This window comes from Paraburkholderia bannensis NBRC 103871 (genome assembly GCF_000685015.1).
Classification (GTDB): domain Bacteria; phylum Pseudomonadota; class Gammaproteobacteria; order Burkholderiales; family Burkholderiaceae; genus Paraburkholderia; species Paraburkholderia bannensis.
Map to the genome: position 1 here is coordinate 1 of NZ_BAYA01000015.1, position 57,472 is coordinate 57,472.

49 protein-coding genes and 1 pseudogene (1 of these 50 cut by a window edge) are annotated in these 57,472 nt (G+C 62.7%); 30 read left to right on the forward strand and 20 right to left on the reverse strand.

All coding sequences use genetic code 11. The features are described from left to right. Positions 1-232: pseudogene (locus BBA01S_RS47620) on the forward strand (multidrug ABC transporter ATP-binding protein); the annotation flags it as partial. After that, positions 229-990, forward strand: a complete 762-nt coding sequence (locus BBA01S_RS22330) for an ABC transporter permease (protein ID WP_027818398.1) — start codon at positions 229-231, stop codon at positions 988-990. The pseudogene BBA01S_RS47620 and the gene BBA01S_RS22330, both read left to right, overlap by 4 nt. A 120-nt stretch (positions 991-1,110) precedes the next feature. On the opposite strand, the gene BBA01S_RS22335 is transcribed toward BBA01S_RS22330, so the two are convergent. Next, positions 1,111-2,031, reverse strand: coding sequence for a LysR family transcriptional regulator (locus BBA01S_RS22335; protein ID WP_027818399.1), 921 nt, complete (start codon positions 2,029-2,031; stop codon positions 1,111-1,113). A gap of 176 nt (positions 2,032-2,207) precedes the next feature. On the opposite strand from BBA01S_RS22335, the gene BBA01S_RS22340 reads away from it, so the two are divergent. The 3 genes from BBA01S_RS22340 (at position 2,208) to ttdB (ending at position 5,292) form a co-directional block, all read left to right on the forward strand. After that, a complete protein-coding gene (locus tag BBA01S_RS22340; RefSeq protein WP_027818400.1) occupies positions 2,208-3,524 on the forward strand; it encodes an MFS transporter in 1,317 nt (438 codons plus the stop codon). 302 nt (positions 3,525-3,826) lie between these two features. Beyond that, positions 3,827-4,687, forward strand: coding sequence for a L(+)-tartrate dehydratase subunit alpha (gene ttdA / locus BBA01S_RS22345; RefSeq protein ID WP_407668331.1), 861 nt, complete (start codon positions 3,827-3,829; stop codon positions 4,685-4,687). After that, entirely contained in the window at positions 4,684-5,292 is a 609-nt protein-coding gene (ttdB, locus tag BBA01S_RS22350; protein ID WP_027818402.1) for a L(+)-tartrate dehydratase subunit beta, read from the forward strand. Before ttdA ends, ttdB begins: the two co-directional genes overlap by 4 nt. A 118-nt stretch (positions 5,293-5,410) precedes the next feature. Here ttdB and BBA01S_RS22355 read toward each other — a convergent pair whose 3' ends face one another. Beyond that, the gene (locus BBA01S_RS22355; RefSeq protein WP_027818403.1) at positions 5,411-6,271 is read right to left on the reverse strand and encodes a MurR/RpiR family transcriptional regulator; all 861 of its coding nucleotides are present in this window, start codon (positions 6,269-6,271) and stop codon (positions 5,411-5,413) included. A 171-nt stretch (positions 6,272-6,442) separates the two neighbouring features. Between BBA01S_RS22355 and BBA01S_RS22360 the strand changes: the two genes are divergently transcribed. Both BBA01S_RS22360 and BBA01S_RS22365 read left to right on the forward strand, forming a co-directional pair. Further along, a complete protein-coding gene (locus BBA01S_RS22360) occupies positions 6,443-7,045 on the forward strand; it encodes a rhomboid family intramembrane serine protease (RefSeq protein ID WP_042297697.1) in 603 nt (200 codons plus the stop codon). Positions 7,046-7,237: 192 nt separating this feature from the next. Next, positions 7,238-8,353 carry an alkene reductase gene (locus tag BBA01S_RS22365; RefSeq protein WP_027818405.1) on the forward strand — a complete coding sequence of 372 codons (1,116 nt, stop codon included), beginning with the start codon at positions 7,238-7,240 and terminating at the stop codon, positions 8,351-8,353. 52 nt (positions 8,354-8,405) lie between these two features. Here the strand turns inward: BBA01S_RS22365 and BBA01S_RS22370 are convergent, their stop codons facing one another. Continuing rightward, entirely contained in the window at positions 8,406-9,641 is a 1,236-nt protein-coding gene (locus tag BBA01S_RS22370; RefSeq protein ID WP_027818406.1) for a multidrug effflux MFS transporter, read from the reverse strand. 180 nt (positions 9,642-9,821) lie between these two features. Between BBA01S_RS22370 and BBA01S_RS22375 the strand changes: the two genes are divergently transcribed. From BBA01S_RS22375 to BBA01S_RS22385, 3 genes are all read left to right on the forward strand, one after another. Continuing rightward, the gene (locus BBA01S_RS22375; RefSeq protein ID WP_027818407.1) at positions 9,822-10,706 is read left to right on the forward strand and encodes a helix-turn-helix transcriptional regulator; all 885 of its coding nucleotides are present in this window, start codon (positions 9,822-9,824) and stop codon (positions 10,704-10,706) included. 98 nt (positions 10,707-10,804) lie between these two features. Next, entirely contained in the window at positions 10,805-11,704 is a 900-nt protein-coding gene (locus BBA01S_RS22380; protein WP_027818408.1) for an NAD(P)H-binding protein, read from the forward strand. Positions 11,705-11,863: 159 nt separating this feature from the next. Further along, complete coding sequence (locus BBA01S_RS22385; RefSeq protein WP_027818409.1) at positions 11,864-12,205, forward strand: FxLYD domain-containing protein; 342 nt, start codon at positions 11,864-11,866, stop codon at positions 12,203-12,205. Positions 12,206-12,244: 39 nt separating this feature from the next. Here BBA01S_RS22385 and BBA01S_RS42200 read toward each other — a convergent pair whose 3' ends face one another. Beyond that, the gene (locus tag BBA01S_RS42200; RefSeq protein ID WP_042297698.1) at positions 12,245-13,168 is read right to left on the reverse strand and encodes a LysR family transcriptional regulator; all 924 of its coding nucleotides are present in this window, start codon (positions 13,166-13,168) and stop codon (positions 12,245-12,247) included. Between the two features lie 132 nt (positions 13,169-13,300). Here BBA01S_RS42200 and BBA01S_RS22395 point away from each other — a divergent pair, with 132 nt between their 5' ends. Next, on the forward strand, positions 13,301-14,866 hold the full coding sequence (locus BBA01S_RS22395; RefSeq protein WP_027818410.1) for an MFS transporter: 1,566 nt from the start codon (positions 13,301-13,303) through the stop codon (positions 14,864-14,866). Between the two features lie 142 nt (positions 14,867-15,008). On the opposite strand, the gene BBA01S_RS22400 is transcribed toward BBA01S_RS22395, so the two are convergent. Further along, entirely contained in the window at positions 15,009-16,169 is a 1,161-nt protein-coding gene (locus tag BBA01S_RS22400; RefSeq protein WP_027818411.1) for a porin, read from the reverse strand. A 148-nt stretch (positions 16,170-16,317) separates the two neighbouring features. Beyond that, complete coding sequence (locus BBA01S_RS42205; protein WP_042297699.1) at positions 16,318-16,833, reverse strand: hypothetical protein; 516 nt, start codon at positions 16,831-16,833, stop codon at positions 16,318-16,320. Between BBA01S_RS42205 and BBA01S_RS22415 the strand changes: the two genes are divergently transcribed. Then, positions 16,832-17,878 carry an asparaginase gene (locus BBA01S_RS22415; protein WP_027818413.1) on the forward strand — a complete coding sequence of 349 codons (1,047 nt, stop codon included), beginning with the start codon at positions 16,832-16,834 and terminating at the stop codon, positions 17,876-17,878. The genes BBA01S_RS42205 and BBA01S_RS22415 overlap by 2 nt on opposite strands. A gap of 41 nt (positions 17,879-17,919) precedes the next feature. Here the strand turns inward: BBA01S_RS22415 and BBA01S_RS22420 are convergent, their stop codons facing one another. Then, on the reverse strand, positions 17,920-20,190 hold the full coding sequence (locus BBA01S_RS22420) for an amylo-alpha-1,6-glucosidase (RefSeq protein WP_027818414.1): 2,271 nt from the start codon (positions 20,188-20,190) through the stop codon (positions 17,920-17,922). A gap of 305 nt (positions 20,191-20,495) precedes the next feature. Next, complete coding sequence (gene gltA, locus BBA01S_RS22425; protein WP_027818415.1) at positions 20,496-21,797, reverse strand: citrate synthase; 1,302 nt, start codon at positions 21,795-21,797, stop codon at positions 20,496-20,498. Positions 21,798-22,192: 395 nt separating this feature from the next. Between gltA and BBA01S_RS22430 the strand changes: the two genes are divergently transcribed. Continuing rightward, positions 22,193-22,594, forward strand: coding sequence for a hypothetical protein (locus tag BBA01S_RS22430; protein WP_027818416.1), 402 nt, complete (start codon positions 22,193-22,195; stop codon positions 22,592-22,594). 239 nt (positions 22,595-22,833) lie between these two features. On the opposite strand, the gene BBA01S_RS22435 is transcribed toward BBA01S_RS22430, so the two are convergent. The 3 genes from BBA01S_RS22435 to BBA01S_RS22445 form a co-directional block, all read right to left on the reverse strand. Next, positions 22,834-23,619: an alpha/beta fold hydrolase gene (locus BBA01S_RS22435; RefSeq protein WP_027818417.1), complete on the reverse strand. Its 786-nt coding sequence runs from the start codon at positions 23,617-23,619 to the stop codon at positions 22,834-22,836. Between the two features lie 318 nt (positions 23,620-23,937). Next, the gene (gene mreB / locus BBA01S_RS22440) at positions 23,938-25,029 is read right to left on the reverse strand and encodes a rod shape-determining protein (protein WP_027818418.1); all 1,092 of its coding nucleotides are present in this window, start codon (positions 25,027-25,029) and stop codon (positions 23,938-23,940) included. A gap of 379 nt (positions 25,030-25,408) precedes the next feature. After that, on the reverse strand, positions 25,409-26,053 hold the full coding sequence (locus BBA01S_RS22445; RefSeq protein WP_027818419.1) for an alpha/beta hydrolase: 645 nt from the start codon (positions 26,051-26,053) through the stop codon (positions 25,409-25,411). A 393-nt stretch (positions 26,054-26,446) separates the two neighbouring features. On the opposite strand from BBA01S_RS22445, the gene BBA01S_RS22450 reads away from it, so the two are divergent. Beyond that, positions 26,447-28,045 carry a DHA2 family efflux MFS transporter permease subunit gene (locus tag BBA01S_RS22450; protein ID WP_027818420.1) on the forward strand — a complete coding sequence of 533 codons (1,599 nt, stop codon included), beginning with the start codon at positions 26,447-26,449 and terminating at the stop codon, positions 28,043-28,045. 17 nt (positions 28,046-28,062) lie between these two features. On the opposite strand, the gene BBA01S_RS22455 is transcribed toward BBA01S_RS22450, so the two are convergent. Together BBA01S_RS22455 and BBA01S_RS22460 are read right to left on the reverse strand one after the other, a co-directional pair. Next, complete coding sequence (locus BBA01S_RS22455) at positions 28,063-29,307, reverse strand: NAD(P)/FAD-dependent oxidoreductase (RefSeq protein ID WP_027818421.1); 1,245 nt, start codon at positions 29,305-29,307, stop codon at positions 28,063-28,065. Positions 29,308-29,338: 31 nt separating this feature from the next. Further along, complete coding sequence (locus BBA01S_RS22460; protein WP_042297742.1) at positions 29,339-30,157, reverse strand: ABC transporter substrate-binding protein; 819 nt, start codon at positions 30,155-30,157, stop codon at positions 29,339-29,341. 212 nt (positions 30,158-30,369) lie between these two features. Here BBA01S_RS22460 and BBA01S_RS22465 point away from each other — a divergent pair, with 212 nt between their 5' ends. From BBA01S_RS22465 to BBA01S_RS22515, 11 genes are all read left to right on the forward strand, one after another. Beyond that, positions 30,370-31,359: an ornithine cyclodeaminase family protein gene (locus BBA01S_RS22465; RefSeq protein WP_042297700.1), complete on the forward strand. Its 990-nt coding sequence runs from the start codon at positions 30,370-30,372 to the stop codon at positions 31,357-31,359. An 86-nt stretch (positions 31,360-31,445) separates the two neighbouring features. Continuing rightward, positions 31,446-32,114, forward strand: a complete 669-nt coding sequence (locus BBA01S_RS22470) for a helix-turn-helix transcriptional regulator (protein WP_027818424.1) — start codon at positions 31,446-31,448, stop codon at positions 32,112-32,114. A 126-nt stretch (positions 32,115-32,240) separates the two neighbouring features. Then, entirely contained in the window at positions 32,241-33,155 is a 915-nt protein-coding gene (locus BBA01S_RS22475) for a glutaminase (protein WP_027818425.1), read from the forward strand. 22 nt (positions 33,156-33,177) lie between these two features. Then, positions 33,178-33,690, forward strand: a complete 513-nt coding sequence (locus BBA01S_RS22480) for a GNAT family N-acetyltransferase (RefSeq protein WP_027818426.1) — start codon at positions 33,178-33,180, stop codon at positions 33,688-33,690. A gap of 436 nt (positions 33,691-34,126) precedes the next feature. Next, entirely contained in the window at positions 34,127-36,688 is a 2,562-nt protein-coding gene (locus BBA01S_RS42210) for a type VI secretion system Vgr family protein (protein ID WP_042297701.1), read from the forward strand. 4 nt (positions 36,689-36,692) lie between these two features. Next, positions 36,693-37,688, forward strand: a complete 996-nt coding sequence (locus BBA01S_RS22490; protein WP_027818427.1) for a DUF4123 domain-containing protein — start codon at positions 36,693-36,695, stop codon at positions 37,686-37,688. 39 nt (positions 37,689-37,727) lie between these two features. Continuing rightward, a complete protein-coding gene (locus tag BBA01S_RS22495; protein WP_027818428.1) occupies positions 37,728-40,649 on the forward strand; it encodes a T6SS effector BTH_I2691 family protein in 2,922 nt (973 codons plus the stop codon). Beyond that, positions 40,646-41,383 (forward strand): putative type VI secretion system effector, encoded by a 738-nt coding sequence (locus BBA01S_RS22500; protein WP_027818429.1) that lies wholly within the window; start codon positions 40,646-40,648, stop codon positions 41,381-41,383. The genes BBA01S_RS22495 and BBA01S_RS22500 overlap by 4 nt, the downstream gene beginning before the upstream one ends. 29 nt (positions 41,384-41,412) lie before the next feature. After that, positions 41,413-41,664, forward strand: coding sequence for a PAAR domain-containing protein (locus BBA01S_RS22505; RefSeq protein WP_027818430.1), 252 nt, complete (start codon positions 41,413-41,415; stop codon positions 41,662-41,664). 543 nt (positions 41,665-42,207) lie between these two features. Next, the gene (locus tag BBA01S_RS42215) at positions 42,208-43,032 is read left to right on the forward strand and encodes a PadR family transcriptional regulator (RefSeq protein WP_042297702.1); all 825 of its coding nucleotides are present in this window, start codon (positions 42,208-42,210) and stop codon (positions 43,030-43,032) included. A 69-nt stretch (positions 43,033-43,101) separates the two neighbouring features. Further along, positions 43,102-43,929 (forward strand): siderophore-interacting protein, encoded by an 828-nt coding sequence (locus tag BBA01S_RS22515; RefSeq protein ID WP_027818431.1) that lies wholly within the window; start codon positions 43,102-43,104, stop codon positions 43,927-43,929. A gap of 588 nt (positions 43,930-44,517) precedes the next feature. On the opposite strand, the gene BBA01S_RS22520 is transcribed toward BBA01S_RS22515, so the two are convergent. Together BBA01S_RS22520 and BBA01S_RS22525 are read right to left on the reverse strand one after the other, a co-directional pair. Then, on the reverse strand, positions 44,518-47,601 hold the full coding sequence (locus BBA01S_RS22520; RefSeq protein WP_027818432.1) for a TrlF family AAA-like ATPase: 3,084 nt from the start codon (positions 47,599-47,601) through the stop codon (positions 44,518-44,520). 243 nt (positions 47,602-47,844) lie between these two features. Next, entirely contained in the window at positions 47,845-48,330 is a 486-nt protein-coding gene (locus BBA01S_RS22525; protein WP_042297703.1) for a hypothetical protein, read from the reverse strand. A gap of 320 nt (positions 48,331-48,650) precedes the next feature. Between BBA01S_RS22525 and BBA01S_RS47800 the strand changes: the two genes are divergently transcribed. Continuing rightward, entirely contained in the window at positions 48,651-49,628 is a 978-nt protein-coding gene (locus tag BBA01S_RS47800; protein ID WP_052391832.1) for a hypothetical protein, read from the forward strand. Positions 49,629-50,491: 863 nt separating this feature from the next. Here the strand turns inward: BBA01S_RS47800 and BBA01S_RS22535 are convergent. Both BBA01S_RS22535 and BBA01S_RS22545 read right to left on the reverse strand, forming a co-directional pair. Beyond that, on the reverse strand, positions 50,492-51,013 hold the full coding sequence (locus BBA01S_RS22535) for a 3'-5' exonuclease family protein (RefSeq protein ID WP_027818435.1): 522 nt from the start codon (positions 51,011-51,013) through the stop codon (positions 50,492-50,494). 630 nt (positions 51,014-51,643) lie between these two features. Continuing rightward, positions 51,644-51,949: a hypothetical protein gene (locus BBA01S_RS22545; protein ID WP_245641553.1), complete on the reverse strand. Its 306-nt coding sequence runs from the start codon at positions 51,947-51,949 to the stop codon at positions 51,644-51,646. A 241-nt stretch (positions 51,950-52,190) separates the two neighbouring features. Between BBA01S_RS22545 and BBA01S_RS46010 the strand changes: the two genes are divergently transcribed. Continuing rightward, positions 52,191-52,436: a helix-turn-helix domain-containing protein gene (locus BBA01S_RS46010; protein WP_084162437.1), complete on the forward strand. Its 246-nt coding sequence runs from the start codon at positions 52,191-52,193 to the stop codon at positions 52,434-52,436. 296 nt (positions 52,437-52,732) lie between these two features. Here BBA01S_RS46010 and BBA01S_RS22555 read toward each other — a convergent pair whose 3' ends face one another. Continuing rightward, complete coding sequence (locus tag BBA01S_RS22555; RefSeq protein ID WP_027818437.1) at positions 52,733-53,686, reverse strand: LysR family transcriptional regulator; 954 nt, start codon at positions 53,684-53,686, stop codon at positions 52,733-52,735. Positions 53,687-53,836: 150 nt separating this feature from the next. Here BBA01S_RS22555 and BBA01S_RS22560 point away from each other — a divergent pair, with 150 nt between their 5' ends. The 3 genes from BBA01S_RS22560 (at position 53,837) to BBA01S_RS42220 (ending at position 56,317) form a co-directional block, all read left to right on the forward strand. Then, positions 53,837-54,757 (forward strand): alpha/beta hydrolase, encoded by a 921-nt coding sequence (locus tag BBA01S_RS22560; protein WP_027818438.1) that lies wholly within the window; start codon positions 53,837-53,839, stop codon positions 54,755-54,757. A gap of 187 nt (positions 54,758-54,944) precedes the next feature. Then, a complete protein-coding gene (locus tag BBA01S_RS22565) occupies positions 54,945-55,580 on the forward strand; it encodes an SDR family oxidoreductase (protein WP_027818439.1) in 636 nt (211 codons plus the stop codon). Between the two features lie 23 nt (positions 55,581-55,603). Continuing rightward, entirely contained in the window at positions 55,604-56,317 is a 714-nt protein-coding gene (locus BBA01S_RS42220; RefSeq protein ID WP_042297706.1) for an NAD(P)H-binding protein, read from the forward strand. On the opposite strand, the gene BBA01S_RS22575 is transcribed toward BBA01S_RS42220, so the two are convergent. After that, positions 56,314-57,231, reverse strand: coding sequence for a LysR family transcriptional regulator (locus BBA01S_RS22575; protein ID WP_027818440.1), 918 nt, complete (start codon positions 57,229-57,231; stop codon positions 56,314-56,316). The two genes, BBA01S_RS42220 and BBA01S_RS22575, sit on opposite strands and share 4 nt — an antisense overlap. Positions 57,232-57,340: 109 nt before the next feature. Then, a protein-coding gene (locus tag BBA01S_RS22580; protein WP_042297707.1) for a CaiB/BaiF CoA transferase family protein crosses the window boundary here: on the reverse strand, positions 57,341-57,472 show its end. It continues 1,122 nt past the right edge of the window; the window shows 132 of its 1,254 coding nt (coding positions 1,123-1,254); its start codon lies off the right edge, out of view — the gene reads right to left on this strand; its stop codon occupies positions 57,341-57,343.

The window sequence follows — 57,472 nt, forward strand, 5'->3', positions numbered from 1 at the left end:
CGCTGCCTGGAACCTGGAACTGGCCGATGGCGGAACCGAACTCACCTACACCTACGACGCCGAACACGAACGCAACGACATCATCGCGCTGCTCAAGAGCCTGGGCGACGCGGGCATCGGCTTCACGGATTTGAAGACGAGCCAGAGTTCGCTGGAGGACATCTTCGTGAGCCTCGTCGGCAAGGATGCGGCGCTCGCGGACAACGGCAAGGCAAAGGTGAGCGCCAAATGAATATCCACGCAATCCGCGCGATCTATCGCTTCGAAATGGCGCGCACGCGGCGCACGCTGATGCAGAGCATCGTCGCGCCGGTGATCTCGACTTCGCTGTACTTCATCGTGTTCGGCTCGGCGATCGGCTCGCGCATCAAGGAAGTGAACGGCGTGAGCTACGGCGCGTTCATCGTGCCGGGGCTCATCATGTTGTCGCTGCTGTCCCAGAGCATTTCGAACGCGTCGTTCGGGATTTATTTCCCGCGCTTCACGGGCACGATCTACGAGTTGCTGTCGGCGCCGGTGTCGTATGTCGAAATCGTCATCAGCTATGTGGGTGCGGCGGCGACCAAGTCGGTGCTGCTCGGGCTCATCATCCTCGCCACCGCCGCGCTGTTCGTGCCGATCCAGATTCAGCATCCGTTCTGGATGATCCTGTTCCTGCTGCTGACGGCGATCACGTTCAGCCTGCTCGGCTTCATCATCGGCATCTGGGCCGATAACTTCGAGAAGCTGCAGATCGTGCCGCTGCTCGTGATCACGCCGCTGACGTTTCTTGGCGGCAGTTTCTATTCGGTCGATATGCTGCCGCCCGCGTGGAAGGTGATTACGCTGTTCAACCCGATCGTGTACCTGATCAGCGGCTTCCGCTGGAGCTTTTACGGCCTGGCAGACGTTGCCGTGGGCGTGAGCCTTGGCATGACGGCGGCGTTTCTCGCGTTGTTCGTCGGAATTACCGCCTGGATCTTCAAGACGGGTTACCGGTTAAAGAACTGACGGTTTATCGGCACCCATACGAAAACGGGACGCGGCTTCAAAACCGCGTCCCGTTTTTTTTCGATTACAGCGCGGCCATCACGTGCCGCCAATCACGTGCCGCCAATCACGCGCCGCCAATCACGCGCCGCCAGCGCGCGCCAGCTCCGCGCTCAGAAAATCGACGAACGCGCGCACGCGCGTCGAAAGCTGGTGCCGCTGCGCGTAGACCGCGTAGATATCCGCGCCGGGCGTGCGGTACTCGGGCAGCACGACGACGAGACGGCCGTCCGCGATGTAGTCCTTCACGTCCCACTCCGCGCGCATCAGGATGCCGTGCCCTTCGAGCGCCCACTTCACGGCGATCTCGCCATCGTTGGTCGTCAGGTTGCCATTGACGCGAATCGCCTCGTTTTTCGCGTTCGCACCGCGCTCCGCCGTGAGCCGCCACACGCCATACGCTTCGTCGCCCTGACGAATGCCGATGCAGTTGTGACGCACGAGTTCGTGCGGCGACGCGGGCGTGCCGTGCTTCGCCAGGTACGCGGGCGCGGCGCACAGCAGACGCCGGTTCGCCGCAAGACGGCGCGCGATCACGCGCGCGTCGGGCGGCTCGCCAAAGCGGATGCAGACGTCGAAGCTGTCGTCCGTGAACGGCGGCGGCGTCACCGACAACTGCAACTGCACCGACACCTGAGGATGTTGTGCAACGAAGCGCGAAATCGCCGGGCCGATATGGCTGCGCCCGAAGCCGAGCGTCGCGTTCACGCGCAGCAAACCGGTCGGGCTGCGCCGCGAACTGCCGAGCAGCTCGCTTAGTTCCTCGACCTGGTCGAGGATGCGCCTCGCGTGCTCCAGATACACCTCGCCCTCGGGCGTGAGCAGCATGCGCCGCGTCGTGCGGTTGACGAGCGTGACGCCCGCGCGCTGCTCCATCTGGGTCAGGCGCTTGCTCACCGCGGCAGGCGTGAGGCCGAGTTCGCGCGCGGCGGCGCTCAGGCTGCCACAGGCCGCAAGCGTCGAAAAGAAGCCGAGATCGGCTGGGGAGACCACTTCAGTCACGGCGCCATCTTTAAGTTCAAGTTAATGATGGATTAAGTCTAGCACCGGTTACAGCACTCCAGGTTCGGTAAAGTGCCTCCCATCAAGCACTCAGATGAAGTGACGAGACCGGACACTCACGCACGGCGCCCGACCATTCCAGAACAAAACGGGCGCCTTCCCCAAGGTGGAGACATATGCAGACTCATCCCGAACTCGAAGCGCGCGTCTCGCGCAAGCTCATGTGGCGAATCATTCCCTTCGTCATGCTGCTGTATTTCGTCAGTTTTCTCGATCGCGTCAATGTGGGTTTTGCCGCCCTGTCGATGAACAAGGCGATTGGCCTGTCGCCGAGCGCATTTGGACTCGGCGGCGGCCTGTTCTTCATCGGCTACTTTCTGTGCGAAGTGCCGTCGAACCTGATCCTGCACCGCGTGGGCGCGCGCATCTGGATCGCGCGCGTGATGATTACGTGGGGCATTGTTTCCGGCATTTCGGCGTTCGTGATCGGCCCGAAAAGCTTTTACGTGCTGCGCTTCCTGCTGGGCGTCGCCGAAGCGGGCTTTTTCCCCGGCATCATCCTGTACCTGAGCCTGTGGTTCCCGGCCCGCCAGCGCGCCGTGGCCGCCGCGTGGTTCATGGCCGCCGCTCCGCTGTCCACGGCGATCGGCTCGCCGATCTCGGGCGCGATCATGCAGTTGCCCTCGGTGCTGGGCCTGGCCGACTGGCAGATGCTCTACGTCATCGAAGCCGTGCCTGCGGTGGTGCTGGGCTTCGTCGTGCTGCGCCGCCTGACCGACAGCCCGAAGCAAGCCACATGGCTCGCCGAAGACGAACGCAGCTGGCTCATCGCAAAGCTGCAAAAGGAAGCGAGCGAACGCGCCAGCCACTCGGGACACACGGCGGGTGCGCTGAGCGCGCTGCGCGACCCACGCGTGCTGGCGCTGGCGCTGATTTACTTCGGCACGTCGGCGGGCCTGTACACGCTCGGATTGTGGGCGCCGCTCATCATTCGCCAATATGGCTTCAGCGCGTTCGAGACCGGCCTGCTCAACGGCGTGCCCAGCCTGGTCGCGATGCTGGCGATGATTGTGTGGGCGCGCAGTTCGGATCGCACGGGAGAGCGCACCTGGCACGTCATCATCCCTTGCGTGCTGGCCTGCGTCGGCTTCATCTTCGCGGGACAGGCGACGACCGCGATGTTCGTGATCGGCGCACTCGTGCTCGTGAACGTGGGGATCAGCGCGGCAAAAGCGCCGCTCTGGGCGATGCCGAGCATGTTCCTGTCCGGCGCCGGCGCGGCGGCAGGCATTGCGATGATCAATTCGCTCGGCAACCTGGGCGGCTTCGTCGGGCCGGCCGTGATCGGGTGGCTGAAAAACGAAACAGGCAGCTATGCGGCGGGGCTTTACGTCGTCGCGGCGACGCTGGCGGTGTCGTCTATCGTGACACTGCTGTTGAGCCGGCGCGCAAGCACCGATGCCGTCATGACGCAGGTTCGCCACGACCACTGATCGATTTTTAAGACGCAGTATTCAGGAATGCAGAAGGAGTGCCCACGCGGCACTCCTTCTGTCGTTTACGGCGGCGATTTTCACAAGCCGATCACGGCGATTCAATCTTTAACTTCTAATCAAAGATGGATTGAATTTCGGCCCGGTTACAGCGTTTTCAGTTAGGTAAAGTGCTCACAGATCGAATGCTTTTGACCGACCCGAAGACGTCGCGCATTGGCGATCTGCCAACTCACCCCACAGTCACAGTATCAGGAGAAATCGTGGACAAGGAATCGAGTATCCAGTCCCTGACCGACACGATGGCCAAATTCACGGCCTATATCGGCAAGCGCCTGCCGAAGGACGTGAAGGCCAAGCTGTCCGAACTTCGCACGATGGAGACGAACCCGCTCGCGAAGTCGGTCTACGACTCCATGCACGGCAATCAGGAAGCCGCCGACAAGCTTAACCGCCCGAGCTGCCAGGACACCGGCGTGATCCAGTACTTCGTCGAAGCGGGCGCGCATTTCCCGCTGCTTGGCGAGCTTGAGGAGATCCTGCGCGGCGCGACCGAAGGCGCGACGAAGCTCGGCCCGCTGCGCCACAACGCCGTCGAGACCTTCGACGAAAAGAACACGGGAACCAACACCGGCACGCAGATTCCCTGGCTCGACTGGCGCATCGTGCCGGAGAAAGACAGCTGCACGATCGACGTCTACATGGCGGGCGGCGGCTGCACGCTGCCGGGCGCGGCCAAGGTGTTGATGCCGGGCCAGGGCTACGAAGGCGTGGCCGAATTCGTCATGGACGTGATCACCGAACGCGGCGTGAACGCCTGCCCGCCGTTGCTGGTTGGCGTGGGCGTGTCGACGTCGGTGGAAACAGCGGCGCGACTGTCCAAGCTCGCGATCCTGCGCCCCGTCGATTCGAAGAGCGACAACCCGCGCGCGGCGCTGATGGAAGAACTGCTCGAACAGGGCCTCAACGAAGTCGGCATCGGCCCGCAAGGTCTCACGGGCAACCACAGCGTGATGGGCGTGAACATCGAATCGTCGGCGCGCCATCCGTCCACCATCGGCGTGGCCATCAATACCGGCTGCTGGGCGCATCGTCGCGGCAAGATCCGCATCAACGCCGACCTGTCCTACGAAATTCTTTCCCACGAAGGGGTGGTGCTGTGAAGAAGGTGCTTACGACTCCCATCAAGTCCGAAGATCTTGAGGATCTGAACGTCGGCGACGTCGTCTACCTGACGGGCCGGCTCGTCACCTGCCGCGACGTGGCGCACCGCCGCCTGATCGAACAGGGCCGCGAACTGCCCGTGAATCTGGAAGGCGGCGCGATCTTTCACGCGGGCCCGATCGTGCGCAAGAAGGACGACGGCAGCTTCGAGATGGTCTCCATCGGCCCGACGACCAGCATGCGCATGGAGAAGTTCGAGCGCGAGTTCATCGAGCAGACGGGCGTGAAACTGATCGTCGGCAAGGGCGGCATGGGGCCGGAGACGGCCGCGGGCTGCCAGGAGCACAAGGCCGTGCACGCGATTTTCCCTGGCGGCTGCGCAGTGCTCGCGGCCACGCTGGTCGAGGAAATCGAAGGCGCCGAATGGCAGGATCTGGGCATGCCGGAAACGCTCTGGATCAATCGCGTGCGCGAATTCGGGCCGCTGATCATCTCGATCGACACCAAAGGCAATAACCTGATCCAGCAGAACAAGACCGTGTTCAACGAGAAGAAGAAGCCGATTCTCGATCGCATCAGCAAGGAACTCAGCTTTATCAAGTGAGTCCCTTCAAGGCACTGTGCGGGGTTTCGAGCGGGAAATCTTCGCACCATGCACAAGCGGCGCCGTGTGGATGCACGGCGCCGCTTTTTTTGTGCTTCGCGTCGGGATCAGGACACGGTCATGGCACATACGCGCCGCGCGCATTGAGCGAGCGTTCGGCTTCTTCCAGGTGCGCCACCGCGCCCGAACCTTCCAGCGCCAGCAGATGCGCGACCAGCGATTCGGCCAGCGCCGTCGCCGCCACCAGCGACGGGAAAAACGACGGGCTTTCGTGCGTGAAAATCAGCACCTTTTCGGCGTTCAGCGCGATGGGCGACACGGCGCTATCGGTAATCGCGATCAGCTTGCTGCCCTTTTCGAGCGCGGCTTCGGCCACGCGCACGGCCTCGACGGAATACGGCGCGAAGCTGACCACGATCGTCGCGCTATCGCGTTCGATGCCGAGCAACTGCATCTCCAGCGTGCCCGCCTCGCCGCCGAGCAGCGACACCGCCGGCCTGAACAGGCGATAGCCGTACACGAGGCCGAACGCCACCGCATAGCACGAACGGAAGCCCGCCACGTGCACGTGTCTGGCCTTCTTCAGCACGCGCGCGGCTTCGACCATCGCGCGTGCGTTGTGCGCGGAGCTGGCGTCCAGGTTGTGCTGCTGCGCGGTGAGCAGGTCGCGTGCGAGCGCATCCTTCGCGCTGCCCGCAACCAGCGAGCGAGCGCGGCTCGACAGCGGCTCGGGACGCGTGCGCACGCGCGCGACGAACAGGTCGCGCAACTCGTTCCAGCCCGGAAAGCCAAGCTGTTGCGAGAGCCGCACGAGCGAAGCGGGCTGCACCTGGGCGCGCTCCGCGACCTTGCGCATCGACGACACGGCGACTTCGTCGGGATGGTCGAGCAGGAAGGCCGCGCCGGTCTGGAATTGCGGACTCAGTTCGGCGAAACGCGCGCGAATGAGCGCGGCGAGCTGATCGAAGCTTTCAGGCATGTCGATGGGCGGAAGGAACCGGACAGTGGACGACAACAAATGTTACCACTGGTGTTGCGGGGTGTTGCCGTTTATGGGTTGTCCTGGTGAGTTGCTCTCCCGCCGCGTATTCGCTACATTCCGCCATGCATCGTCCCTGCGCTCTGGCGCAAACTGACTCCCCAATCGCGCATGCCCGTCATCACCTCATCCTCCGGCGCCACCCGCAGTTCGCTCTTCGAGCAGCTTAAGGCGCGCGTCGTCCTGCTCGGGCTGTTCGTCGGCTCGATGTGGGTGACGTTTCTCTTATCGGTTGCGCTGCCGTTCCTACATCTCAACCGTCTTGGCGTCGTGCCGCGCACGTTCAGCGGCCTGCGCGGCATCCTCTTCGCGCCATGGCTGCACGCGAGCTTTCTCCACATCATGTCGAATACGCCTGGCCTGCTGGTGCTCGGCTGGCTGTGCATGTGGCCGCGCATCGCCCACTTCTGGCAGGCCACAATCGGCGGGATGCTAGGTGCGGGGCTGTGCGCATGGCTATTTGGCGCGACGTATTCGGTACACATCGGTGCGAGCGGCGTCGTCTTCGGCTACGCGGGTTATCTCATCGCCTACGGCTTCTATAGCCGCAAGTTCGTCCCTACGCTCATCGCCCTCTTCGTCGCAGGCAGTTACGGCATCAGCATGTTTTATGGCGTGCTCCCCCTGACGCCGGGCGTCTCCTGGCAAAGCCATCTAGGCGGCCTGGCAGGCGGCATTTTCGCGGCGAAGTTATTTCACCAGAAGTCTGCGTAGCGGCTTTGTGAACGATTCCGGGCCGCCCCGCCTGCACTCACAAGCACTCACAAGCACTCACAAGCGGCGCACAGCATTGCGCGGATTCGATTTTCAAACCGGGCTGAATAATCTTTCAACGTCGGGGCGTATTCGCAGACCCGCACTGCGGCCAGAGAATGGCGGACATCTCAACGAAACGAGTTGCCCAACATGTCCACCCGTCATTTGTTCACGCCGATTGAATTCAACGGCCGCACGCTCGACCATCGCGTCGCGCTGGCTCCCATGACCCGCGCGCGCAGCACGCAGCCCGGCGACACGCCGAATGCCACCAACGCCCGCTACTACGCCCAGCGCGCAAGCGCCGCCCTGATCGTCACCGAGGCGACGCAGATCTCGCCGCAAGGCAAGGGCTATTCGTTCACGCCCGGCATCTACAACGACGAGCAGGTGGCGGGCTGGCGTCTCGTCACCGACGCCGTCCACGCCGAAGGCGGCACGATCTTCCTCCAGCTCTGGCACGTTGGCCGCATGTCGCATCCCGACTTCCACGACGGCGCGCTGCCGGTCGCCCCCTCGGCGATCCCGTTCGAAGGACAGATCTGGAAGGTCGACCCGGCCACCGGCGTGGGCGCGATGGTCGACTGCCCGACGCCGCGCGCCCTCACGACCGCCGAGGTGCGGCAGATCGTCGAAGACTTCCGCCTCGCCGCGCGACGCGCACGCGAAGCAGGGTTCGACGGCGTGGAAGTGCACGGCGCGAACGGCTACCTGATCGATCAATTCCTGCGCACGACCTCGAATCAGCGCGACGACGAATACGGCGGCTCGCGCGAAAACCGCCTGCGTTTCCTGCGTGAAGTGATCGATGCGATTGCCGGTGAAATCGGCGCCGAACGCACCGCGATCCGGCTCGCGCCGTTTCTCACCGCGCGCGGCATGGCCTGCCCCGACATCCTGCCGACCATGCTTGAAGCCGCAAGCTTCCTGCAATCGCGCGGCATCGCTTACCTGCACCTGGTCGAAGCGGACTGGGACGATGCGCCCGAATTCACCGAAGCGTTCCGCCGCGATATTCGCGCGCGCTTTACGCGGCCGATTATCGTCGCGGGCAGCTACGACGTCGCGAAAGCGAACTGGGTGCTCGGGCAGGGTTACGCCGATCTGGTCGCCTTCGGCCGGCCCTTCGTGGCCAACCCTGACCTGCCGGCGCGCCTGGCCAACGACTGGCCGCTCGCCGAACTCGACCCGGCCACGCTGTTCGGCGGCGACGCGCGCGGCTATACGGACTACCCGGCGTGGTCGGAGGAAACGCTTGAAGCGTAATTGTTGAGTTGCATGGGCAGACGCCCCAACGCGTCGACGGCAATCCAGGCCGTCAAGCGTGGGGGCTGCCCTGCTCAAGGTGCCGCAGCAGCTTGCCGACCATTGCGCTCACAACGAGCGAAAGAATCACGAAGAACACCGCAAGCGGCGTGAGCGACTGCACGGACACGAAACCCGCCAGCGCCATCATGGCCGACGACACGAGCAGCAGCGCACAGCCGAGAATCGCGCTCGTCATCCCGGCAATATGCGGGAACAGCGAATTGCCCTTGGCCATCAAGGTGGGATACATCGCCCCGGCGCAGAACCCCATCAGCAGCACCGGCGTGGCGAGCGTCCAGACCCGCAGGCCGACGGTCAGCGAGAGCACCAGCATCGCGATCGATGCGACCGCCATGAGGCGCGTGCCGATGCGCAGGCGTTGCTCCGGCGTCGGCAGTTTCGGGCCGTGCACGCGATTCGACAGGCCGCCCAGGAAGTACATCATGCCGATGCCCAGCGCGAGGTAGCCAAAGAACGTGGGCGGCTTGTGCAAGGTACCCTGCACCATGAACGGCCCGACGATATTGAAGACCAGCAGGATGCTGTAGCACAGCCCCTGGGCGAGAAAGCAGCTTTGAAACACCGGGCTCGACAGCACCTTGCGCGCGTTGTTCATGAGCGTGCGCGGCTCCAGATGCACGGGCTGGCGCAAGGTTTCGCGATAACGCCACAGGAACGCCCACATCACCACCGAACAGGCCAGCAGGAACACGAGACACGCCTGCCAGCCGAACCACGTCTGCAAATGCGCGCCGATCACCGGCGCGATAATCGGCGCCAGCCCCCACGCGATCGACATATAGGTGAAGGCGTGCACCAGCGCCATGCCGGTGAACGAATCCGTGATGATCGCCTTCGCGAGCAGGTTGGTGGTCGAGATCCCGAAGCCTTGCAGGCATCGCGCCACCAGGAACAGGCCGATATTGGGCGCGGCCAGCGAGAGCACGCAGCCGATCGTGTAGATCACCAGCCCGCCTGCCAGCACGCGCTTGCGCCCGTAGGCATCGGCGATCGGGCCGAACACCAGTTGCCCGAGCGCATACGCCGCCATGTAGCCGGAAACGCTCGACTGGATCGCCTGCGACGAGGTGGAGAAGTAATGCGCCATCGCGGGCAATGCGGGCACATACACGTCGATGGCGAATTGACCCGCCGAGGCGAACAGGCAGATCAGCACCAGCAGGAAAGCTGGCGTGTTCGATGCGCGCGGCAGTTCAAGGGTGCGGTCGAGGCTTTCGTGGCTCATGAGTACGTCGGGATGGCGAATTCGGCCGCCATACTAGCAAGAGTTGGACAAACCGGTGCAAGCGCGTTGGGGACTGACACGCGAGCGCCTGCCATTCAGGGCAGCATCGCCTGATTTGCGTTTTGCGCGCCAGGCGTCTTGAATAACGACTGGATACCCCAATTCGGAGGCCGCCCGACCATGACTGCGCCATCGCCCCTGCTGGAACCCGAAGTGCTCTTTTCAAGCGCGGGACGAGGATGGAGCGGACTGGACGCCGCGCTCGTGCGCGTCCCGCGCGGCCTGACCCATGTTCCGGGCGGCGAGATGCACAGACTCGGCCTGCACTACGGGCCGCCCGTCAATGCGGATTGCCAGTGCGACGGCCAGCGCCTGCGCCGCCTGCAAAAGCCTGGCGATATCGGCTTCGTGCCGGCAGGCATGGATTCGTCGTGGGAAGACGATGCGGAGTGCCGGATCCTGCGGCTGGCGCTGCCGCAGTCGCTGTTCGATCGGGTCGCGACGGATCTGGGCAAGGATGCGTCCAGCATCGACCTGATCCCGCAGATCCAGCTTCGCGATACGCGCATCGAGGCAATCGGCTGGGCGATCAAGACCGAACTGGAGGCGGATACGCCATCCGATCCGCTCTATATCGATCATCTTGCTAGCGCGCTCGTGATCCGGCTGTTCGATGCGGCCAGCGACGCCCACGGCATCATGGACAAGCACGCGCTCCTGGAACGGTCACGCACACCCAGGATGTCCACGCGTCAGTTGGGCCTGCTGACCGAGTTCATCGAGCGCAACCTCGACCAGTCGCTGCACATCGGCAGCCTGGCGACGTTTGCGGGCCTCAGCGCCACGCGCCTCAAGAGCCTGTTTCGCAACAGCACGGGCCAGTCCGTACATCAATACGTGATCCGCCGCCGCGCCGAACACGCCCGCATGCTGCTGGCGACGACCACGACGCCCGCGAGCGAGATCGCGCTCGCGTCCGGCTTTGCACACCAAAGCCACATGACGTCGACGATGCGCCGTGTACTCGGCCAGACGCCAGGCGAGATCGCCCGTCCGCGTCGATAAATCCGCCCGATTCTGCAAACGGGCGTCCGAACCTGCGCGAAGCCCGTCGCCCGATTGCCTAGCCTTGGCGTTCTTGCCACGCGACTAGGGAATCGAACATGTTCGCCATCGTTGGAGCGACTGGGAAAGTGGGGTATGCAACGGCATCGGCGCTGCGCAAAGCGGGCTTGCCGGTGCGAGGTATCGTGCGCGATGCGGCAAAAGGCAATCGGCTGCGCGAGATCGGCTGTGACATCGCGGTGGCCGATCTGCACGACGCCGCAGGCCTTGCGACGGCCATCGGAGACGCGAGCGGCGTGCAGGTCATCCTCCCGTCCGACCCGCGCGCGAGGGACACCGCGTTGGACATGCGCCACACGATCGAGAGCCTCGCGAACGCGCTGGAACAGACGCGTCCAATGCGTATTCTGGCCGTGTCCGACTATGGCGCACACGTGGCCCATGACATCGGCATGCCGTCGCTGTTTCGCGCTTTCGAGGCGCGGCTTGGCCAGCTCCAGGGTCAGAAGCTGATCCTGCGTTCGGCGGAACACATGGAGAACTGGGGGCGAGCGTTGCCTGCGGCCATGGCGTCCGGCGTGTTGCCGAGCTTTCAGGAGCCGCTCGACATGACCTGCCCAACGATATCGGCGCCGGATCTTGGACGCATCGCAGCGGATCTCTGGCTGCGGCCCGCAAGCGCAAAGGACAACAAAGACAAAGACGACAGGGACGTCGAGATCGTCCACGCCGAAGGCCCGCGCCGATATAGCGCCAGGGACGTCGCGGCAGCGTTGGGACAGTTGCTGGGCCGCGCTATCGACGTTCGCGCCGTGCCTCGCTCGCAATGGAAGGACGCATTCGAGCGGGTCATGAACGCCCCCCTGGCCGACCTGCTGATCAAGGCCAACGACGCCCGCAACGAAGGCGGCCTGGTCGACGTCGAACCGGCAGGCACGGTTTGCCACGGCACGACCGGGTTGATCGACGCGCTGCGGCCCCTCATCGCGACACGGTGATCTCGCCGGGAAGCGGCGGTGCGCGCCGCTCGCGCACGGGCACCCGGCCGCATCCCTGCGCTGTCAACCTCGCCCGCATTCTCGGAATTTCCTCATATGTCAGCGCCCGTTCGTGCGCTTCAATGGAACGCCCTATCAACCAAACGGGAGAAAATTGTCATGAGGAAAGTCTTTTTCGCGGGCGCGCTGGCGTTGGCCTCGATGGCTTCGCTGGCGTCCATTTCGGCCCTTGCGCAAGGCGCGCTACAACTGAGCGATCTGCGCGGCGTCGTCGATCCGGGCGGCGTCACCGGCTACATCAGCGGGATCGCCACCAACACGTCCGGCACACGGATCGACAACGCCACCATCACCATCAATCTGCTCAATGCCCAGGGCGAGATCCTGGGCACGACTTCGGTGAGCGGCGCCGGCATCGCGCCAGGGCAGCACTGGCGCTTTCGCGCGCCCACGACGGTGCCTTACGATCAGTCGGTCGTGGCGATGGTCAAGACGTCTTGACCGCGCAGTCCGAGGTGCCTGAAGTGCCTCAAGCACTTGTCAGGCCGATGGCGCCTGGAGCGGGGAATCCGCCACGGGCGCGCCCTGCTTCCCCCGCGCCACCAGCCGCAGGAACGCCCGCACCGCGGGCGCTCTTTCATGCTTGCGATAAACCAGTGCGAGTTCCGACGTAATCGGCTTGCCCGCGATGGGGCGATAGACAATGCCCGGCAGCGTCACGCAGCCCGCCAGCGCATCGGGGATCACCGCCACCCAGCCGTTCACCGACACGCATGCCAGCACCGCCAGCAACCCGCCCGGGCGCGCCGCGATACGCGGCACGAAGCGCCCGCGCCGCGCCAGTTCGAGCGTGCCGAACTCCTGCTCCGGCACGGCAAAGCTCGCTTCGGCGAGATCGGCGGCACGCAGCGTCTCGCTCTGGGCGAACACCGACCCGGCCGGCACCGCGGCCACGAAAGCGTCGCGTTGCAGCGTGGACAAACGCAGGGAATCCGGCAGCGCGAGCGGCGGCCGCACATAGGCAATGTCGAGCAACCCCGCCTCCAGGCGGCGGCCCACGTCGTCCATCGCGACTTCGGTCACGCTGACTTCCACGCGCGGCCACGCGGCGCGAAATTCGCCGATCGAGCGTTGCAACGCGCCCGAATACACCGCCGACGACACATAACCCGCCACGATGCGCCCCGCCTCGCCACGCGCCGCCAGTGCGGCAAGCTCCTCGCCGCGTTGCAGATGCTCCAGCGCCGCCGCCGCTTCGGGCAGGTAGGCCTCGCCCGCCGCCGTCAGCGACACCGCGCTGCGCGAGCGATGAAAAAGCCGCGCGCCCAGATGGCGCTCGGCTTCCTGGATATGCCGCGTGAGCGCAGGCGGCGCCATGTCGAGCTCCTCAGCGGCGCGCGCGAAGTGCAGATGGCGCGCCACGCTCAGGAACGCCCGCAGGTGACGCAGTTCGATACGGCTCATGATCGTTACTTGTTACTTGTTACTTGTTACTTTTGCGAAGCAAATCGCTATTTTATGGCAATGACTGAGAACCGTCGATGATGCGACGATGCGGGCTTGATCTTCGTTCTGCTGTGCTTGACTCCCGCTCTCATGTCCGAACCCTCCGTTTCCAGCGCCCCCGTCGATACCGCTTCGCCCGGCGCGAGCTTTTCGCAGCGCCATCCGAACATCACGCTCACGGTCGCCTCGGCGACCTGCGCCGTGATCGTGCTCGACACCAACGTCGTCGCCGTTTCGCTGCCGTCGATCGCGCATTCGTTCCATGCGAGCTTCGCGCAGATCGAGTGGGTCGTGAGCGCCTATATGACGGCGTTCGCGGCCTGCCTGCTGCCCGCAGGCGGCCTCGCCGACCGCTTCGGCCGCCGCCGCACGCTGCTCGGCGGTCTCGTGCTATTCGCGCTGGCGTCGCTCGCCTGCGGCGCGGCGCCGTCGGCGGCGTGGCTGATCGCGGCGCGCGCGGTCAAGGGCGTGGGCGCCGCGCTGCTGCTCACCGCCGCGCTTTCGGTGATCGCGCACCGCTTCGCGCAAGGCCCGGCCCGCGAGCGCGCCTGGGCGACCTGGGGCATGTGCATGGGCATCGCGACGACGCTCGCGCCATGGATCGGCGGCGCCATCACGCAGTGGGCCGGCTGGCGCTGGATTTTCCTGATGAATCCGCCGATCTGCCTCGCGCTCGGTGTCGGTGCGTGGATCGCGATTGACGAATCGCGCGATCCGCACGCCAAGCGCATCGATGCGCCCGGCAGCCTGCTGTTCGCGGCGGCGCTCGCGTGTGGCGTGTGGGCGCTGATCGGCATTCCGGCACATGGCTGGGATTCGGCGGCCACGCTCGGCCGGGTCGCGGCGAGCGCCGCGCTGATGGCCGCGTTCGTCTGCGCCGAGCGATGGCAGGCGCGCCCGATGATCGACCTCGCGCTGTTCGGCCGCGCGCGTTTTGTCGGCGCACTGCTGGCGATGTTCGGCTATGCGGCCTGCGCGCAGGTCATGATGACGTTCCTGCCGCTCTATCTCCAGATCGCCTTCGGCTTTTCCGCGCTGGCTGCGGGGCTGCGCATGCTGCCGTTCGCGATGGCGATGATCGTCGGGCCGACGCTCGGCGCAAAGCTTTCGCGGCGCTTTGCGACGGGCGGCGTGCTGAGCGCCGGTCTCGCGCTGATCGGGCTTGGCAATCTCGCGACGGCGGCGTGCGCGGCAAGCGGTCACTATGTATATGTCGCGCTCGCGATGCTCGTAACAGGCACCGGCGCGGGCATCATGAACGGCGATACGCAGAAGGCCATCATGGCGTGCGTGCCGCCGCAGCGCACCGGCATGGCCTCGGGCATCAGCACGACGACGCGCTTCGCGGCCATCGTCACGTCGGTCGGCGTGCTGGGCGCGGTGCTCGCGCTGCGCACGCACGACGCACTTGCGCAGCTCGTCGCGGCGTCACCGGCCGCCGCGCGCGCCGTTGATACGCACTTCATGGCGAGCCTGCTTGCAGGCGATCTGGCGGACGCGCTGCACGCGCTGGATGCGCCGGTCGTGCAGGTGCTCTCGCACGCCGCACCGCTTGCATTCGCTCAGGGCTTTTCGTGGGCGTTGCTGCTCAGCGGCGGCTTTGCGCTGGTTGCGGCGCTAGCCGTCAAGCTGCTCGCCGATGCGCGTGAGGCCTGAAGCATGAAGCTTCGTTGCGCCCGCAACAAAAAACAAAACGGGCTCGCCGAACAACAGCGAGCCCGTCTTCAGACAACGATCAGGTGACAGTCAGGCGACGATCATGCGAAGACTTCGCCCATCCATCGACCGCAACCGTCGATCAGAACGCGTGACGCATACCGACCGTGACCGCGACCTGCGTATCGGTCGACGACGGCGACAGCGTGTTGATCATCGCGTGCGAGAGCACCGAGCCTTGCGGCGCGCCGTGGACGTTCTGGTACACGCCTTCGAGGTAGAAGTCCGTGCGCTTGCTGATCGCGTAGTCCGTCTGGATCATGCCCGTGTTCCAGCCCGGGTTCGAGCCGTTGTACGCGCCGTGCGTGTACGTGTAGGCACCCGACACCGACCATGCCGGCGTGATCGCGTACTTCACGTTCGCTTCGAAGTTGTCCAGACGCAGCGAGCCCGCGAGCGAGCCTGCCGAGTCGTCGCCGCTGCCCAGGTACGTGCCCGTGCCGAACGAGAACACGCCCGAAGCGTTGTCGATCTGCGAGTGGCTCCACAGCAGGCCGGCGGTGACCGGGCCGTAGGTGTAGTTGCCGCCCAGCGACCAGATGCGCTGACGCTGCGCGACGAAGTTCGCGCTGGTGTCGCCGGTCGTGACCGCGCCGCTGCCGCTGCCCGCGTCGTTCAGTTGCAGGTAGCCGGCCGCGAGGTTGATCGGGCCTTGTGCATACGACACCGCGAAGCCGTACGAGCGGTTGTTCGCGAAGTTACCCGCCTGGTTGCTGAACGAGTACATCGTTTCGAACGTCACGCCGTACCACGTCGGGCTTGCGTACTTGACCGAATTGTTGATGACGACCGAATTCGCCGCGAGGTTGTCGTTCTCGAACGGATGCGCCGCGAGGCTGCCGCCCCACGTATTGAACGACGCCGAGATCGGGCCGACGAGATCGTTCATCACGTCGAACTGGCGGCCGAACGTGACCGTGCCGTATTGATCCGTCTGCAGACCGACCCACGCCTGCGAGCCAAACATGTCGCCCGAGAAGGCCTGTGCGCCGTTGTTGAGAATGAAGCCCTGCTCAAGCTTGAAGATCGCCTTCAGGCCGCCGCCGAGGTCTTCCGTGCCCTTGAGGCCGAACACCGTGTTCTGCGTGGAGCTGCTATTCAGTTGCCAGTTGCTGTGGCCCATCTGGTTGTTCGTGTAGACGAGACCGGTATCGATGAGGCCGTACAGCGTCACGCTGCTCTGCGCGTGAGCGGAAACTGCGAACGCGCCAGTGAGTGCGAGGGCGATTAGCGATTTTTTCATGTTTTATGGCTCCGAGTTTGGGCGTTAATTCATTGAATCGAATACGCTTTCCACGTGACACGTGCCGCTGCGCGCACGCCATTCGCAGATCCATGCGAATGGCGCGTAAAGCACGTCAATTGCGCAACGCCCCGATAATGACGAGCGATTATTGCGGACAATGCAATGCCCGCCTGCGCTTGCATTCACTGACAAGGCTGGCTCGCAGGCAAATACGCTCGTGACGTCGCGCCGCGTGGAAGAAAATACGATCACGCGCATCATAAGGCTTCGAAAATAAAAATTGCGTTGAAATTGAACCGGCGTTGCGCCAAAAGAACACCTCGCGATCCATGCTGGAAATCAAGGTGTAAATGAAGGTGCACGAGATCGCGCGTGCAGCGCTTATGCAGTGCAATGCCGCCCCAAAAGCGCGCATGAAACACAATAAATCGGCGAATAAGACGGCTTCGTAAAGAAAATGAAATGTTTTAATGAAAGCCATCGATTTCGCATCGATTTGAATGGTTGTGAACATCGCAAATGCGCGATGGAAATTCGCGGGGATTTCGAATGACGAATGCCGCCACATATTGAAGCTAGAATGCGCGGTATCGGTATCGGTATCGGCAAGAACGACAAGACAATCGACAATCGGGCCGCCAGGCTCAGGGAGACACGCCATGACCTTCGATGCTTCGCAAACTGCAGCCGTCACGTATCGCAACGGCATCGTCGAGAGCACGCATCGCGCCCATATCGCCGTCGCGAACGCAGGCGGCAAGATGCTGCACGCATTCAACGACCCGCATCGGCTCACGCTCGTGCGCTCGGCCGCCAAGCCCGCGCAGGCGCTGGCCATCATCGCGACCGGCGCGCTTGAGCGCTTCGGCTTCGACGACGGCGACCTCGCGCTCATGTGCGGCTCGAACAGCAGCGAGCCGCGTCATATCGAGCGCGCGCGCAGCATGCTTGCAAAAGTTGGCGTGGACGAATCGGCGATGCGTTGCGGCGGCCACGCGCCCCTCTCGGATGCGGTCTGGCGCGACTGGATCAAGCGCGGCTTCGAGCCCACGCCCGCGTGCAGCAACTGCTCGGGCAAGCACGTAGGCATGCTGGCGGCAGCGCGCGCGATGGGTGCGCCCATCGACGACTACCATGCAGCCGGCCATCCCCTGCAACTGCGCGTGAAGCACACCGTCGCCGAAGTCTGCGACCTGCCCGACGATGGCGTGCAATGGGGCATCGACGGCTGCAACCTGCCGACACCGGCCTTCCCGCTCGATCGGCTCGCGCGTCTTTACGCAAAGCTCGCACAGGCGGCGGACGGCGACGCAAAGGACGCGCGCGGTGAAGCACTCGCGCATATCTATCGCGCGATGACCACGCATCCGGAACTGGTCGCGGGCGAGCAGCGCTTCTGCACGACGCTGATGCGTGCGTTTGGCGGCGCGCTGGTCGGCAAGGTGGGCGCGGACGGCAGCTATGCGATTGGCGTGCGCAAGAGCGCGCTGAAGAACGCCGACGAAGCCATCGGCATCGCCGTGAAAGTGGAAGACGGAAACCTGACCGCGCTCTATGCGATCGTCGCGGCGGTGCTGCAGCAACTGGACATTGGCACGCCGGAACAACGGGCCGCACTGCGCGCGTTCGACAGGCCGCCCATCCGCAACACGATGGGCGTCGAAACCGGCTATCTGGAAGTGCGCGGCGATCTGCTGAGGGCATGATCGCCGCGCATTGAGCAACTCAAGCAACGCGAAGCGCCGCGTTACAGCACCGCCACCACCTTCACGTCGCTGCGATCCGCCGACGCCACGACCTTGCCGTCCACGCGGCGGAACGTGAGCGTCACCGACGCATTGCCCACGCGCAGATGCCCCACTTCGAGCCAGTCGATGCCTTCGGGCAGCATCGGCTGCTCGACGCGCACCTCGTGGCGCGCGGCGTCGATGCTCACGCCCAGGCACGCCTCCAGCATCATGAACGGCGAGCCCGCCGCCCACGCCTGCGGAAGACACGCGACCGGATACGCCGTCGGCGGCTCGCCACGGCGTCGCGGGAAGCCGCAGAACAGCTCCGGCAAGCGCATATCGAACGTCACCGCAGCTTCGAACAGGGCCTGCAGCAGCCGCACGGCCGCTTCCTTGCGTCCATAGCGCGCAAGACCGCGCGCGCACAACGCGTTGTCATGCGGCCAGACCGAGCCGTTGTGATACGCCATCGGATTGAAGCGCGCCTGGCCCGCCGCGAGCGTACGCACGCCCCAGCCCGTATGGAACAGCGCCGATTCAAGAATCCCCGCCACCGCGCGCCCGCGCTCGTAATCGGGCAGCCCGAAGGCGAGCAGGTGCCCCGCGTTCGACGCGAGCACGCGGCAGAGTTCGCCATGACCGTCGAGCGCAATGCCGTAGAACTCCGACTCCGGCATCCAGAAGCGATCCTCCACGCAACGGCGGATTTTCGCGGCGCGGCCCGCGTAACGCGCGGCTTCTTCGACGAGACCGCGATGCGTGGCGAACTTCGACATCGTTTCGAAGGCCGCGCTCGCGTAGGCCTGCACTTCGACCAGCGCGATCGGGCCATCGGGAAAGCGACCGTCGGCATGGAACACGGAATCGTGACTGTCTTTCCAGCCTTGATTCGCAAGGCCGCCTTCCGACTCGCGCCGATAATCGAGCAGGCCGAGTTTGTTGCGGTCGCAAACACCTGCGACCCACGCGGCCGCGCGTTCGAGCGCGGGCCAGAGTTCGTCGATCAGCGTCATGTCGCCGGTGCGCTCGGCGTAAGCGCCCGCCAGCACCACGAATAGCGGCGTGGAATCCACCCCGCCGTAGTAGAGCGCGAACGGCACTTCGCCGGTGGCGGCCATTTCGCTCTTGCGCATCTCGTGCATGATCTTGCCGACCGCCGCATCGCGGAACGCCGAATCCTCGCGCGCCTGATGCGCCGCGAGAAAGCGCAGCACGCCGCGTGCGAGCGCCGGTTGCAGCCAGAGCGTCTGCAACGAAGTGATGATCGCGTCGCGGCCAAACGGCGTGGAGAACCACGGAATGCCCGCATACGGATACGGGCCGGTCGGCAGGTCGGTGGTCAGGAGGCCGAGATCGGCAATCGAGCGGTTGATCCACGAATTGAAGAGCGGATTGCTCGAGCGCACGCGTGCGGTCTGGCGGCGGCGCTCGCGCATCACAATGTGCGCATCGACCAGCGCGGCGCGCACGGCTGCACGACCCACGCTCTGGCCGTTCGAATCGGCGAGGCAATGGCGCGGCTTGATGATGCCCGCGCTCGGCGCATCGGGCGCGACGCCTTCGAGCGCCTCGACCTCGATTGCCACGGTCAGGTAGAGCGACACGCACGCCTGCGCGGGCAATTCGACGGAAAAGTCCGCGCGATCCGCGAGCAGCTTGTCCGGCTTCGGCGAGAACTCGATGCGCACGCGCCGCGCGACCTTGTCCAGACCGATGTATTCGAGCCGCACCGCATTGCCTTCGATGCGCGGGGGCTTGAGTTCGCCGCGCACCGCGCGCTTGAGGCCACGCACTTCGAACATGTCGCGGAAGTCGCTGGCGAACGACACCGAAAGCGGCACCACGGCGTCCTGCGTGCCGTAATTGGTGAGCTCGATGGCTTCGGTCATCATCGTGCCCGAGAGCACGCGCTCGCGTTCGACGTGAATGACGCCTTCGGGCGTGCTCGTGCCACCCAGCGGCGGCAACGGGCGATTGGTGAGGTGGGCCGTGAAGGCCGTGTTGTCGCTGCTCACGCTGCCCGAGAGCAGCGAAGGCACGCGCCCGCCGAACGTGAGGCGCAACGACGACAGCACGCGCGTATCGTTGACGAACAGGCCGTCGTCGATACCGGTGATGTCGCCTAGCGGGTCGTTGACGATGAAGGTGTCGCCCGACTTCAGCACGTGCTGGTCGGCGCTGGCGACTTCGGGGGTTTCCGGCGCGATGAAAGCGCCATCGGGAGATGAGTCGGGATGATCGACGCCGCTGGAACGCGTGACGCCGCCGAGTGTTTCAGGATCCTGCATTGAATGCCTCCTCTCTAACGCTCAACCATTGCCTGATCGGTACATCTTGGTGCCTCGTCCGGACGATTGTAGTGGCTATGCAGCGGTTCGCGCGAATCCCTGCCAGGCATCGCCCGACTCAGTGGAAAAATGCCCCGGAAAAAATGACGGGCGCCGGCACGGTAAAACGTGCGGGCGCCCGTCGATCGCTGCGCGCAGGCTCGTGGCTCGCGCGCGCTCGTCACAACGTTATGCGTCGATGCGTGGCATGGCGATCATGATTGCGCGTGAGCGAATCGGTTGGATTTAGCGTTGCTAGCGTTGCTTTAGCGTTGCGCGATCGGCTTGGCTTCACGCGGCGTGTTGCCGATGAAGAGCTGACGCGGACGGCCGATCTTCTGTTCCGGATCGCCGATCATTTCGTTCCATTGCGCGATCCAGCCCACCGTGCGCGCCATCGCGAAAATGCAGGTGAACATGGCCGTGGGAATGCCCAGCGCGCGCTGCACGATGCCCGAGTAGAAGTCGACGTTCGGGTACAGCTTGCGCGACACGAAGTATTCGTCTTCCAGCGCGATCTTTTCCAGCGCCATCGCGAGCTTGAACAGCGGGTCGTCGTGCAGGCCCAGTTCGTTGAGCACTTCGTGGCACGTTTCGCGCATCAGCTTGGCGCGCGGATCGTAGTTCTTGTACACGCGGTGACCGAAGCCCATCAGCTTCACGCCCGAGTTCTTGTCCTTCACCTGCTCGATGAACTTCGGAATGTTGTCGACCGAGCCGATTTCTTCGAGCATGTTCAGCGCGGCTTCGTTCGCGCCGCCGTGCGCCGGGCCCCACAGACAGGCGATACCAGCTGCGATGCACGCAAACGGGTTCGCACCCGACGAACCCGCCAGACGCACCGTCGAGGTCGAAGCGTTCTGCTCGTGATCGGCGTGCAGGATCAGGATACGGTCGAGCGCGCGCACCAGCACGTCGTTGACCTTGTACTCCTCGGCCGGGTTCGAGAACATCATCTGCATGAAGTTCGCGCTGTACGACAGGTCGTTGCGCGGGTACACGAACGGCTGGCCAACCGTGTACTTGTAGGCCATCGCCACCAGCGTCGGCAGCTTCGCGATCATGCGCACGGCCGAGACTTCGCGATGCTGCGGATCGTTGATGTCGAGCGAGTCGTGATAGAACGCCGACAGCGCGCCGACTGCGGCGACCAGAATCGCCATCGGGTGCGCGTCGCGGCGAAAACCGCGGAAGAAGAAGTGCATCTGCTCGTGAACCATCGTGTGGTTCGTGACGGTCGCAACGAACTCGTCCTTCTGCTTTTGCGTCGGCAGTTCGCCCTTCAGGAGCAGGTAGCAGCTTTCGAGGAAGTCGGCGTTTTGCGCGAGGTTGTCGATCGGGTAGCCGCGATAGAGCAGCTCGCCCTTGTCGCCGTCGATATAGGTGATCGCCGAGTTGCACGCCGCCGTGGACATGAAGCCCGGATCGTACGTGAACATGCCGGTCTGGCCGTACAGCTTGCGAATGTCGATCACGTCCGGGCCTTGCGTGCCCTTGTAGACCGGCAGCTGGACGCCTTCAGCGTGGCCGGGGATCGTGAGTGTGGCGTGGGTCTTCGAGTCGATCATTTCCTGTCCTTGCATTCAATTGCACTTAAGTGGCACTCAAGTGGCACTCAAGCACCGTTACTTCGCAAGACGCAGCGCTGCACGGTGCCTTTCCGGTGCGGCTTCACTGCGACCACTTGCCGCATTTTACGCCGCGCCGCACCATCGATTGATAGCGAGACCAGCAACAATGCCTCTTCGGATCAACAACATTGAATGCTTGCAGCTTCCTTAATCCCGATTTGTGCAACAATATTTTGCCAGTGCAGCGCAACATCGACGCTCCGTATCTGCGATACTGCGTCACATGTCATTGACTTCCCCTGTCAGGCATGCATCTTTGGCCCGCCTTCCTTTTGGCGGGCCTTTTTTACTTAGGCCACACGCGCTGTACGCAAAACGTAAGGAAAGAACAGATGAACATTTCGATCGACACCCTGTTCGCTGAAGACGAACTTGCAGAGGGCGCCGTCGTTACGGCTCTCAATCACCAGGACATCGTCGTCGCGCTGTCGGCGGCTCTCGCCTCGGAACGCGTGGCGGTGCTCCACATGCTTTACCCGCGCACCGACGCGCGCACGCACCGCAGCCTCGACCAGCTCGTCCATGCGCTCAACGGTCACGGCCTGCACCAGGTCGCCCGCCTCGTCTCGCAGGAAGCGCATTACCTCGTGTTCAAGGATCCGGTGAAGGCATGGAAGGCCTTCCACGAAATCCGCAACGACTCGCTCGCGATTGGCGTGCACCTGTACTACGCGGGTCTCGTTGGCGAAGCCGCCGAGAACAAGCTCGACGCGCACGCACACGGCCGCGACTAAGCCCGGCCTGGCGCGGCAAGGCGATCCAGCATCGCCTGACCTGTTGCCGTGTTGCCCGGTTGAGCGCACCTTGCGCCAGCCGGGCGACTTGCCTGCCCTTCGGCTTTTCAATATTTCCCGCAATTTGTGCGGCTTTTTTTGCGCGCAGATTAATTCGGAATGCTACGCATTGACAGGCAGATGAAAACGGCCGCATGACGCGGCCGCTAGCCAACTGCCATCAAAGGCTGATTGACGCCTCAGCGTCCGTGGCCGCTCGCGAAATGATCGATCAGATCGTTGAACGCACCAGGCCGCGCGAGATTCATGCCGTGCGAAGCGCCCTCCACCGTCGCGCGGCGCGCGTCGGGCATCCACTCTTCCAGTGCCGCAGCGGCGCGCTGGAACATCACCGGGCTCAGCTCGCCGTCGATCAGCAGCACGGGGCACGTCACCTCAGCGGCTTCCTCGCGCGTGTACGGCGCGAGCGGGTCGAGGAACTGCGGCCCCAGCGTGTGCGCATTGTCGATCGCCATCTGGCGGAACGAACGCGTGCTCTTGGCCCAGAAACCGGGACGGCTCACCGAATCGACGAACAGCTCCAGCCCCCCATTCACGTCGCCCGCTTCGATCAGTTGCACGGCGCGGGCGCGCAGCGCGTTGACCGTCTCGGGCAGCTTGGCGAGGCTCTGGCCGGGCTGCTGCACCGGGCCGCCCGGATCGGCGAGCGTGAGCGACTGCAGGTGCTGCGGATAGCGGCGCGCGAAGTGATACGCGACCGAGCCGCCGCGCGAGTGGCCGATCACGTGCGCCGGCCCCGCGCCAAAGGCGTCGATGAACTGCGCGATCTCGTCGGCGTGACGGCTCCAGCTGAAGGGCTCGCTGGCTGCGCCGCCGGGCGCGGGCCAGTAATGCGTAAGGCTCACGGAGACGCAACGATAGTGCTCGCCCAGGCCCGCGAGCTGCGGCTGCCAGTAGCGATAATCGCAAAGCGACCCGTGGATAAACAGGAGCAATTCGCCCTTGCCGGTTTCGACATATGGCATGGGCTGCCCGCCGGGCAGTTCGACGAACGACCCGGGAGCGGGAAATACGGCTTGATTCACGGCTGGATGATGACTGACGAAAGCTGACGAAGGAACGGCGCTGGCGTCCACACTGCAACGCTGCGTCGCCCGACGTAATTCAGGGTAACAAGAAAAGCGAAAGGCGCGTATTGTCGCACGAGCGCGCCCGCCTCGCCGGGCCTGACTTTCGGCGGCGGCTTTCAGCGGGTTTCAGGTCGGCTTCAAGCCAACTTCAAACCAACTTCAAGCCAACTTCGGGCGGACTTCGGGCCGGTTCGGCTGCGTTTCGAAACGCGCTTAGTCGTAAGCGCTGAACGCCGGCTGATCGGCCAGCACGGCGCCCGCAGCGGCTGCCCCCGCACCGCGCACGGCGCAGGTCAGCGGCGCGTCGGCCACGCGCACGGGCACGCCCAGTTCGGCGGCGAAGCACTGGTCGAGGCGGCCCAGCAGCGCGCCGCCGCCGGTCAGCACGATGCCGCTATCGGCGATATCGGTCACGAGTTCCGGCGGCGCGCTCTCGAATACCCGGCGCACCATGCCGATCACCTGGCGCAGCGGAAACGCCAGCGCGTCGGCGATGTCCTCGCTGGTGATTTCGACCGTGCGCGGCAGGCCGTCTTCGACGCTGCGACCCGTCGCGCGCATGCGCTCGATGGGTTCGCCGTGCAACGCGCTGCCGATGGTCATTTTCAGGTGCTCGGCGGTCTGCTCGCCCAGGATCACGCCGTAGAGATTGCGCACGTGCTCGATGATGGCGCGGTCGAACTGGTCGCCGCCCACACGCAGCGAGCCGCTGCGCGCCACGCTGCCCAGCGCGATCACGCCGACTTCGGTGGTGCCGCCGCCGATGTCGACGACCATCGAACCGGTCGGCGCGCCCACAGGCAGACCCGCGCCCAGCGCGGACGCCAGCGATTCGTCGATCAGGTTCACGGTGGCCGCGCCCGAGGCGAAGGCCGCCTCGCGAACCGCGCGGCGCTCCACGCGCGTGGCGTCGCCGGGCACGCAAACCGTGAACGCCGAGCGGCGGCTCAGCAGGCGGCGCGGCCGCGCCATCGCAACGAAGCGGCGCATCATGTGCTCGGCCGCGAAAAAGTCGGCGATCACGCCGTGCGAGAGCGGCTTCACCGTTTCCAGGTTTTGCGGCGCGCGCCCGACCAGCGCCTTCGCCTGCGCGCCGACAGCGGCGACGCTCGCGTCAGCGGCCTTGCCTTTGCCCTTGAAGCCGTGGCGCTCGAAGCAGACGACCGATGGCTCGTCGAGCACGATGCCCCGATCCGCCGTGTAGATCAGCGTGTTGGCCGTGCCGAGGTCGACCGCCACCGAGTTGCGCTCGGCATGGCGGGACAGTGTGTGCAGAAGTGAAGATTGCCGCGTGGCTCGGGCCATGTCGTCGTTGTGTATGAGGAGCGCGCGCGCCGGCGGCACGCTCCCGGAATTCGAACCCGGCGCTTCGTCGTCAATGCAATCGTCTGAATAAACCGTAACGATAGAAAACAATCAGCTGAACTATCCAATCCCCGATTGGATCATTCTCCTGACGATTGGCATGAGATGCGATGCGCCGGTTGCATGTGCCTTGACGGCCCACTGGCAGTGTTTACGGCACAAGCCGGGCGAGACTTTAACCGCGCCAGAAATAACCGGGCAGCTTAAACGCGAAATGTGGAAAAAATGCGTCAGGGCATGCTGGCTTGAGCCCCGAGCGGATTGACAAGGCGCGGCAGGCGCCGCGCCCCATGTGACTTTCTGGCCTGCCAGAACGTGATTAACCCAGCACCCGCACCAACGCATCCCGGCCGAGCATCGCGCCTTGCGCCGTGATCGTGTGACCGACGCCCGGCAGCGCATAAGCGGCCACCGCATACCCTGCATCGCTGAACGCCGTCGCAGCGCGTTCGAGTTCCTGCACGGGAATCACGTTGTCGTCCTCGCCATGCACGAGCGTGAGCGGCGTACGGTTTTGCGCAGTGACGGGCGCGGAGAGACGTCCGGCGTAAGCGACCACGCCTGCAAACCCGGCAGCCTGCGTCGCCACCAGATAGAGCGACATGATCGAGCCTTGCGAGAAACCGACCAGTGCCAGTTTGTCGGCGCCAAGGCCCCAGTGCGCGAGTTCATCGGCGAGACGTTTTTGCAGGATCGGTGCGGCGGCGGCCACGCGCGCGCCGCGATTCGCTTCGTTGACGTCGCGCAGGCTGAACCACTGACGCCCGCCAAAGCCACCGTCGAACGGCTCGCTGCCGTCGAGCGACGCAAACGCGACGCCGGGCAGCGCGTCGCGCCACGCGTCGGCGAGCGGCACCAGGTCGCGTGCGTTGCTGCCCACGCCGTGCAGCAGCACGACCAGCGCGCGCGGCGCGCCTTCAGCCGGCGCGAGGCGCCAGCCACCATCGAATTGTTCCCAGCTCATTCTGGAGATCCCCTGTGGGCGTGTTTCTGACAAATGCGGATCAGGCTCGCGGAGGTGTCGAACGATCGGATGGCCCAGGGATGGCCCAACAATGGCTCAACAACAGGCATCGCGCTTGCGTCCCCCGCGCCAGCCGCAAGGATACGCCGGGCTTGCAGAACGCGTCGGCGCGATTGCCAGACGAAAGGAAACGGTAAGCACAAGGTACGGACACACGTGCGGCGCGCTAGCCGCGGTGAAGTCCCTTCCCGGCGTGGGGATGCTTGCACGCCTTCGATGGCCATTTGCGAATGCGGTTATCCTTGCCGCAAATCGGCCCCGCTGCGCGCGGGCCTCGCGGGCCCTTTCCCGCCTTGCAGCACCGAACAGCACCGATTCACGCGGAGACAAAGCTTGAACCAGCCTGCCGCCCCGGCCACACCGCCTGCACCGCCCTCGCCCCCCGCGCCACCTGCTCCACCGCCGCCGCTCGAAGGCGGCCGGCTGATCCTCGCGACCATCGCGGTGGCGCTCGCGACCTTCATGAACGTGCTGGACACCTCGATCGCCAACGTCGCCATCCCGACGATCTCGGGCGACCTGGGCGTGTCCGTCGACGAAGGCACCTGGGTCATCACCGTGTTCGCCGCCGCCAATGCCGTGTCGATCCCGCTGACCGGCTGGCTCACGCAGCGCTTCGGCCAGGTGCGCCTGTTCGTGGCGTCGATCCTGTCGTTCGTGCTCGCGTCGTGGCTTTGCGGCATCGCGCCGAGCCTGCCGTTCCTGCTGGTCGCCCGGGTGTTGCAGGGCGCGGTCGCGGGCCCGCTGATTCCGCTTTCGCAGGCCATCCTGCTGGGCTCCTGGCCCAAGGACAAATCGTCGACGGCGCTCGCGTTCTGGGCCATGACGACGACGGTCGGCCCGATCGCGGGCCCAGCGCTGGGCGGCTGGATCACGGACAGCTACAACTGGTCGTGGATCTTCTACATCAACATCCCGGTGGGCCTGTTCGCGGGCTTCATCACGTGGAACATCTACCGCAACCGCGAATCGCCGACGCGCAAGCCGCCCATCGACATCGTCGGCCTGGGCCTGCTGATCGCGTGGGTCGCGTCGTTGCAGATCCTGCTCGACAAGGGCAAGGATCTCGACTGGTTCAACTCGCCTGTGATCGTCGGGCTGGGCGTGATCGCGCTCATCAGCTTCGCGTTCTTCCTGGTCTGGGAGCTGACCGAGCAGCATCCCATCGTCGACCTGCGGCTATTCGGCCAGCGCAATTTCCTGGGCGGAACGATTGCGATTTCGGTGGCGTATGGCGTGTTCTTCGGCAATCTCGTGTTGTTGCCGCAGTGGATGCAGGAGTACCTGAACTATCGCTCGGTTGACGCTGGGCTCGTGACCGCGCCGCTCGGCGTGTTCGCCGTGATTCTCGCGCCGGTCGTGGGCCGTATCCTGCCGCGCTCGGATGCGCGCATCATTGCGACCTGCGCGTTCGTGCTGTTCGCCGTGGTGTTCTTCATGCGCTCGAACTACGTCATCGAAATCGACACGTTCCATCTCGTGCTGCCCACCCTGCTGCAAGGCATTCCGATGGCGCTGTTCTTCGTGCCGCTCACCGCGATCATTCTCGCGGGGCAGCCGCCCGGCCGGATTCCGGCGGCGGCGGGCCTGTCGAACTTCGTGCGCGTGTTCTGCGGCGCGGTCGGCACGTCGATTTCGACCAATGCGTGGAACAACCGCACCGTGCTGCATCATGAACGGCTCACGGAACAGGCGTCGATCGACAATCCCGTGTTTCGCCAGTCGATCGAGAATACGCAGGCGCTGCTGCACATCAGCGAGCCTTCGGCGCGCGCGCTCTTCGATTTCCAGTTGACGACCCAGGCTGCCATGATGGGCCTGAACGATATTTTCTATATCTCGGCGATCATCTTTCTCGCCATCATTCCGCTCATCTGGATCACGAAATCGACGCGCGGCGGCGGTGGTGGCGGCGCGGCGGGCGCGCACTAGTCGCCGCTTCCCCGCACTCAGCCGAAGCGCTGCGCCGAATAAGGCCTGGGATCGGCAAAAGGCGTCTCGCCGACGATCATTTCGGCGACGAGACGCCCCGTCACCGGCCCGAGCGTGAGCCCATGATGGTTATGGCCGAACGCGAACCACAGCCCCGCATGGCGCGGCGCGGGGCCGAGCACCGGGCGCATGTCCGGCGTGCAGGGGCGCATGCCCATCCAGGGCGTGGCGTCGAGCCGCTCGCCCAGCCCGAATACGGGCCGTGCGGCGCGCTCGGCGGCATCGAGCTGAGCGTAGCTGGGCGGACGTTCGCGCGTTGCCAGTTCGACCCCGGTCGTCAGGCGCAGGCCGCGCTTCATCGGCGCAACCACATAGCCGCCTTCGATATCCACCACTGGCCGCAGCAACGGCACACCCGCGGCGCTCGCGTAGTGCATGTGATAGCCGCGCTTGACCATGAGCGGCACGCGGTAGCCGAGCGCCGACGTCACCTGATCCGACCACGGCCCCATCGCAATCACGGCGAGTTCGGCACCCAGCGGGCCGTCGTCGGTCTGCACCTGCCAGCCGCTTCCTTGCGCGCGCAACGTTCGCGCGTCACCCGTGGCGAAGCGGCCGCCTTCGCGCAGGAACAGCTCGGCATAGCCCTTCACGAGTGCGCCAGGATCGGCCACGCTCGCCGGGTCGATCCAGTGGATCGCACCTGCGTAGCCGTCGCCTAGCGAGGCTTCGGCAGCGCGCAGCCCTGCAGCGTCGAAACTCTCCGTGCGCAGTCCATGCTCTGCCGCCAGATGCTGCGCCGCTTCACGCTCGCGCTCGAACGCCTCGGGCGAGCGATACGCTTCCAGCCAGCCGATTGGCCGCACCAGTTCGCGCAGATCCGTACGCGCGACGAGCGCTTCGTGCTCCGCGACGCAACGCGAAATCAGCGGCAGCAGGTCGCGCGCCGCGCCCGCCAGCCGCTGCGGCGACGACTCGCGCCAGTAGGTGGCGAGCCAGCGCGCGTAGGACGGCAGCGAACGCACGTCGTAGCGCAACATCGTCGAATCGTTGCGCGCGAGCCGCAGCAGCGTGCGCCAGTCGCGCGGAAACCCGTACGGCACCACCGACGACGCCTCGATCAGCCCGGCATTGCCATAGCTGGTTTCCTCGCCGGGCGCGCGCCGGTCAACGAGCGTGACGCGCACGCCGCGCGCCTGCAGGTGCAGCGCGACACTCACACCGACAATGCCCGCGCCGAGCACGATCGCGTCCTTGCTCATGCCATTCCTCTGGAGTCCGTACCGGTTTTTATCAATGCGCGACGATGTCGCGGCCGAAATACTTCATCGACAGCTTCGTGAGCGTGCCGTCCTTGCGCAGCGAATCAAGCGCCGCGTCCACTTTGGCCTTGAGCGCCGTGTCGTTCTTGCGCAGACCGAAGCCCGTGCCCTCGCCCAGCGTGGCCGGATCCTTGAGCGGCGCGCCCGCGAAATCATAGTCCTTGCCCTGCGGCTTCGAGAGGAAACCATCGGTGGCAGTCTGCACTTCCTGCACCGCGCCGTCCAGACGACCCGAGGCGAGGTCAACGAAAATCTGATCCTGGCTCTCGTACGTGACGACCGATACACCCGCCGGCGCCCAGTGCTTGCGCACGTAGTCCTCCTGCGTGGTGCCCTGCTGCACGCCGATCTGCTTGCCCTTGAGGCTCGCGGGCGTGGGCTGCAGGCCCGAGCCGCGTTTCGCGACCATCTGGATCGGCATGACGTACACCGCCGGGGTGAAGTCGATCTGCTGACGGCGCTTGTCCGTAATGTTCATCGCCGAGTCGATGACGTCGAACTTGCGTGCTTCGAGCGCGGCGATCAGGCCGTCAAAGCTGTTCTCGACCCACACGCACTTGACCTGCATGCGCTGGCACACGGCATTGCCGATGTCGATATCGAAGCCCTGCAACTGGCCCGACGGCGCCTTGCTCTCGAACGGCGGGTACGACGCTTCCAGGCCGAAGCGCAGCGTCTGCGGATCCTGCGCGTGCGCCGCCCCCGCCGTCATGCCGAGCCCCGCGCCCAGCAAGGCGGCCAGTCCCGCGAGCCGCGCCTTGTGCGCGTAGCGAATCATCTTCGTGTTCATCGTCGTCACCATAGTCGTAATGAGGTCGGGCGGACGGCGCGCCGGGAAGACGCCGCGTCCACAGGGCAAATATAGACGAAAAATAAAAATAAAGTCTAGAATGGACAAAAAAGTCCACATCGATGCGCACCGGGTTCCGGCTGTGTTCCGGTCGGCTTCCGGGCTGAATGCCGACTGGCGCGTGCATCGACATCCATTGAAGGAGCCTCACCATGACCGCAACGACCACCGTTTCCCCGGCCGCACCGTTCATCGTCGATGCCGCGCAGGTACGCACCGCGCTGCCCGCGCTCGACGTGCGCGGCGCGCTCGCGCGCATGTTCGCCTCGCTTGGCCGCGACAACGCCGTGCAGCCGCCGCAGACCCTCGCCCTGTTCCCGCAGCAGGCTGGCGACTACATCACCTATCTGGGCGTGCTGGCCGAAGCGGGCGTGTTCGGCGCCAAGCTCTCGCCATATATCGCGGGCGTGAATGGCGCGAAGCCCATCATCACGGCGTGGACTGCGCTGATGTCGATGCACACCGGCCAGCCGCTGATGTGGTGCGACGCCGCGCTGCTCACGACCGAGCGCACCGCGGGCACCACCGCGCTGGCCGTCGACCAGCTCGCGCCGCGCGAAGCGCGCCGTCTGGCCGTGATCGGCGCGGGCGACGTGGCGCTCGCGCATATCCGCCATGCCGCGCCGCTGCGGGCGTGGGAAAGCATCCGCGTGTGGTCGCCGAAGCTCGCGGGCGACGCCGCGCGCGCCGCCAGTGTGCATGCCGCCGATGCGCGCGCGAGCGTCGCGACCTCGGCAGAAGACTGCGTGGCCGACGCCGACGTGGTCATGCTCTGCACCTCGTCGGGCAAGCCCGTGCTCGCGCTCGACACGCTGCGCAAGCCCGCGCTCATCACCTCGATCAGCACCAATGTCGCCCAGGCTCACGAGATCGATCCGGCCGCACTGCCCTCGCTCGACGTGTATTGCGACTACCGCCGCACCACGCCGCACAGCGCGGGCGAAATGACGATCGCCGCGCGCGAACATGACTGGTCGCCAGACGCGATCGTGGGCGACCTCGCCGAACTCGCCAACGACGCCTGCCCGCCCCCCGGCTACTCGCGGCACGTGTTCTTCCGCTCGATCGGTCTCGGGCTGGAGGACATGGCGGTGGCGTACGCGCTCTATCAACATCTGCACGAGCAGCGCGCGGCGCAATAAGGCGTGCGATAACACGTGCAAGATCGCGCGCAATAAGCAGTATCATCGACGTCCTCTTCGATGTGACACCCCACGGCCCCTGTCCGATGCAGAAAACGAAAACCGCCAGCAAGAAGGCCTCCTCGCCGCCCGCGTCGCGCACGCGGCTGCTCGAACGCTACGCGCACGTGGCGGACAGCATCACGACGCTGTTCTTCCCGTTCGCCGAAGTGGTGATCCACGATCTCGCAGACCAGACCGTGGCGTATCTGTCGAACAACCTCTCGAAGCGCGAGATCGGCGACGACTCCGCGCTGGAGGACGTCGAGGAAACCACGCGCAACAAGCTGCTCGGCCCCTACGAGAAAGTGAACTGGGACGGGCGGCGCATGCGCTGCGTGAGCACGGCGCTCTTCGACGACGAGGGCCGCGCCGCGGGCGTCATGTGCATCAACTTCAACATCGCCGCGTTCGACGACATGCAGGCCACGCTCGACCTGTTCCTGCGCGGCGCGGGCGTGATCGCACAACCCGAAGAGCTGTTCAAGGACGACTGGCAGGAGCGCATCAACACTTTCCTGCACGGCTGGCTGCGCGAGCGCCAGGTGGCGCTCAACTCGCTCACGCGCGAGCACCGGCGCGAGCTGGTCGAGGCGCTTTACGCCGAAGGTGCATTCAAGGGCAAGAGCTCGGCGAACTATGTGGCGAAGGTGCTGGGCATGGGCCGCGCGACCGTCTACAAGCATCTGCGCGAGATGAAGGGCGAGGTCGAATAGGCGACGTTGCGTCCTCGCGCCAGGCGGTCGCACGAACCGCACGAACGTCGCGCCACAGCTGGGGAATCGCTACAATCCCCGGACTTCGGCGCGCGCGTTGTCGTGCCGTCCTTTCTCGCGACGTCCATGAACTACACGCCCATCCTCGACGCGATCCATCGCGACCTGCAACCGCACATCGGCAAGGGCCGCGTCGCCGACTACATCCCCGAACTCGCGACCGTCGACGCCAACCATTTCGGCATGGCGATCGTCACCGTCGACGGTCAGGTCTATCGCACCGGCGACGCTGACGTGCGCTTCTCGATCCAGAGTATTTCCAAGCTGTTCGCCTGCACGCTGGCGTTCCAGCTGCTTGGCGACGCGCTTTGGGAACGCGTGGGACGCGAGCCGTCGGGCACGGCGTTCAACTCGCTCGTGCAACTCGAATTCGAAGGCGGCAAGCCGCGCAATCCCTTCATCAACGCGGGCGCGCTCGTGGTCACCGACGTGCTGTGCCGCCGCTTCGTGCAGGCTGAGACGGCACTGGTGGATTTCGTGCGGCGGCTCTCGGGCGAAGGCAGCATCGGCTACGACCTGAAGGTCGCGCAATCCGAGCTGGCGCACGCCGAGCGCAACCGCGCGATGGCGCATTTCATCGCCAGCTTCGGCAACCTGGAAATGGCCGCCGATGCGGTCATCGACGCGTATTGCCGTCAATGCGCGATCTCGATGAGCTGCGTGGAGCTCGCGCGCGCGGCGCTGTTCCTCGCGAACGGCGGCGTCTCGCCCGCCAATGGCGAGCAGGTGCTCGATGCCAGTTCGGCCAAACGGCTTTCGGCGCTCATGCTGACCTGCGGGACGTACGATGCGGCGGGCGATTTCGTTTATCGCGTGGGACTGCCCGCGAAGAGCGGCGTGGGCGGCGGAATCGTCGCGGTGCTGCCCGGCGAGTTCGCAGTGTGCGTATGGTCGCCGGGGCTCGACGCGAACGGGAATTCGCATGTGGGTTCGCTCGCGCTGGAGCAGTTGACGACGCGCACCGGACGGTCGATTTTTTGAAGGTTATTTTAAGGGTCGAGCGATGACGGTTCAGATTCGCAGTGAAGCGCCCGCCGATGTTCCGGCAATTCGCGCGCTGACCGAGGCGGCGTTTCTGCACGCGCCGCATACGAGCCATACGGAACAGTTCATCGTCGACGCGCTGCGGGCGGCGGGCGAGCTGACCGTGTCGCTGGTCGCCGTGGATCGCGGCGAGCTTGTGGGGCATGTGGCGCTTTCGCCGGTGACGCTTTCCGATGGCTCGCCGGGATGGTTCGGCCTGGGGCCGATTTCGGTCGCGCCCGCGCGGCAGCGCGAAGGGATCGGCGGCCAGTTGATCGAACATGCGCTCGACGTGCTGCGCGCTCGGCAGGCGGCGGGCTGTGTGCTGCTGGGCGACCCCGGTTACTACCAGCGCTTTGGTTTTACGCCCGAGCCGACGTTGGTGCTGCCCGGTGTGCCGGCAGAGTATTTCCAGGCCATCGTGCTGGATGGCCTCGTGCCGGCGGCGACGGCGACGGTGCGCTATAGCGACGCGTTCGAGGCGCGTGAGTAGTCCGCCAAATCGAGCACCATGTATTCCCGAGTGTGGCCTACGACTTCCTGGTGAAGCCTCGCAGTAAGGCCTTTCATGCAATTAGCATCATTAACGGGCTCTGACGGTCTTCGTTCTATATTCAAATTTCAAATGCGTGGGCAAGTCGCCCCATCGTTTTTCTGATATTCCGGGACTGCCAGGCAAGCCAATATAAGACCGAATCCTCCCCGCACAATTCGGCACCCGGTCTTTTGCGTGCCGGGATATATTTACCGACCTCACATAATTACCCTCTTTAAATCGGCATTTATTTCCAGAAAATCTGGAAAACAGCGAACCAGCTCGAATGCGAATTCTAAATATGCCCAATAAATTCTTGTGAAACTGTTTCCGTCACACGAATATTTTATAAAATCCTTCCACACTGGAAATACGACCTGGAAGGCAGAATTTAATGGCTGCACTAGACTTGACCGGCACGATTTCAAGCGACGTATCCCAAAGCGACCGCTTGCTCAAACTTGATACGCCTTTAGGCTCGAGCACACTGGTGCCTCAACGCGCCATCGGGCGCTCGCGCCTCGGGCGTCATTTCGAGTTCGTCGTGGACGCCGTGTCGACCACCGGCAACATCGAACTGAAGTCGCTAATCGCGCAGCCGGCAACGTTGTGGATTCAGCAAGCCGACAAATCCTATCAGCCACACAACGGCTACGTGCATACCGCGCGCCGGCTCGGCTCGAATAGCGGGCTGACGAGCTATCAGCTCGGTTTCGCTTCGTGGATGCACTTCCTGAAGTTCCGCCGGGACCAGCGTATCTGGCAAGACAAAACCGTCGACGAGATCGTCGCGGACGTCTTCAATATGCATCCGCAGTCCCAAGGCCTGTTTCAGTTTGCGCTGAGCAGTCCACTGCCCTCCCGCTCCTATTGCCGACAAGACGAAAGCGACTGGAATTTCGTGCACCGGCTGCTCGAAACCGAAGGCCTCTACGGCTTGTGGCGCCAGGCCGAGGACGGCCGCTCGCACACGCTCGTTATCACCGACCAGCTCACGACACTCGACGCACTCTCTCCGGAAACGGTGTCGTTCTATCGCGGCGGAACCGGCAGTGAAACCGACGCGCTCGTCCAATGGTCCGGCACGCGGACAATGCAGAGCGCCGTGCTGACCACGCGCACCTTCGACTACAAGTCGCCTTCGTCGGCCTACAACCCGAAGGGCACGACCGTCCCCACCATGCCGAACCAGGGCGCCCTTGCCGAGCAGACGGAAGTCTATGAATACACGGGCGCCTATACATACGGGCAGCAGGATCGCGGCGACCATCTTTCGCGTGTGCGCATGGAGGAATGGGAGTCGCGTGCCAAGCGCTTTTGGGGGATTGGCGGCGTGCGCGCGATCGACGCGGGCAAGCGCTTCATGCTCGAAGGCCACCCCGATCACGACGCCGACCCCGCCAGCCAGAGAGAGTTCGCGGCCATCGAAACGTCATGGGTGATTTCGAACAATATTCCCGTCGGCGCCCAGGGATCCGCGTTTCCGCACAGTCTCCAGGAGACGGTCGAGGCGGCGCAGGCGAGCCACGCAAGCGACGCGGCGTTCAATGTCACGCATGACGATGGCTCCGTAGGCTTCTACCTCGTAGAGATCGAAGCGCAGCGCACGAGCGTGCCGTATCGCAGCCCGCTCGAACATCGCAAGCCCGAAACTCATCTCGAATCGGCGGTCGTCGTCGGCCCGCAAGGCGAAGAGGTATACACGGACGAACTAAACCGTATCAAGGTGCAGTTCATCTGGGATCGCCTCAATGGCAACAACGAGCGCTCGTCGTGCTGGGTGCGCGTGGCGCAAGCGGACACAGGCAGCGGTTACGGCGGCGTGCACATGCCGCGCGTGGGCGAGGAGGTGCTCATCGACCACATCGGTGGCGACTGCGACCGGCCGGTGGTGACGTCACGGCTTTATAACGGTGCGGCGAAGCCACAGTGGCATTCGAACGGGCTGCTTTCGGGCTATCGCTCGAAGGAATATGGCGGCGGCAGCGGGTACAACCAGCTCGTCATGGACGACTCGACCGCACAGAACCGCGTCCAGCTCTATTCGAGCAGCTATGCGTCCCACCTGCACCTGGGTTATCTCGTCGATCAGTCGGCCAATACGCGCGGCGCGTTCCTCGGCAACGGCTTCGACCTCAAATCGGAGGCGTACGGCGCGGTGCGCGCGAGCCAGGGCCTGTTCATGACGACGCACCCCGCCTCCGCCACGCAGCCGCTCAACGTCACGCCCGCAGCCGAACAACTGGCCAGCGCGGAAAGCGTGGTCGAACTGGCGTCGCAGGCAAGCGTAGCGAACCAGGCAGAGAGTCTCGATGAGGGGCACGACGCGCTGAAGAAGTTCACCGATGCGACCCAATACAGCGTCCCCGGCGGAGCAGGCTCGGGCGGCCACACCGGTGGCGGCGGCACCGGCAACGCCAACGGATTTTCCACGCCCATCATGCTGCTCGCGAGCCCTGCCGGCGTGGGCGTTTCCACTCAGGATTCGGCGCAGTTGACCGCGAACCAGCAAGTCAACATCGTTAGCGGCAAGAACACGCACATCGCTGCCGGCAAGTCGCTCATCGCGAGCGTGACCGAAAAAATAAGCCTGTTCGTGCAAAACGCCGGCATGAAACTGTTCGCAGCCAAAGGCAAGGTCGAGATCCAGGCGCAGGGCGATGCCATGGCGCTCACCGCCCTCAACGACGTGACGGTGACAAGCACGAGCGGCAAGCTCGTGCTGTCCGCCGACAAGGAAATCTGGATCGGTGCGGGCGGGTCGTATATCCGCATCACGGCCGACATGATCGAAAACGGCACATCCGGCCAGATCCTCGAAAAATGCGCCTCCTGGGATAAGCCGGGCCCGGCGTCGATGCGACTGCCCGCCCAGGTGACGAACACGACGAAGGGCTGCTCGTGGAAAACAGCGACCGCTTCGGCGGACAGCGCCTCAAGCGTGATGCTGGAGTAAGACGATGGATTATCGACAGGATCAAGACGTCCAGCAGGACGGCACATCTGATGCGGCGGCTATGGACGCACAAGCACAAGCGCTGACCGATTCGCTCAAGCGATGGTTCGGCAACCACGCGAACATGCGCTGCTTCCTCGCCGTCGACCCGAGCCAGCGCGACTTGACGGCCGAACTCGCACAAAGCGATGCGTCTTTCGCGGCGCTGCCGCGCGCCGACGTCATCGTCGATCACGATGCGTTCGCGCCATCACATCGCCCCTATCTGGTCGAGCTGGATCTTTCGACGCCGACTGGCGCCAGCGCACTCGCGCACAGCGTGCAGGCGGCGTTCGACGACCGGCAGCCGGACTCGATGGCTTCGGGCCTCGGACAGCGGATCGGCGGCTGGCTCGCGAGCACGGCTTCGCTCGAAGAAGTCGCCTTGCACTGGTCGCGACTCGTGCTGCAGCGGGACGCCAGTGGCCGTGCCTGTGTGCTGCGGTTTTACGATCCGCGCGCGCTCGACCTGCTCTGGTCTGAGCTTTCGCCAGCGCAGCAGCAAGCGTTGCTAGGCCCAGCGCGGGCATGGCACACACTCGACGCAGGCGCCCGGCCCGTCGTGCGCGAGTGCGCACAGACGTCTTCCGCGCACTTCGCGCTGCGGCCGGAACAATGGAGCGTCATTCATCAGCACGGCCTCGTCAATCGCGCACTGGCTCTGCACGCGTATGAACACGGACGCCAACCCGGGCCAGCCGAAGTCGAAGCCGCGCTCGACGCTGCCGCTCGCGCCCAGCGCTACGGCCTGACCGACCGCGACGACCAGATTGCCTTTATCGGCCACGCGATCGCGTGGCACCCGCAGTTCGATCTGCATCCCAAGGTGCTACAGCTTCTAGGGCGCCGCGCCGCGGACGACTTCTACACCGCCACGATCAGCCAGCTTTCGGCGGACGAAGTCGACGAAATCCGCCAGGGAACATGGTACGAACGTCTGCGGCCATCGGCTTCCCGGTAATTCCACCGCATCCGCACGCAATCAAAACAACGACAACGTATGGCAACGAATACACAGACATGCGCGAACTGCGAAAAGAGCGGCTTGCCGATCTTGCCGGTTCGCTACACCGTGCTGCCGAAATATGTGAAGGCCGGACTCCCCGCCGGGATCAGCGGCGATCGCGTGACCTCCGTCGCTCTCGAAGCGCACCACTACGGCGTGCGCACACTGCGCGAGGGCTGGGTCTATCTTTTCTATGAAGTCGGCCCGCGCGGCAGCCGCTACTGGGAAGCCTACAAGGTCACCTCCGACGGCCGCCTATGGAAACAGGCGCTGCCGCTGACGCAGGTGCCCGTGACCGATCCCGCCTGCGCAGAATGCGCGATTGCCGTGCCGATGGATCTCATCGCCATCGAGCGTCCGGAGAAATGCACGGGCCGCGTGTTCATCGCTTTCTCGCAGCACACGTGGCATCGACAGATCTTCGATCTCTACGCCTCCGACGACGCATTGCGCGAGGCACGCATGCAGTACATCGAGCCGTCGAAATGGATCGGCGGTGCGCAGGACGCGCACAAGCATGCCGTGGTCGCCAGTGAACAGACGATCGACGCCGTGATCGAATACATGCCCGGTTTCGATCCCAGGTCGATGGCCCTCCCCGACGACAAGCAAGCCTTCAGCGACGCGACGGGCGCCTACAAGGACGACCTGCTGCAGCATGAAGTCACGCGCTACGCGCCGTTCATTCGCCAGGCGTCGCCCGCGTCCGCGAGCCAGGCGCTCGTCAGGCTGATGCAGCGCATTGGCGCGAAGAACGAAGACGGCGGCAGCGCGGATGCACATCATCCGCCGATGGTGCTCGCGCTTTGGGACACCATCGGCACAGTGCACGAACTGAACGGATTTCGATGCGATCCGGCATCGTGGCTCGACCGCTATGTCACGAAGGAGCGTACGCTCGAAGTCGGCGCGCTCAAGGACATCGACACCGCGCACGCCATCGTCCAGTCACGCACCGAGCAGGCGTTGAACAGCCAGGAAGCGATGGCGAAGCAGGCGCAGTCAATGACAGCGCTCGGCCAGCCGGGCGCGCAAGCCTCGCTCGCCACGCAACGCGCGAAGGCCCTCGCAGGCGCCGATCCGTCACGCACGTCGCAGATCAACGCGTACTACGACGACATGGACTGGATGGCCGCCAACGACATCCCCGGCAGCTATCAGACCCAGCTCGTGCAGATGGGACGTGTCTCGACGGCGGGAAGCGCGAGTTCCAGCGTGCCTTATACCGGTGTGTATCGCGATCAGGTCATGAGCCAGGCGCGTGCCTATGCGCAGGCGCGACCCGGTGCGCACGACCGCAATCTCACGAGCATGACGACCTACAACTGGTCGAAATACGAAGCGCGACTCAAGCGCCAGGACATCGAGAAGTTCCGCAAGTACTACGACGCGCTTCAATCGAAGGTGCACGACCTCCAGGAAGCGCGTACCAACGACGTCGGCAAATGGCTGGCATCGAAGCTGTTCCTCGACACGCTGGAGGACTATGCATCGAATGACCTGCACGACGCCATAGCCTTCGAGATCGTCGTCACCGACGCTCTCGCCGGCATCGGCTCGACGCCCAAGGGCAAGACGGTGCTCGACACCCTGGTCACACACTGGGATCCCGTGCAGCCCGCGAGTCTCATCTGGCGCGTGTTCGCGATGAACCAGAAGGACGCGCGCCAGGAAGTGGCTCAACTGCTGAAGACAGCGCTCGCGAAAAAAGAAACGCCGCTGGAAGCGGCGCAGGCGCAACCTGCAGGTGGGCATAGCGCTGGCGTGGACGCTGTGATTTCCGCAGCAGGGTCGCTCAAGACACTCAACGGGTACTACAAGAATCTCAGCAAGCTCGCGCTCGAAAGCGATCCCAAGAAAATCACGCCGCTGGGCGGGCTGCTCAAGCGACTCGAAGTCGATGCGTTCGGTTTGACGGTAGGCGATGCGATATATTCGAAATTCCGCGTTGCCAGCCTGGGCGACTTCGTCGGCGAAAAGATCATTCAGTCGCTGATGCTGCAACGCGCGGGCATCTCCTATGCGGATGCCATGACGCTCGTGCGCAAGCAGGCCGATGTCGAAAAAGTGAGCCGCGCGGAGACCATCGAACGTCTGCTGAAGACTCGCTCGCTGCTGCGTTCACCCGCTCCCCCGAACGCGTCGAAAGCCACGCAGGCGCTGTACGATGTCTGGAACAGCATGAAATCCACCGACGAAGGCATCAAAGCGCTGCGCTCGAGCCGGATCGCCGTGGTAGCGGCGCTGCTGGAGGCAGTGAACTTCTACAAGATCATGTCGGGAACGCACGACAAGGACACGACGCTCAAACTCGTACAATCGGGTGCTTCGATGTTGTCGTCGTTGATAACGATTACGATGACACCGTTCTACGGCGCACTGAAGAATTCCATCAAGTCGCAGAGCTGGAAGCTCGCGGGCGGCGGCGTGAGCAGCATTGGCACGTTCGTGGGCGCGTGGATGAGTGTCGAGCAAGCCGCTGATAGCGGTAAAAAACTACAGTACGACTCTCTGGCCTTTGGCTTGAGCCAGGCGGTAGTCGGCACCGCAATGGGCGTAGCGACGATCATCGACGCCATCAGCACGGCCGCGCCGCTGCTCAAGAAACTCGCCGTCCAGTATGGAACCGAAGTCGTGATTGAAGCGGTGGAAGCCGTTACCAAACGAATGATCGCCTGGGCCGCGCTGCGATCGGTCGGGATGCTGATTGGCTGGGAAGCGACGGTGGGCATGATCGTACTTCAGACGCTGGCCACCTGGCTGACGCCCGACTCGCTCCAGTCCTGGTGTTCCCGTTGCGCCTTTGGCACAGGCGAGGAAGCAATTCTTCGCATCAAAGACCATAGTGTCGCACGCTACACGGATCCTTCCCAGCAGGAAAAGGACTATGGCGACGCCATGACCACATTCTCATGAAAAAAGACAACTCGACAAAGACCGCCGTCCTCCTGAAAGGCGTGATATCCAATCTACAGCGATCGAAGCGCAGCCACGATTTCGTGCTGACCGAGGTTCAGCATAGACAGGTCGGCGCGACCGCCATCGCGGCCTCGGCGCTGGGTGCAGGCGCTGCCGCCATCGGACTGATCGGCATGGCCGGCAACTCGGACGAGGAAGCCGACTGGGTCGAGTTCGAACTCGACGGCAAGCAGATCAAGGGCTGGCTCTGGATGATGCCCATGCGCAACGGCGATCAGGTGGAAGTCGTCGCCGATCAGGTCGGTACCGACCGCTACGTTGCGTACGCGGTCAAACGTGAAAGCGACGATCTGCTCGCCGTGTACCCGCACGCGACGGCAGGCCGAAAAGTGCACTACCGGAAGTCGCTTAAGATCTGGCTCTGGAGCACAATGTCGCTCTACGCTGTAGTGATGATCGTTTTGCTGATCCAGCAAGGCTTTGACTTTTTTACTGCGGATATTGTCGAGTTTGGCCTCTTGCCCGGACTGGGTCTTTCGCTGCTGATTACGGGCATCATGGCATTTCGCGTTTCACGAAAACTCATGGGCTTCGTCAAGATCGCGGAGACCATCTTTAGAACCTTCGGCTGGCCCGATGTCGAAAATATCGATCTGCGGAAAACGTCCAGGGAGGAGCGCCGCGAGAACAAGCTTCCTAACTTTGGCGTCCTGTATTTCCGCTACAAATAGGCCTCTTAGCGTTTTTTGAAGCATAGAAAATGATCAATCTCATCCGTGTCGACGACGACACTGACCACGGCGGAAAGGTCGTCACCGGTTCTTCGGCCATGCGCTTCGATGGTCGTTACGTGGCACGCAAGGGCGACGAGGTATCGTGTCCGCAGCACCCGGACGTCAAGCCAAACGTGATCGAGGAAGGCGATACAACGATTACCGACAATGGCGTGCCAATCGCCCGGCACGGCCATCGCGCTACGTGCGGATGCACGCTGATTTCAAGTCTCGTGTAGCACGACGTTTGTCATGACGCGCGTGTGCGACGAATTCGACACGCGCGTCTTCCTCCGCCGGCATCAGCGCGCAATACGCTCGAAGAACAGAATTACGCGCCGGCAGCTTTCATTCAGGTTGTGCACCGAAGCGGCATTGAGCTTTTCCGGGAAACCGGGAGCCGATTCGGCTACAAGGTCAATGTGTCTTCAGCGCGACCATTAATTTCGTATAACGAACTATTAAATGGAGGGCCGGTCATCCTTCCAAACTTTGGCGAGCACCTAAGCCATCACAGCATTGCAGCAAGCGCCCCTTCGCGTGACGGATTGACCGTCTGAAGTCGGTTGCGGCCGTCTGCTCCGGGATCCAAACCGCTTGCCCTGACACACAATCTGGCGGCCCCCGATCTACTGGTGCCCTCACGCCGCCCCGGCACGCCATTAAAAACCAGACCCTATTTCCAGCGAACCGGCGTTCGGCCCCAAAAAATCTCTTTGACAAACACTCTTAAGATATATATCTTAAGACACATCTTAAGACACTCAGAGACAGGAGGCCTCATGCGCCACCCTCATCATTCCGGCCATCGCGGCCACCATGGCCGTCACAACCACGGCGGCCATGACGGTCGCAACGCCCGCGACTTCTTCGAAGCCCCTGGACGCGACGAAGGCTTCGGCACCCACGCCCGCTTCGGCATGCGCCACCCGATGCACATGCTCCACGCGCTGCGCCATGCCATGGGCCGCCGTGGCGGCGAAGGCCCTGGCGACTTCGGCGATCGATTCGGCGACGGCTTTGGCCGTGGCTTCGGCGGCCCGGGCGGCTTTGGCGACGGCGACGGTTTTGGCCGTGGCCGCAAATTCACCTCGGAAGACCTGCAGCTGATGCTGCTCGCGTTGCTCGCCGAGCGCCCGAGCCATGGCTACGAGCTGATCAAGGCGCTCGATTCGCGCTCGAACGGCTTCTACAGCCCGAGCCCTGGCATGGTCTATCCGGCGCTCACGTATCTTGAAGAACTCGGTTATGTGAGCGTGACGCTCGAAGGCAATCGCAAGCGCTACGAGCTGTCCGACGAAGGCCGCACGTATCTGGCCGACAACCGCGAGCGCGCCGACCTGCTCATCGCCAAGCTCACGCATTTCGGCCGCAAGATGGATCTGATGCGCCGCGCGTTCGCGGGCGAGGATCCCGCCGACGGCAGCGGCTGGGTTCGCGAGCTGATCGAGGCGCGCCGCGCGCTCAAGCGCGAACTGCTGCGCCGCACCGACGCGTCGCCGCAGGAGCAACGCCGCATCGCGGCGATCCTCGCGCGCGCCACCCAGGAAATTCAAGACGGCGGCGAAGACGTCAAGACCGAAGACGGCGCAAGTTCGGGCGAATAAGGCACCTCGCCCCATCGCCCTCCATCCGCCTCACGTCGATCGTCAGCCGCTTATTTATCGGAGTCATAGATGCAGAATCAATCCAACCTCGAAGTCGTCCGCGTGCGTCATCCGCTGAAGTTCCGTCTGCTGCGCGTCACGCGCGTCGAGACGCTGTCGTCCGCGCTCGTGCGCGTCACGCTGACCGGCGACCTGAGCGACTTCGTTTCGGCGTCGTTCGACGATCACGTGAAGGTGTTTTTCCCGGCTCCCGGCGAAGACAAGCCCGCACTGCCGAGCCTCGGCCCGGACGGCATCGCCTTCCCCGACGGCGTCGAGCGTCCCGCGGCACGCGATTACACGCCGCGCCGCTTCGACAACAACGCCAACGAACTCGATCTCGAATTCGCGCTGCACGAAGCCGGCCCCGCGACCGCATGGGCGGCGCAGGCGAAGCCCGGCCAGTATCTGGGCGTGGGCGGCCCGCGCGGCTCGATGGTGATTCCCACGGGCTTCGACTGGCACTTGCTGGTCGGCGACGAAACCGCGCTGCCCGCGATCCAGCGCCGCCTGAGCGAGCTGCCGTCGGGCGCGCGCGTCGCCGTGGTCGTTGAAGTGGCGAACCGCGCCGCGCGCATCGCGCTGCCGACCGAAGCCGATCTCTACGCGACGTGGGTGTATCGCGACGAACTCGAAGGCGAACAAGCGGAGCAAGCGGCACAACCGCTCGTCGATGCGCTCGGCGAAGTCTGGCTGCCGCCCGGCGAAGGTTATGTCTGGGCGGCAGGCGAAGCGTCGGCGATCCGTGCCGTGCGCGCCTATCTGTGCAACGATCGCGGCGTCGACAAGAAGCGCATCCGCGCGTCGGCGTACTGGCGTCGCGGCGCGCAGGCAGCGCACGAAACCATCGACGATTAAACCAATCCGCGCGCGCCGCGAAGCTCTCGCAACAGCAGCGCACGCATGACGAAGGCCCGCCTCGCGGGTCACTTTCGATGACATTGATCCTCAATCCGCTGCGCGAACGCACGCTGCTCTGGCTGCTCGCGCTCACGCAGTTCACCGTCAGGTTTTCTCCTGGTCAGAGGGTGTCAACTTAATGCGAAGAAGCCGACTGGATATGGGTCTCACGAGTCGCTGAAGAGGGTTGACACTCGTGCCATGTCTAAGTGCTTCCAACTACTTTGCCCTCAAAATGGCAACTAAACTTTCTCGTAAATCGAGATTGCGAATTTCGCGGCAATTTGTTTGGGCGTCTAGGCACCGAAATAGACAATTTCAGGCAATTTACTTGGGTTGCGATCGGGTACAAACCTTGGACCGTTGGCGACCGATATAGTCAAACCATTCAGCTGCTCGGCAGAGTTCCCTGAGAATCGCCGGCTTTACTGTCAATCGTTCCGACTGCATGCGTTGATATGCCCCTAATTGCCACGAGCGGCTAGAGGCGATCTGTCATTGAGCTGAACGGATGCGGGCCAGTTGGACATAACGGGCCCGCGTCTATCAGATCCCGTATTTGTCACGGCGATTCTTGAAAGCCGGCCTAGTCCCCTCGAGGATATTGACGACCCTCGCAAGGATCTCGGGGTTTTCAATGGCACCTGATTCGTAAATGAACCGGTGCGCGGCCTTGTCACACTCGGCATACACGATCTGCTCAGCATCACAGACGACGGCAAGATTCGGGTTGTGCGTGACGATGATCACCTGCCGGCGCTCCTTAGCCGCTTTGATGCACTTCACCAAGACCTTGAAGATCGTCTGATTGTCCAGGTTCTCTTCAGGCTGATCGATCACGATAGGAATGTCGTCCTTGTCGACCAACAGATAAAACACGAGAAGCAATAGGCCACGCTCGCCCGGCGACAACTGCCCGATCTCCTGTTTGTCGTAGGTGAGTGAATAGCGCGGCGACAGATAGGCAAAGCCGTACAGGTAGTCGAGAATTTCCTGCGGATCGATGCCTCGGCGCAGTTGGTCGGCGAGCTTCGTCGGCCTTCCTTCACGATCTCTGCGGTCATATCGAAGCATGTCATCAATTTTCTCGGCAAACGCGATCGCGCCGTCTCCGGTCGCAAAACCGCTTTCGCTAAGCAATTCCCTCATGCGCTGACTGCTCTCCTCGACCCCGGCGAACGACCCTTTGGACTGTCGGTTAAGTCGGTTCAAGAAGTGATCTTGAAATCCCGTGTCGTCGATTCGAACCTGAAAATCTAGCGGAAGCGGCATGTCCATCTGCTCCGCCGATTTCACAAATGAGCGGACCGGTTGGTAAAGCCTACGATATTCGTCCACGGTCTTGACGATCTGCTCGTGCACCTTCTTGGCGAGCGAAACCCGATCGGCGCGCAGCGCTTCCAATTTCTTCGGCAATGCATCGAGATCCAGAATCTCAGACTCTAGCCAACCAATGCTGTTTGGCTTGTCCTTTCCGCCAATGAGGTCTGCTTTGGCCTTGTCCCATGCCGCCATGGCCTCTTTGTAGCGAACGAACAAACGCTCCTTTTCGCCCAACTGTGCCTTCGCGGCGGCGATCGAGGCCTGCACCGCCTCCCTCCTTTTGATCAGGCCATCGTCTGCGTCGCTTTGAAGCTCCTGGTCGACCACGACAATCTCGTTGGCCGCGGCCGTCGCGATCGAGTCGATCGGAGACAAATCAATCCTCAGCTCGACCAATTGATTCGCCTGGGTTCCGACGTTGAGCTCTTCGAGCAGTGGAGCAAGCTCTTGAAGGAAAAGCTCATAATTCTTTTTGTGGTTGGCGACCGCCTGCGAGACACGCTTCGTCAAGGTCTGGCGCTTTGCGGCCATGCCTTTTCTCTCGCGGAGGCCAGCCTCTAGTTCGTTTATGAGTTTCGCTTGCGCTTCGAGCTTTTCAACCTGTTCGGCGGCTAATTTCGACTCTTGCTGGGCCGCGTCCGTGGCGCCTGGATCCTCAACCGGTTCGGGCATCGCGCCTTCCAGTGCTGTCAGTTCGGCGCGCTTGGTCTTAAGCTGATTCGCTAACCCGCCCCTAAATTCTGCCGTTGAACGACCCTCGGCAAGCAGTATCTCAGCGTTGACTTTCGAGATTTCTTTCACAAAGCTATCCCGAGCAGCGTTGATCTCGGCCACTTTGAAGTCGATCAACGTGTCCATCGAGGACTGCCCGAGGCGCTCCTCCTCCGGGACGTGGGAGAAAATGATCTTCCGCAGCTCCGTATCGAACGTCGACGAGCCACGCTCGCCTAGCTCGTTGCATAGGGTCTCGAGGTAGCTCTGAGGCAGATACTTGATCCGCTCAACACTGCTCAGCGCTGGGTTCTCGTCCAACGGCCTGCTGGATTCGGTCGTGTCGCGCCAGACCAATGACGCTACGAAATTCTGAGCGAGTCTCCCTTTGGGGCTTCGGAACCTGTGCTCGTTGAGGAACGAAAAGCCATCTTGATTTTTCGTATCCCCGACGAGAGCAATGATGTCGGACAAGGCGCTTTTTCCACTTCCCTTGTTGCCGATGATCGCGACCAGATCGGTGTTCAACGGCAAGTCGACCTCAAACCAAGACTCTTTAAGTTGCGAGCCGGCCTTCTTGCTTACCCGCACCGCCGAAACGTATTTCGTCCTGTGGCGTTGCACCAACTGCCGTTTCGGTGGGTTGTCACCGACAAAAACCCGGTTCTCGAACTCCTTGACCGCCTGAACTAAACCGGCGAACGTCGAGTCGGCTTTGATCCAAGTGAAGCAGTTCCCAATCCGATCTTTGTGCGAAACGTTGCTTAACCAGTGGGCATCGGAGCAGTCGAGCAAACGATCGTTGACTTTCGCTTCGGTCAGGCGCCGCCGTGCGTTCGCGTATGCCTCGGGATTCTCGGCCGCCGTAAAGACAAGGTCGGCCTGGTTGATCACACTCTTCTTCTCGGCAATCGTGTGATCGGCCCATTTGAGAGAGTCCCACTCTGTTTTGCCCACGGCGATAAGGTGGATATCCGCAAGCAGTGGTTTCGAGAGCGCGTTCTTGATGCGCTCCAAGCTCACGTTGAGCGCGTTGAATCCTTCTCTCAGAGGCGAATCGAACGACGCTTTTTGATCATCAGGCGCCGAAGCGATGATCGCTTTGCCGAGGGCGATCAAATTTTCACGCGTAATGACGCCGCCCCAACTTGAGCGATACTCCTCAGCCTCCGGCGTGAGAGAATAGTCTGGCGTGATGGCGCTCAGAAATTGATCGCGAATTAACGCTGGTTCGACTTGGTCGAAAATTACGTGGAGGTTTATGCGGCTCCAGCTCGAATCCGCAAAGCCAGTTTTGCCTTGCTTGACGACACCACCAAATTTGTCGAGCCTGAGCTCGACAACTGGCAAGATCAATTCAATATTCTTTAGCCGTCCGTCTTCGCGTTTGGCTTTGAGCACTCGTTCGTAGCCATCGACGAACAGGTAATCGTTAATTCCAATGACCTTGAAATCAGACGGCAGCGCTTCTAGATCCGATAGGAACGCCTGCCACGCCTCCTCGGACTCCCCCGGATAGTTGTTGACGATTGATGCAGGTGTATGAACGTGGAGGTCCCATTTCTTCCACGTTGAACCGATTCTCTCGTTTGGCATGCCGACCCCTGATTTTTATGGTCACGGCCTCAGCGGCGTCTCCGAAGGATGCGCGCGGCTATTGTGCAAAGCGCGCGAACTCGCCTGTCTGATTGACTGGAAATGTAACACGTCAAGGCCGCGCAAGTGCTTCCCTGCCCGGCTCAAACTGTCTGGTCGTCGAGAAGCTTACTATGCGAGACTTTGCGGCGTCGCGAGCAGTCGACGAACTCAATCGATGAGCATAGGCGTCGCCCGAACCAGTTACTGCTTTCGGGTTGTCAACTCGAATTCCGGGTCGTAGAGTTGAACAAGTTCAAGAATGAAAGCGCGGGCGTGCTCGATCACAGCTTGGGCTTCCTCGACGGAGCAAAACTCGCCTTGATGTGCAACCGCGTTGCGCGTGTCATTGATCCTTTCAGCGCGCTTGCCTAGCGAGTAGATCGTCTTGTGCTTCTTTGGCTCGGCGGCCGTTAGCGGCAACAACAAGTTTCGGATTTTTCCAGACAGCCCGTTCGCCCAACGCAACATCTTGTCTACTAAAGCGGGTTCGAACGTGCTGCGCGCGGCGAATTCGGCACGGATGGCGAAATTTGCTGCGAGCTCGGTCGCCGTCGCGGCACGAACCACGGCCGCGGACCATTCTTCACGAGAGTGAAGCCCATGGAGTTTGTTCCACTGCGACTGCACCTTCTCTAGGTCGCTGCGCTCTTCATAAGGCTTTTTGCTTGTCATTATCTTCGTATTCATATGCACTGAGCATAAATTGATTTAATACGATTCATAGAGGGTGTCGTCCTTTCCCAGCCTTCGGTTTATCGCTTGCAACACACCGTGTATCAGGCGTTCAAATATCGGGCTCGACTATCCGTGCGCCCACAGCTCGGACCGCACTAGCGTAAGGACGTAGTTGCGCAACCCGATGAGCGATCACCAACCAACCGACTCTTCGACGCGCGCCTGGCGCTCGGTTGACCGACTCGTGAGCAGATTCGTTTGGTGGCAGCATTTGTGTGCATGTGCTCCAAGTCCGTTTACCAACTCCGAACAATGAGACCCGGTACTGAGTAATGAAAAAGCACGAACCAGTGTACAACGTGTACACGTATTTCGAATCTGGCGAACTGCGGGCCTTGGGAATTAAGCAGTATTACCGGCAAGGGAGCGACGCGAAGAAAGTGGCATTTTTGCAGGAACGCGCAACGTTAGATTTTTCGGCGGCGCGACGCGTGCCACTGGCCCGGCCAATGCCCAGAGAGCAGTACCATGCGATGGAACGTCTCGGCGAGACATTGCACATGTTCGAGCCATTGTTCGCGGAGGTCGAAGCAGGCGTCGCCCCGCTCTTTTGCGTCACGCCGATCGTTGACGGCGTGCCCACCATCGACGTGAGCGTGCCGCTGGGGCCGCTCGACGTGTCAAAACTGCCTGATGGCGTCGCAGGGCCGGGGAAAATGGACGACTACCTATTCAAATACATTGACGAAGAGACCCGCACGTTCGACATGCCCGCCCTGATCCACGATGATTATTTCAAGGCGATACGACTGCTGTTCAACAACCGGCATTTCATCTCGTGCCTCAAACTGCTGATGTCGTTCCTGGACACAATCGCTTACGTCGAGTTTGGCGATCGGGCACCACGCGAGACGCCGGTGTTTATCGACTGGTTGCGGACGTTCACCGACCAAGCTTCTGCCGGGGCAACGCCTGAAGAGCTATGGGAGTTCCGCAACAGCCTACTGCATATGTCAAATCTGGAGTCGCGCAAGGTCGCCGCAGGCAAGGTCGCGAAGCTAACGCCGTACGTCGGCGCCCAAGATCACCCGTCGAGCACCGATCCGATGGTGAAGTACATTAACGTCTATCAACTGATCGAGGCGGTAGCGGCGGCGATCCAGCGCTGGATCGTGTCGTACAACGAGCATCCTGAGAAGATGCGCACGTTCGTCCAGCGTTACGACCGCGTTGTTTCCGACGACCGCCAAGCGATTGTTCGAATGCCGGCCACCTCAGAGCTTGGGGACAGTGCGAACGCAAACTGCTGATCGTATTTGCCGGGGATTGATGTGCCAGCGGACGGCCGCTGCGCCTTGGAACCTGCTTTCGAGTTACAGCAGATTGGTCGGCAGAAGCCGGTCGCAGTGCGCCGCTCGAGGGGCTGAAGGTCTACTTTCGCACGGGACCATTTCGGACCGGCGATGTTGACGGCACCCGTCGCCAGGCCACCACGGTTTTGGTTGCCGTCCATCGATCGTTTATTCTGCAAGGCCCTGGCTGGCGAGCCACTCCAGATGTGGTCCTTTACCCGACCACTTCTTCTCCGTCACGGGATCGAGGGGATGTGTGCGGGGCAGGTGCCTCTTTCTCGATTTGCGAATTCTTGCGAGTCGGACCTGCCAGTACTGCGATCTTTGCTTGATCATCAGGCAGGCATACCCAAAGCGCTGCCTTCCCCCAACCCGCGGTCCGGGCAATAAACGCATCGACCCGCGACTGAACCGCCTCTGGCGAAACGTCGATCGTTCGCTTTGCCTTACGGAGCTTATACCGGGGTTGCACACACATGTTTCCTCCTTGGCAACAACTCGAAGCCCTTGCGCCGTGACTCGACGTTCTACATGGAACAGTCGAGACGTCCCTGTTCTGAACCCTCGACATTCCGCTCTGGCCGCATATGCGTCCTGCGTGTCGGGATGTGAATCCGGCTCTTGCAACAAGCGCCGCCTGTTTTGCCCCCGCTCACGCAGTCGCTGGCTGGTCCATGAGGCCTCCTCTGGAGAACCAGCTTGCGCGGCACAGCCACGCGGGCCCCGCCAACAGCAGACTAGCTGGAAGTGCGCAGCAGGAAACGGATGCGCTCTGGCTACGAAATCGACTTATCGATGATGACGGCCACCCCGCACGGAGCTCATCCCGCGCATGCGTAGGCATTTGCGCGAGCGTCATGCAGCGCATGGTGCTCGCCGCCGTGCCGAGCGTAATAGCTAGCACGCCGTTCAGGATTGCGCCGAACGGAGATATCTTCGGCACGCCATCCGTGCGGCAGCGGGCCGCCCAGCAGAAACCTGCATAGGTTCAGGTCCGTTTCGTAGTCGTAGCACAGTACCGGGCCAGATGTGCCCGGTATGTTATTGAGCCATTTGCGTAACGCCTCGCGCAACCCCTCAAATGGCATGGCGCGTCCGTCGAACTGGCCGAGCTGCGGGAGCACGACGGCATTGACAAAGTCACTGCACAGCAACGGATCGAAATCGGTGCGCTCGCCATAGAACTCGTAGCCGTTCTCGCCGACGATAGCCAGACTGATGAGCTGGCAGCGGGAAAAATCCGTGAACTCGGTGTCGATGAAGTAGCGGTTATTCCAGCCTGCATCTTGCGGCTCATCGGGTAGCGGCCAGAAGCGTGCTCCATGAAAATGGCTATCTGTCATGTCCTATTCCTGCTGTGTCGCGTCAACGCGGTTTCAATCACATGCCTTAAACGCTCTGCTCCACCTGTGAACTGGCCTCGCAAGTAGGCTCAAGGCGTCCAGCGGTCGAACTTATGGCAGCAGCGTGATCGTAAAACCGGGCGGAGCGCCCGGTGAGCTTGCTCGGTTGTATCGCATCGTCCCACGTTCATAGCGCTCATTATTCGGCTTCAGTCAGCGAGGGGCTTCTCGCGAGCATGATCCGGCCCTGTGGGCCGTCGAGCCTGGAACATGCTCTAAAAGCGACATCGAGCCCGCCTGCGCTTTGCGATCGACGCTCATGCTCTGCGAGCCTGAGCGCTTATGCGCTAGGCGAGATAAGGCGGATTATCGCGGCAAGCCTGCCGCGGCCAGGCGCGCCGGCAGTTCTTCCACCACCGCCGGCGCGCTGATGCCCATCACCGGATCGGTGTGCACCAGATGCGCCCAGGACACTGCCAGCCAGCAAGCGGCGCGACGTGTTCGAACAGCGCATGACCCGGCGGACTCGCGACGTAGGTCCCGGTTTGCGGCCGGCTCCACTCGTCTTCCGGATGCAGAACGCCGTCGAAATCGAGACTCATTTCCGGGCGTGCATCAATTGCGCGATCATCACGAAGAAGCTGCCGCAGCCGGCGCCTTTGCGCGCCAGAGCCGTCTACCGCGCGCCGGACGTGTCGCCACAGCATACGGCACGGAGAACTTGCGTCCTCCTGCCGTTGTGAACTGCGTCACCGAGAACAGTTTCTTGTCCGGCTCGCTAAATTCTGTCGCCCCGATGCGAATCTCGCTCAGAGGTTCGAGGGACCATTTGTCAGTCGGTTGCGAGAGCCGCGTGCTCACCACGGCCGCCCCTCGCACCGTTGCCTCTCCGTCTTCAAACTGGTCCAGTGAACCTGCACCGGAGTTCAGATCCATCCAGATCACACTCGGCACCTCACGCGAGCCAGACTGCGACACACGGAGGACCAACAAGTCGCCCGGAGTGCACTGCTCAACTAACCCACACACATCGGCCCCAAAAATCGCTGATTGAAGCGGAAGCACGTTCTCAAGCTGAATCAAAAACATACGCAAAAGTCCCAAATGACCATGCCGCAACCACAAATGGGTCGTAAATGCCGTGGCCAAATCGGCATCATATCGCGACCATCAAAGGATGCAAAGGGTATCGGTCAAACTAGACGACGCAGGGCATCTAGCTGCGATAGGCGCGACGGTTCGCGCTCACCGGCAAGAACGCGGTGTTTCGCAGGAGACGCTTGCCCATGTGACCGGCATTGACCGTAGCCATATGGGACGCATTGAGCGTGGTGAGCGCAATCTTTCGATTCTCAACCTGATTCGCATTGCCAACGCACTTGGTACCACTCCATCGAAGCTTCTCAAGAGTGCGGGACTGTAAATAGATCACGCGCGACCTGCGATGGTCGGAGCGTTTTTCAGTATCGAAGTGCGCGACTCGATCAACACACAGGGCACAAAATTGCGGCTATTCGTACGAACGGCCTATCACCGCTTATAGCGGCAGCGCAAATCCCCTTCCCTACCAAATCCGTCGAGAGCCCACGAGGTCACCCGATGGGCAAAGTCGCCATTTACGATAACTGGCCTTATCGCAAATGTTCTCCGCGCGACCTAATTGAGGCGGCAGCGGCGCGGCAAAATTCATCTGCCTGCTTCATGCCACACAGTCCTGCTTCAGGTGTGAGCGGCTGTGTCAGGCCCGCGTGTAATGCGCAAGGCAGCCATCGATTCGCGCTTGTCCACCAGAAAATCGATCAGCGCCCTTACCTTCGCCGGCATCTGCGCGCGTGTTGGCGCGTAGACATAAAAACCGGCGAAGGGCTTGCACCATGTCGCCAGTACGCGCTTCAGCGCCCCCGAATCCAGGTGTGGCTGCACAGCGATGTCGATGTGCTGGATCAGCCCAACGCCTTGTAGTGCCGCGCGGATCATGCCGTCGTCGTCGTTGGTCGTAACGCTTCCTCTGGGTTCCACCATGAAACTATGGCCCGGCTCCTCTGGTGACGTGAACTCCCAGGGATGGATCGCACCGCTGACCTGCCGATAGCGTAAGCAGTTGTGTCGAACCAGATCGCCCGGCGTCGCGGGCTCGCCGTAACGCTCGAAATAGGCCGGCGTGCCCACCACGGCCATTTCCAGCGGCGGCGTCACAGGAACCGCAATCATGTGCGGAGCCAGGCTCTCACCTATGCGGATGCCAACGTCACAGCCGTCCGCAACGATGTTCGCGAGTGCGTCGTCCATCACCATCTCCAGCCCCAGCTTCGGAAAGCGGGCGCTGAATTCCTCCAGATGCGGCTCTATGAGCGTTTTAGCCGCGACGCGCGATGTATTCATACGAATCAAACCGGAAGGCTCATCGCGCTCCTCGTGCAACGCATCAACCGTCCTTTCCAGCGCGATGAGCGCCGGGTACCAAACCTCGTAGAGCCGCCGCCCCTCCTCGGTCAACGACATATCGCGAGTCGTTCGATAAAGCAGTTTGACGTTCAATCGCCGCTCAAGCGCCTTCACGTTTTGCGAGAGATTTGCACGTGATACGCCCATCTCCGCGGCGGCTTTCGTGAAACTACTGTGATGCGCAACGTGCGCAAACCACGCGAGCGAAGGGAGCAATGACGGGTCCATCCGGATTCCATTGTCAATTTAACAATACAACTGTAGTCCAGATTGCGAGCTTTCGTAATTCCAGACCGCTATCTATATTCAGGTCGTTGTCTCGCGGTTTCAACGTTTCCAACTCTGTGAACCCAACCGCCACACCTAAACGGAATTATCATGAAAAGCGTCAAGATCAAGCATTCGTATTGGGAAATCGCTGCGAACGTGTACTTCCCGCCGGATTTCAACGAAAGCGCAAAGTATCCTGCCATCATCAGCGCCCACCCGATCGGCAGTTGCAAAGAGCAAACCTCTGGCAATGTCTACGGCGAAGCGCTGGCGAAGGAAGGCTTTGTCGTCATCGCGTTCGACGCCAGCTTCCAGGGCGATAGCGGCGGCGAGCCGCGCTATACCGAAGATCCGACGCTGCGCGTCGAAGATTTCCGCGTCGTCTGCGACTACCTTGTGACACTCCCCTACGTCGATGAAGACCGCATCGGTGTGCTGGGGATCTGCGGCGGCGGTGGCTACTCGATCAACGCGGCCATGACCGAACGCCGTATCAAAGCAGTGGGCACCGTGACGGGCGCCAACTACGGCCGTCTGATGCGCGAAGGCTTTACCAACTACAACCCCATTGCCGCACTCGAGGCGATGGCCAAACAACGTACGGCGGAAGCACGTGGCGCGGCACTCCGCGTGGACGATCTGTTGCCGCCGTCGCCGGAGGCCGCCAAAGAAGCCGGTCTGACTGAGGTCGACGTTTTTGGTGCCACCGAATACTACCGGTCGGATCGTGGCCGCGCGCCGAATGGCGTCAACCGCGCGTTCTTTTCGCACCAGGCTGTCGCGGTGGGTTGGGACGCGTTCCACCTCTGCGAAACGCTCCTCACCCAGCCGCTCATGGTGGTGGTGGGTGACAAGGTCGGGGCCTTCGGTGCCTATCGCGATGGCTGTGAAATCATTGGTCGCGCCGCTTCGAAGACGAAGGAACTGGTCGTCGTCGAAGGCTGGTCGCATTACGACCTGTACGACAAGCCCGAGCCGGTCGGCAAGGCGCTGGCCAGGCTGATTCCGTTCTACAAGGAAAACCTGTAATTCCACTACCGGGATTACGACGGAAATCCTCTGCACCAGGGACGTTACGTTAGTCCCTGGCGTCTTGCCAACGTTGTTATCGCAGCACGCTCGCGTGCCTCCGGCGCGCCGACCGTATTGCCATACAAATCGAACATAGCCTCGCGCGCTCTCGCGAGAGCTTGCTTCTTAAATCGGGAAAAACATCATGAAAAAGGTACTCGTCCTTGGTGCCAGCGGTCAGATAGCGCGCTGGGCCGTTCGAATGCTCGGCGAACAAACGGACGTCAAGCAAACCCTGCTGATTCGCGACCCCAAAAAACTGAGCGGGAACGAGCCTGCGAACGCCAGCGTCGTGATCGGCGATGTACTGGACAAGAAAATTTTGCATCGCGTCATGGAAGGACAGGACGTGGTGTATGCCAACTTGGCCGGTGACGTGGATACCCAGACCGAGCGCATTCTGGCTGCCATGAAGGCCACCAACGGCCGCCGGCTGATCTTCATCAACTCTCTCGGGATCTATGATGAGGTGCCTGGAAATTTCGGCGAATGGAATCGGCAGGAGATCGGAGAGTATCTGCCTCCGTATCGCAGGTCTGCCGACCTGATCGAAGCTTCGGACCTGGATTACACAATTCTCCGCGCAGCCTGGCTACAGGACAACGATGAGGTGAACTACGAGATCACGGCACGCGACCAGCCGTTCAAAGGGACCGAGGTATCGCGCAAGAGTGTCGCGGCGCTGGTCGTAGAACTCGTTGAACACTCCGATAAGCTGGTGCGCGCCAACGTTGGCGTCAACAAGCCGGGCACCGACGCCGACAAACCCGCTTTCGTCTGAATCGCCTTTCCGGAAAACTCGATATGAACGTTGTCATTTTTGGCGCCTCGGGAATGGTTGGACAAGGGGTATTGCGCGAATGCCTGCTGGCCTCCGATGTGGAATCGATCCTCGTCGTCGGACGCAACGCATTGGACATGCAGCACCCCAAGCTAAAGGAACTCGTGCGCCAGAATCTGTTCGATTATTCCGATGTCGAGGAACAACTCCAAGGCTACGACGCGTGCTTTTTCTGTCTCGGCGTATCGACAAGCGACACCGACGAATCCGGCTTCATCAGAATCAACCACGATCTGCCGGTGGCAGCCGGCCTTGCGCTGGCGCGACGCAATCCACAGATGGCTTTCGTCTATGTATCCGGCGGTGGCACTGATGCGACTGAACGCGGTCCCGTGATGTGGGCACGTGTAAAGGGAAAAACCGAAAATGCTCTGCAAAACATGGGGTTTCGGGCTGTCTATCTGTTTCGCCCCGGATTCATCCTTCCGATGAATGGCGAACAATCCAAAACCCGGCTATTGCGGCTTCTTTATCGATATCTGCGTTGGGTCTTCATCGTGTCACGAAGACTGTTCCCTGGCAAAATCCTCGACACCGTCAGTATGGGACAGGCCATGTTGCAGGTGGCACGTCATGGAAGTGATGCCGCGGTACTCGAAAGCGCTGACATTTATCGGCTCGCTTCAGCAGCACGTTCCACAACCATGGGATCGCCGCGGCAATTCGATCAAGGCTAGCGGTCGGTCAGTTGGGCAACGAACGCCTTTGTGGCCGCGGTCAACGGGTCACCATTGCGTGTGCCGATGCAAAGTCGGCGCAATGCCCATGGTTCGTCCAGTGCAACAAGCGTCACCTTGTTGAGATCCTCCACCGGCAGCATGCTCTCGGGCTGAATCATCACACCCAGACCGGCCTTGACGAGGCTGCGCGCGGCCTCGATGGTGTTGACGCGGTACTTCACGCTGAGCTCGCGACCCAGTTCGACCGCCGCGTTGTTCAGTTGAGTCATCATCGATGTCGTCGACGAAATGCCGACAATATTCTGCTCCAGAAGATCTCGCGCCGTCACGCTCGCGCGGCTGGCCAGGCTATGTCCGAGCGGTACGACGGCGACGAGGCGGTCGGTTCGATACTCAATGATCTCAAACGCCGTTCTGTCGATATCGTCGGTTGCGTAGAACATCGCCACGTCCGCTTTTCCAGTGGCAACGGCTCCAATCACATTCGTATTGGCATCCTCTAGTAGCTCAATATCGACGAGTGGAAAGTCCCGCGTGAATTCCGCAATTTCCCGCGCGAGAAACTGCACGATGATCGTGCTCGTAGAACTGATACGGATATGGCCACGCACGCCCTCGGTGAACTCGGCAACCTCCCGGCGCATTACCTCGAGATTCTCGAACATCACGCGCACATGGCGCGCGAGCACTTCGCCTGCCGGACTGGGCACCATGCCGCCTGGCGTGCGCTCGAACAGATCGATACCGGCTGTCTCTTCGAGATCCTGGATCCGTCTCGTAGCGGCGGACGGCGTGATGTTTTCCCTCACCGCTGCGCGACGCATCTGCTGCTCCTCGACGACGGTGAGAAACAACCGCAACGTGAACAGATCGACACGTCTGGTCAGATTGTGAAGACTGAAGCCCGCCATACTCCTCCCCTACCTTTTTCGTCCGGCAACATTGCGGGCGCGAAAGACAGAGACTAAGCCGAGGGTAGTCGGGCGTCAACCGCGAAACCCGTACCTGTCGATCACAGGTTCAGATGACCTTCAACGCCTGCAATCGCCCAATTTCACCTTCGTCCAGGCCCAACCACTCATGCAGTACGTTCGAGTTGTGTTCACCGAGTTTCGGCGGCGTTTTCGCCTCCGGTTCAGGCACGTCCGACAT

Coding starts and splice junctions, on each gene's coding strand:
- BBA01S_RS22475 (WP_027818425.1), top strand. CDS start 32,241: ATGAACTACACGCCCATCCTCGACGCGATCCATCGCGACCTGCAACCG.
- BBA01S_RS22435 (WP_027818417.1), bottom strand. CDS start 23,619: ATGCCATATGTCGAAACCGGCAAGGGCGAATTGCTCCTGTTTATCCAC.
- BBA01S_RS22400 (WP_027818411.1), bottom strand. CDS start 16,169: ATGAAAAAATCGCTAATCGCCCTCGCACTCACTGGCGCGTTCGCAGTT.
- BBA01S_RS22370 (WP_027818406.1), bottom strand. CDS start 9,641: ATGAGCCACGAAAGCCTCGACCGCACCCTTGAACTGCCGCGCGCATCG.
- BBA01S_RS22480 (WP_027818426.1), top strand. CDS start 33,178: ATGACGGTTCAGATTCGCAGTGAAGCGCCCGCCGATGTTCCGGCAATT.
- BBA01S_RS22565 (WP_027818439.1), top strand. CDS start 54,945: ATGAAAAAGGTACTCGTCCTTGGTGCCAGCGGTCAGATAGCGCGCTGG.
- BBA01S_RS46010 (WP_084162437.1), top strand. CDS start 52,191: ATGCAAAGGGTATCGGTCAAACTAGACGACGCAGGGCATCTAGCTGCG.
- BBA01S_RS22490 (WP_027818427.1), top strand. CDS start 36,693: ATGGATTATCGACAGGATCAAGACGTCCAGCAGGACGGCACATCTGAT.
- BBA01S_RS22460 (WP_042297742.1), bottom strand. CDS start 30,157: ATGAACACGAAGATGATTCGCTACGCGCACAAGGCGCGGCTCGCGGGA.
- BBA01S_RS22515 (WP_027818431.1), top strand. CDS start 43,102: ATGCAGAATCAATCCAACCTCGAAGTCGTCCGCGTGCGTCATCCGCTG.
- BBA01S_RS22365 (WP_027818405.1), top strand. CDS start 7,238: ATGTCCACCCGTCATTTGTTCACGCCGATTGAATTCAACGGCCGCACG.
- BBA01S_RS22535 (WP_027818435.1), bottom strand. CDS start 51,013: ATGACAGATAGCCATTTTCATGGAGCACGCTTCTGGCCGCTACCCGAT.
- BBA01S_RS22430 (WP_027818416.1), top strand. CDS start 22,193: ATGAACATTTCGATCGACACCCTGTTCGCTGAAGACGAACTTGCAGAG.
- BBA01S_RS22525 (WP_042297703.1), bottom strand. CDS start 48,330: ATGAATACGAAGATAATGACAAGCAAAAAGCCTTATGAAGAGCGCAGC.
- BBA01S_RS42210 (WP_042297701.1), top strand. CDS start 34,127: ATGGCTGCACTAGACTTGACCGGCACGATTTCAAGCGACGTATCCCAA.
- BBA01S_RS22340 (WP_027818400.1), top strand. CDS start 2,208: ATGCAGACTCATCCCGAACTCGAAGCGCGCGTCTCGCGCAAGCTCATG.
- mreB (WP_027818418.1), bottom strand. CDS start 25,029: ATGGCCCGAGCCACGCGGCAATCTTCACTTCTGCACACACTGTCCCGC.
- BBA01S_RS22520 (WP_027818432.1), bottom strand. CDS start 47,601: ATGCCAAACGAGAGAATCGGTTCAACGTGGAAGAAATGGGACCTCCAC.
- BBA01S_RS22395 (WP_027818410.1), top strand. CDS start 13,301: ATGTCCGAACCCTCCGTTTCCAGCGCCCCCGTCGATACCGCTTCGCCC.
- BBA01S_RS22380 (WP_027818408.1), top strand. CDS start 10,805: ATGTTCGCCATCGTTGGAGCGACTGGGAAAGTGGGGTATGCAACGGCA.
- BBA01S_RS22455 (WP_027818421.1), bottom strand. CDS start 29,307: ATGAGCAAGGACGCGATCGTGCTCGGCGCGGGCATTGTCGGTGTGAGT.
- BBA01S_RS22465 (WP_042297700.1), top strand. CDS start 30,370: ATGACCGCAACGACCACCGTTTCCCCGGCCGCACCGTTCATCGTCGAT.
- BBA01S_RS22500 (WP_027818429.1), top strand. CDS start 40,646: ATGAAAAAAGACAACTCGACAAAGACCGCCGTCCTCCTGAAAGGCGTG.
- BBA01S_RS22470 (WP_027818424.1), top strand. CDS start 31,446: ATGCAGAAAACGAAAACCGCCAGCAAGAAGGCCTCCTCGCCGCCCGCG.
- BBA01S_RS22445 (WP_027818419.1), bottom strand. CDS start 26,053: ATGAGCTGGGAACAATTCGATGGTGGCTGGCGCCTCGCGCCGGCTGAA.
- BBA01S_RS22385 (WP_027818409.1), top strand. CDS start 11,864: ATGAGGAAAGTCTTTTTCGCGGGCGCGCTGGCGTTGGCCTCGATGGCT.
- BBA01S_RS47800 (WP_052391832.1), top strand. CDS start 48,651: ATGAAAAAGCACGAACCAGTGTACAACGTGTACACGTATTTCGAATCT.
- BBA01S_RS22545 (WP_245641553.1), bottom strand. CDS start 51,949: ATGGATCTGAACTCCGGTGCAGGTTCACTGGACCAGTTTGAAGACGGA.
- BBA01S_RS22420 (WP_027818414.1), bottom strand. CDS start 20,190: ATGCAGGATCCTGAAACACTCGGCGGCGTCACGCGTTCCAGCGGCGTC.
- BBA01S_RS22330 (WP_027818398.1), top strand. CDS start 229: ATGAATATCCACGCAATCCGCGCGATCTATCGCTTCGAAATGGCGCGC.
- BBA01S_RS42215 (WP_042297702.1), top strand. CDS start 42,208: ATGCGCCACCCTCATCATTCCGGCCATCGCGGCCACCATGGCCGTCAC.
- BBA01S_RS22560 (WP_027818438.1), top strand. CDS start 53,837: ATGAAAAGCGTCAAGATCAAGCATTCGTATTGGGAAATCGCTGCGAAC.
- BBA01S_RS22575 (WP_027818440.1), bottom strand. CDS start 57,231: ATGGCGGGCTTCAGTCTTCACAATCTGACCAGACGTGTCGATCTGTTC.
- BBA01S_RS22355 (WP_027818403.1), bottom strand. CDS start 6,271: ATGCCTGAAAGCTTCGATCAGCTCGCCGCGCTCATTCGCGCGCGTTTC.
- BBA01S_RS42205 (WP_042297699.1), bottom strand. CDS start 16,833: ATGGCGTGTCTCCCTGAGCCTGGCGGCCCGATTGTCGATTGTCTTGTC.
- BBA01S_RS22375 (WP_027818407.1), top strand. CDS start 9,822: ATGACTGCGCCATCGCCCCTGCTGGAACCCGAAGTGCTCTTTTCAAGC.
- BBA01S_RS22415 (WP_027818413.1), top strand. CDS start 16,832: ATGACCTTCGATGCTTCGCAAACTGCAGCCGTCACGTATCGCAACGGC.
- gltA (WP_027818415.1), bottom strand. CDS start 21,797: ATGATCGACTCGAAGACCCACGCCACACTCACGATCCCCGGCCACGCT.
- BBA01S_RS22555 (WP_027818437.1), bottom strand. CDS start 53,686: ATGGACCCGTCATTGCTCCCTTCGCTCGCGTGGTTTGCGCACGTTGCG.
- BBA01S_RS22360 (WP_042297697.1), top strand. CDS start 6,443: ATGCCCGTCATCACCTCATCCTCCGGCGCCACCCGCAGTTCGCTCTTC.
- ttdA (WP_407668331.1), top strand. CDS start 3,827: ATGGCCAAATTCACGGCCTATATCGGCAAGCGCCTGCCGAAGGACGTG.
- BBA01S_RS22495 (WP_027818428.1), top strand. CDS start 37,728: ATGGCAACGAATACACAGACATGCGCGAACTGCGAAAAGAGCGGCTTG.
- BBA01S_RS42200 (WP_042297698.1), bottom strand. CDS start 13,168: ATGAGCCGTATCGAACTGCGTCACCTGCGGGCGTTCCTGAGCGTGGCG.
- BBA01S_RS42220 (WP_042297706.1), top strand. CDS start 55,604: ATGAACGTTGTCATTTTTGGCGCCTCGGGAATGGTTGGACAAGGGGTA.
- BBA01S_RS22505 (WP_027818430.1), top strand. CDS start 41,413: ATGATCAATCTCATCCGTGTCGACGACGACACTGACCACGGCGGAAAG.